This window comes from Pseudomonas sp. Ant30-3, assembly GCF_000690905.1.
In the GTDB taxonomy this organism is placed as follows: Bacteria; Pseudomonadota; Gammaproteobacteria; order Pseudomonadales; family Pseudomonadaceae; genus Aquipseudomonas.
Window position 1 is genome coordinate 55,485 of sequence record NZ_JMCL01000030.1, and the last position, 57,671, is coordinate 113,155.

At 57.9% G+C, this 57,671-nt stretch carries 47 protein-coding genes and 5 pseudogenes (1 of these 52 only partly in view); 20 read left to right on the forward strand and 32 right to left on the reverse strand.

All coding sequences use genetic code 11. The features are described 5' to 3' along the window. Positions 1 to 55: 55 nt before the first annotated feature. Genes dmpG through DU29_RS0107845 form a run of 6 tightly spaced genes read right to left on the reverse strand, consistent with a single transcriptional unit; the run spans position 56 to position 6,369 of the window. Positions 56 to 1,075, reverse strand: coding sequence for a 4-hydroxy-2-oxovalerate aldolase (gene dmpG, locus DU29_RS0107820; RefSeq protein WP_028621240.1), 1,020 nt, complete (start codon positions 1,073 to 1,075; stop codon positions 56 to 58). 10 nt (positions 1,076 to 1,085) lie between these two features. After that, entirely contained in the window at positions 1,086 to 2,021 is a 936-nt protein-coding gene (locus tag DU29_RS0107825; protein WP_028621241.1) for an acetaldehyde dehydrogenase (acetylating), read from the reverse strand. Between the two features lie 32 nt (positions 2,022 to 2,053). Continuing rightward, positions 2,054 to 2,860: a 2-keto-4-pentenoate hydratase gene (mhpD, locus tag DU29_RS0107830; RefSeq protein ID WP_028621242.1), complete on the reverse strand. Its 807-nt coding sequence runs from the start codon at positions 2,858 to 2,860 to the stop codon at positions 2,054 to 2,056. 14 nt (positions 2,861 to 2,874) lie between these two features. After that, positions 2,875 to 3,738, reverse strand: a complete 864-nt coding sequence (locus DU29_RS0107835; protein ID WP_028621243.1) for an alpha/beta fold hydrolase — start codon at positions 3,736 to 3,738, stop codon at positions 2,875 to 2,877. A 17-nt stretch (positions 3,739 to 3,755) separates the two neighbouring features. Continuing rightward, positions 3,756 to 4,709, reverse strand: a complete 954-nt coding sequence (mhpB, locus tag DU29_RS0107840; protein ID WP_028621244.1) for a 3-carboxyethylcatechol 2,3-dioxygenase — start codon at positions 4,707 to 4,709, stop codon at positions 3,756 to 3,758. A gap of 1 nt (position 4,710) precedes the next feature. Then, complete coding sequence (locus DU29_RS0107845; RefSeq protein WP_028621245.1) at positions 4,711 to 6,369, reverse strand: bifunctional 3-(3-hydroxy-phenyl)propionate/3-hydroxycinnamic acid hydroxylase; 1,659 nt, start codon at positions 6,367 to 6,369, stop codon at positions 4,711 to 4,713. 133 nt (positions 6,370 to 6,502) lie between these two features. On the opposite strand from DU29_RS0107845, the gene DU29_RS0107850 reads away from it, so the two are divergent. After that, positions 6,503 to 7,279, forward strand: a complete 777-nt coding sequence (locus DU29_RS0107850) for a DNA-binding transcriptional regulator (protein WP_028621246.1) — start codon at positions 6,503 to 6,505, stop codon at positions 7,277 to 7,279. A 127-nt stretch (positions 7,280 to 7,406) separates the two neighbouring features. On the opposite strand, the gene DU29_RS0107855 is transcribed toward DU29_RS0107850, so the two are convergent. From DU29_RS0107855 to DU29_RS01000000129610, 4 genes are read right to left on the reverse strand one after another with little or no spacing between them, the layout of a single operon-like run. After that, the gene (locus DU29_RS0107855; protein ID WP_028621247.1) at positions 7,407 to 7,742 is read right to left on the reverse strand and encodes a hypothetical protein; all 336 of its coding nucleotides are present in this window, start codon (positions 7,740 to 7,742) and stop codon (positions 7,407 to 7,409) included. Further along, a complete protein-coding gene (locus DU29_RS0107860) occupies positions 7,739 to 8,719 on the reverse strand; it encodes an integrase domain-containing protein (RefSeq protein WP_028621248.1) in 981 nt (326 codons plus the stop codon). Before DU29_RS0107860 ends, DU29_RS0107855 begins: the two co-directional genes overlap by 4 nt. Further along, positions 8,706 to 9,308: a hypothetical protein gene (locus tag DU29_RS1000000133565; RefSeq protein ID WP_328286314.1), complete on the reverse strand. Its 603-nt coding sequence runs from the start codon at positions 9,306 to 9,308 to the stop codon at positions 8,706 to 8,708. Before DU29_RS1000000133565 ends, DU29_RS0107860 begins: the two co-directional genes overlap by 14 nt. Further along, positions 9,245 to 10,288, reverse strand: a complete 1,044-nt coding sequence (locus tag DU29_RS01000000129610; RefSeq protein WP_328286315.1) for an ATP-binding protein — start codon at positions 10,286 to 10,288, stop codon at positions 9,245 to 9,247. The genes DU29_RS1000000133565 and DU29_RS01000000129610 overlap by 64 nt, the downstream gene beginning before the upstream one ends. 355 nt (positions 10,289 to 10,643) lie before the next feature. Here DU29_RS01000000129610 and DU29_RS0107870 point away from each other — a divergent pair, with 355 nt between their 5' ends. Then, complete coding sequence (locus DU29_RS0107870; RefSeq protein WP_033050350.1) at positions 10,644 to 10,841, forward strand: DUF7740 domain-containing protein; 198 nt, start codon at positions 10,644 to 10,646, stop codon at positions 10,839 to 10,841. Positions 10,842 to 11,043: 202 nt separating this feature from the next. On the opposite strand, the gene DU29_RS0107875 is transcribed toward DU29_RS0107870, so the two are convergent. The 10 genes and pseudogenes from DU29_RS0107875 to DU29_RS0107925 all read right to left on the reverse strand — a co-directional run bounded on the left by DU29_RS0107875 (position 11,044) and on the right by DU29_RS0107925 (position 19,597). Beyond that, entirely contained in the window at positions 11,044 to 11,439 is a 396-nt protein-coding gene (locus tag DU29_RS0107875; protein ID WP_028621250.1) for a single-stranded DNA-binding protein, read from the reverse strand. Then, the gene (locus tag DU29_RS0107880) at positions 11,436 to 11,951 is read right to left on the reverse strand and encodes a DUF3158 family protein (RefSeq protein ID WP_028621251.1); all 516 of its coding nucleotides are present in this window, start codon (positions 11,949 to 11,951) and stop codon (positions 11,436 to 11,438) included. Before DU29_RS0107880 ends, DU29_RS0107875 begins: the two co-directional genes overlap by 4 nt. Then, positions 11,948 to 12,775 carry a PFL_4669 family integrating conjugative element protein gene (locus DU29_RS0107885; protein WP_028621252.1) on the reverse strand — a complete coding sequence of 276 codons (828 nt, stop codon included), beginning with the start codon at positions 12,773 to 12,775 and terminating at the stop codon, positions 11,948 to 11,950. Before DU29_RS0107885 ends, DU29_RS0107880 begins: the two co-directional genes overlap by 4 nt. Positions 12,776 to 13,398: 623 nt before the next feature. After that, positions 13,399 to 14,589: an STY4528 family pathogenicity island replication protein gene (locus DU29_RS0107895; RefSeq protein WP_028621253.1), complete on the reverse strand. Its 1,191-nt coding sequence runs from the start codon at positions 14,587 to 14,589 to the stop codon at positions 13,399 to 13,401. Beyond that, complete coding sequence (locus DU29_RS0107900) at positions 14,589 to 15,149, reverse strand: DUF2857 domain-containing protein (protein WP_028621254.1); 561 nt, start codon at positions 15,147 to 15,149, stop codon at positions 14,589 to 14,591. Before DU29_RS0107900 ends, DU29_RS0107895 begins: the two co-directional genes overlap by 1 nt. An 11-nt stretch (positions 15,150 to 15,160) precedes the next feature. Further along, complete coding sequence (locus tag DU29_RS0107905) at positions 15,161 to 16,867, reverse strand: ParB family protein (protein ID WP_028621255.1); 1,707 nt, start codon at positions 16,865 to 16,867, stop codon at positions 15,161 to 15,163. Beyond that, on the reverse strand, positions 16,860 to 17,120 hold the full coding sequence (locus tag DU29_RS0107910) for a hypothetical protein (RefSeq protein WP_028621256.1): 261 nt from the start codon (positions 17,118 to 17,120) through the stop codon (positions 16,860 to 16,862). Before DU29_RS0107910 ends, DU29_RS0107905 begins: the two co-directional genes overlap by 8 nt. Further along, positions 17,104 to 17,966, reverse strand: a pseudogene (locus tag DU29_RS01000000129615) (ParA family protein). The gene DU29_RS0107910 and the pseudogene DU29_RS01000000129615 overlap by 17 nt, the downstream one beginning before the upstream one ends. 36 nt (positions 17,967 to 18,002) lie before the next feature. After that, on the reverse strand, positions 18,003 to 18,215 hold the full coding sequence (locus tag DU29_RS0107920) for an AlpA family transcriptional regulator (RefSeq protein ID WP_028621257.1): 213 nt from the start codon (positions 18,213 to 18,215) through the stop codon (positions 18,003 to 18,005). Between the two features lie 488 nt (positions 18,216 to 18,703). Then, positions 18,704 to 19,597 carry a LysR family transcriptional regulator gene (locus DU29_RS0107925; RefSeq protein ID WP_028621258.1) on the reverse strand — a complete coding sequence of 298 codons (894 nt, stop codon included), beginning with the start codon at positions 19,595 to 19,597 and terminating at the stop codon, positions 18,704 to 18,706. Positions 19,598 to 20,232: 635 nt separating this feature from the next. On the opposite strand from DU29_RS0107925, the pseudogene DU29_RS01000000129620 reads away from it, so the two are divergent. After that, positions 20,233 to 21,444, forward strand: a pseudogene (locus DU29_RS01000000129620) (IS1182 family transposase); the annotation flags it as partial. A 480-nt stretch (positions 21,445 to 21,924) separates the two neighbouring features. Here the strand turns inward: DU29_RS01000000129620 and DU29_RS01000000129625 are convergent. Then, entirely contained in the window at positions 21,925 to 23,010 is a 1,086-nt protein-coding gene (locus DU29_RS01000000129625) for an outer membrane beta-barrel protein (RefSeq protein ID WP_328286318.1), read from the reverse strand. Beyond that, complete coding sequence (locus DU29_RS1000000133570; protein WP_328286316.1) at positions 22,976 to 23,269, reverse strand: hypothetical protein; 294 nt, start codon at positions 23,267 to 23,269, stop codon at positions 22,976 to 22,978. Before DU29_RS1000000133570 ends, DU29_RS01000000129625 begins: the two co-directional genes overlap by 35 nt. 352 nt (positions 23,270 to 23,621) lie before the next feature. Here DU29_RS1000000133570 and DU29_RS0107945 point away from each other — a divergent pair, with 352 nt between their 5' ends. From DU29_RS0107945 to DU29_RS0107990, 10 genes are all read left to right on the forward strand, one after another. Continuing rightward, positions 23,622 to 24,119 carry a hypothetical protein gene (locus tag DU29_RS0107945; protein WP_028621259.1) on the forward strand — a complete coding sequence of 166 codons (498 nt, stop codon included), beginning with the start codon at positions 23,622 to 23,624 and terminating at the stop codon, positions 24,117 to 24,119. Between the two features lie 46 nt (positions 24,120 to 24,165). After that, positions 24,166 to 25,188, forward strand: a complete 1,023-nt coding sequence (locus DU29_RS0107950; RefSeq protein ID WP_028621260.1) for a hydroxyquinol 1,2-dioxygenase — start codon at positions 24,166 to 24,168, stop codon at positions 25,186 to 25,188. 91 nt (positions 25,189 to 25,279) lie between these two features. Then, positions 25,280 to 26,743, forward strand: coding sequence for an aldehyde dehydrogenase family protein (locus DU29_RS0107955; RefSeq protein WP_028621261.1), 1,464 nt, complete (start codon positions 25,280 to 25,282; stop codon positions 26,741 to 26,743). Between the two features lie 9 nt (positions 26,744 to 26,752). Then, positions 26,753 to 27,820, forward strand: coding sequence for a maleylacetate reductase (locus tag DU29_RS0107960; RefSeq protein WP_028621262.1), 1,068 nt, complete (start codon positions 26,753 to 26,755; stop codon positions 27,818 to 27,820). Between the two features lie 43 nt (positions 27,821 to 27,863). Beyond that, positions 27,864 to 28,739 (forward strand): dioxygenase family protein, encoded by an 876-nt coding sequence (locus DU29_RS0107965; protein ID WP_028621263.1) that lies wholly within the window; start codon positions 27,864 to 27,866, stop codon positions 28,737 to 28,739. After that, positions 28,736 to 29,047, forward strand: a complete 312-nt coding sequence (locus DU29_RS0107970) for a YciI family protein (protein ID WP_028621264.1) — start codon at positions 28,736 to 28,738, stop codon at positions 29,045 to 29,047. The genes DU29_RS0107965 and DU29_RS0107970 overlap by 4 nt, the downstream gene beginning before the upstream one ends. Positions 29,048 to 29,050: 3 nt before the next feature. Next, entirely contained in the window at positions 29,051 to 29,416 is a 366-nt protein-coding gene (locus tag DU29_RS0107975) for a Rieske (2Fe-2S) protein (protein WP_028621265.1), read from the forward strand. Between the two features lie 15 nt (positions 29,417 to 29,431). Next, the gene (locus DU29_RS0107980) at positions 29,432 to 30,349 is read left to right on the forward strand and encodes an alpha/beta hydrolase (RefSeq protein WP_028621266.1); all 918 of its coding nucleotides are present in this window, start codon (positions 29,432 to 29,434) and stop codon (positions 30,347 to 30,349) included. 52 nt (positions 30,350 to 30,401) lie between these two features. Beyond that, complete coding sequence (locus DU29_RS0107985) at positions 30,402 to 32,324, forward strand: flavin-containing monooxygenase (RefSeq protein WP_033050351.1); 1,923 nt, start codon at positions 30,402 to 30,404, stop codon at positions 32,322 to 32,324. A 105-nt stretch (positions 32,325 to 32,429) separates the two neighbouring features. Beyond that, the gene (locus DU29_RS0107990; RefSeq protein WP_028621268.1) at positions 32,430 to 33,362 is read left to right on the forward strand and encodes a LysR family transcriptional regulator; all 933 of its coding nucleotides are present in this window, start codon (positions 32,430 to 32,432) and stop codon (positions 33,360 to 33,362) included. 152 nt (positions 33,363 to 33,514) lie between these two features. On the opposite strand, the gene DU29_RS0107995 is transcribed toward DU29_RS0107990, so the two are convergent. Both DU29_RS0107995 and DU29_RS01000000129630 read right to left on the reverse strand, forming a co-directional pair. Beyond that, the gene (locus tag DU29_RS0107995) at positions 33,515 to 33,823 is read right to left on the reverse strand and encodes a LysR family transcriptional regulator (protein WP_236645584.1); all 309 of its coding nucleotides are present in this window, start codon (positions 33,821 to 33,823) and stop codon (positions 33,515 to 33,517) included. Positions 33,824 to 34,205: 382 nt separating this feature from the next. Continuing rightward, positions 34,206 to 35,626: pseudogene (locus DU29_RS01000000129630) on the reverse strand (efflux transporter outer membrane subunit). A gap of 188 nt (positions 35,627 to 35,814) precedes the next feature. Here DU29_RS01000000129630 and DU29_RS1000000130900 point away from each other — a divergent pair. After that, positions 35,815 to 36,447 (forward strand): TetR/AcrR family transcriptional regulator, encoded by a 633-nt coding sequence (locus tag DU29_RS1000000130900; RefSeq protein ID WP_081832457.1) that lies wholly within the window; start codon positions 35,815 to 35,817, stop codon positions 36,445 to 36,447. 360 nt (positions 36,448 to 36,807) lie between these two features. Here DU29_RS1000000130900 and DU29_RS0108010 read toward each other — a convergent pair whose 3' ends face one another. From DU29_RS0108010 to DU29_RS01000000129645, 4 genes and pseudogenes are all read right to left on the reverse strand, one after another. Further along, positions 36,808 to 37,848 (reverse strand): DUF2955 domain-containing protein, encoded by a 1,041-nt coding sequence (locus tag DU29_RS0108010; protein WP_033050352.1) that lies wholly within the window; start codon positions 37,846 to 37,848, stop codon positions 36,808 to 36,810. Then, positions 37,838 to 38,900, reverse strand: a pseudogene (locus tag DU29_RS01000000129640) (HlyD family secretion protein). The gene DU29_RS0108010 and the pseudogene DU29_RS01000000129640 overlap by 11 nt, the downstream one beginning before the upstream one ends. A 607-nt stretch (positions 38,901 to 39,507) precedes the next feature. Then, a complete protein-coding gene (locus DU29_RS0108020) occupies positions 39,508 to 41,058 on the reverse strand; it encodes a phospholipase D family protein (protein ID WP_033050354.1) in 1,551 nt (516 codons plus the stop codon). A gap of 100 nt (positions 41,059 to 41,158) precedes the next feature. Continuing rightward, complete coding sequence (locus DU29_RS01000000129645; RefSeq protein WP_050483089.1) at positions 41,159 to 43,699, reverse strand: mechanosensitive ion channel family protein; 2,541 nt, start codon at positions 43,697 to 43,699, stop codon at positions 41,159 to 41,161. A gap of 671 nt (positions 43,700 to 44,370) precedes the next feature. On the opposite strand from DU29_RS01000000129645, the gene DU29_RS0108030 reads away from it, so the two are divergent. The 6 genes and pseudogenes from DU29_RS0108030 to DU29_RS1000000131240 all read left to right on the forward strand — a co-directional run. Beyond that, positions 44,371 to 44,991, forward strand: a complete 621-nt coding sequence (locus tag DU29_RS0108030) for a paraquat-inducible protein A (protein ID WP_028621273.1) — start codon at positions 44,371 to 44,373, stop codon at positions 44,989 to 44,991. Beyond that, positions 44,988 to 45,605, forward strand: a complete 618-nt coding sequence (locus DU29_RS0108035; RefSeq protein WP_028621274.1) for a paraquat-inducible protein A — start codon at positions 44,988 to 44,990, stop codon at positions 45,603 to 45,605. Before DU29_RS0108030 ends, DU29_RS0108035 begins: the two co-directional genes overlap by 4 nt. Continuing rightward, complete coding sequence (locus DU29_RS0108040; protein ID WP_028621275.1) at positions 45,595 to 47,271, forward strand: PqiB family protein; 1,677 nt, start codon at positions 45,595 to 45,597, stop codon at positions 47,269 to 47,271. The genes DU29_RS0108035 and DU29_RS0108040 overlap by 11 nt, the downstream gene beginning before the upstream one ends. Next, positions 47,268 to 47,888, forward strand: coding sequence for a PqiC family protein (locus tag DU29_RS0108045; RefSeq protein WP_028621276.1), 621 nt, complete (start codon positions 47,268 to 47,270; stop codon positions 47,886 to 47,888). The genes DU29_RS0108040 and DU29_RS0108045 overlap by 4 nt, the downstream gene beginning before the upstream one ends. Positions 47,889 to 48,101: 213 nt before the next feature. After that, the gene (locus DU29_RS0108050; protein WP_028621277.1) at positions 48,102 to 48,758 is read left to right on the forward strand and encodes a TetR/AcrR family transcriptional regulator; all 657 of its coding nucleotides are present in this window, start codon (positions 48,102 to 48,104) and stop codon (positions 48,756 to 48,758) included. A 90-nt stretch (positions 48,759 to 48,848) separates the two neighbouring features. Continuing rightward, a pseudogene (locus DU29_RS1000000131240) lies at positions 48,849 to 49,190 on the forward strand (transposase); the annotation flags it as partial. Here DU29_RS1000000131240 and DU29_RS1000000133505 read toward each other — a convergent pair. The 4 genes from DU29_RS1000000133505 to DU29_RS0108080 form a co-directional block, all read right to left on the reverse strand. After that, positions 49,149 to 49,298, reverse strand: coding sequence for a hypothetical protein (locus DU29_RS1000000133505; protein ID WP_268871170.1), 150 nt, complete (start codon positions 49,296 to 49,298; stop codon positions 49,149 to 49,151). The pseudogene DU29_RS1000000131240 and the gene DU29_RS1000000133505 overlap by 42 nt on opposite strands. Positions 49,299 to 49,781: 483 nt before the next feature. Beyond that, complete coding sequence (locus tag DU29_RS01000000129650) at positions 49,782 to 52,241, reverse strand: beta-glucosidase family protein (RefSeq protein WP_201770516.1); 2,460 nt, start codon at positions 52,239 to 52,241, stop codon at positions 49,782 to 49,784. Between the two features lie 889 nt (positions 52,242 to 53,130). Continuing rightward, positions 53,131 to 54,564 carry an efflux transporter outer membrane subunit gene (locus DU29_RS0108075; RefSeq protein ID WP_028621279.1) on the reverse strand — a complete coding sequence of 478 codons (1,434 nt, stop codon included), beginning with the start codon at positions 54,562 to 54,564 and terminating at the stop codon, positions 53,131 to 53,133. Further along, positions 54,561 to 57,671, reverse strand: the 3' portion of a protein-coding gene (locus DU29_RS0108080) for an efflux RND transporter permease subunit (RefSeq protein ID WP_028621280.1). It continues 27 nt past the right edge of the window; the window shows 3,111 of its 3,138 coding nt (coding positions 28-3,138); its start codon lies beyond the right edge, outside the window — the gene reads right to left on this strand; its stop codon occupies positions 54,561 to 54,563. Before DU29_RS0108080 ends, DU29_RS0108075 begins: the two co-directional genes overlap by 4 nt.

Here is a 57,671-nt window from a genome sequence, read left to right on the forward strand (position 1 = left end):
GCAAGCAAACCCGTCCGGCCGCTGCGTGGGCGACCAGCCGGGGGTGATGCACGGTTCAGCGTTTGAGCAGATCCAGAGCCACGTCGACGATCATGTCTTCCTGACCACCGACCATCCGCCGTTTACCCAGCTCGACGAGGATGTCGAGGGTCTTGAGGCCGTACTTGGTGGCGGCGATTTCCGCGTGGCGCAGGAAGCTTGAGTAAACCCCGGCATAACCCAGCGCCAGGGTTTCGCGGTCGACCCGCACCGGACGGTCCTGCAACGGACGCACGATGTCGTCCGCCGCATCCATCAGCGTGTACAGGTCGGTACCGTGGTTCCAGCCCAGACGTTCGGCCGCCGCAATGAACACTTCCAGCGGCGCGTTACCGGCCCCCGCGCCCATGCCGGCGAGGCTGGCGTCGATACGGTCGCAGCCTTCCTCGACGGCGGTGATCGAGTTGGCCACGCCCAGGCTCAGGTTGTGGTGCGCGTGCATGCCGGTTTCCGTTTCCGGTTTGAGCACGGCTTTAAAGGCACGGAAACGGTCACGAATGTCTTGCATGTTCATCGCGCCGCCGGAGTCGGCCATGTACACGCAGGTGGCGCCGTAGCTCTCCATCAATTTCGCCTGAGCGGCCAACTGCTCGGCCGGGATCATGTGGCTCATCATCAGGAAACCGACGGTGTCCATGCCCAGCTCACGGGCGTATTCGATGTGCTGTTTCGACACGTCGGCTTCGGTGCAATGGGTGGCGATGCGCACCACCCGGGCACCGGCGTTGTACGCGGCTTTCAGGTCATGAACCGTACCGATGCCGGGCAACAGCAAGGTCGTGATCTTGGCGTGGCTGATGACATCGGCGGCGGCCTCGATCCATTCCAGATCGGTGTGCGCGGCAAAGCCATAGTTGAAGCTCGAACCTTGCAGGCCATCACCGTGGGCCACTTCGATCGAGTCGACCTTGGCCTTGTCCAGGGCGCGGGCAATGTCCTGCACGTTCTGCAGCGAATACTGATGACGAATCGCGTGACTGCCATCGCGCAGGGTCACGTCGGAAATGTAGAGTTTTTTGCCAGGATTAAAAGTCATGTCGAATTCCTCAGGCGTTCAGCATCGACAGCGCCATGCGCTCGGCGGTGGCCAAGGCAGCGGAGGTCATGATGTCGAGGTTGCCGGCATAGGCTGGCAAGTAATGGGCGGCACCTTCGACTTCGAGGAAGATCGAGGTCTTCAGGCCCGAGAATTTACCCAGGCCAGGAATGTTCAAGGGCGCGTCTTCGGGGATGACGTCGAACTGGACTTTTTGCTTCAGGCGATAGCCCGGCACATAGGCTTGCACCGCCGCAGCCATCTCCACTATGGACGCCTCAACCAGCGCCTGGTCGGCCGCTTCAGACAGCACAAACACGGTGTCGCGCATCATCAGCGGCGGCTCGGCCGGGTTCATCACGATGATCGCCTTACCCTTGGCGGCGCCGCCGATCACTTCGATAGCCTTGGAGGTGGTTTCGGTGAATTCGTCGATGTTGGCGCGAGTGCCGGGACCGGCGGATTTGCTGGCAATCGAGGCAACGATTTCGGCGTAATGCACCTTGGCTACGCGCGACACCGCGGCGACCATCGGAATCGTCGCCTGGCCACCGCAAGTGACCATGTTGACGTTGAGCTGGTTGAGGTTCTGTTCCAGGTTGACCACCGGCACGCAGTACGGGCCGATGGCCGCGGGCGTCAGGTCGATCAGGCGGATGCCGGGTTTGATCGAGCGCAGGAACGCGTCGTTTTTCACGTGGGCACCGGCCGAGGTGGCATCAAAGACGAAGTCGATGTCCTTGAACACGTCCATGCGGGTCAGGCCGTCAACGCCTTCATGGGTCACGGCCACGCCCATTCGTGTTGCGCGGGCCAAGCCGTCGGAGGCTGGGTCGATGCCGACCATGACCGCCATTTCCAGGTGTTTGGCGTTCCGCAGGATTTTGATCATCAAGTCGGTGCCGATGTTGCCGGAACCGATGATGGCGACTTTGAGTTTGTTCATTGTTGTTGCCTCATGTGCACGCAAGTCGCCGATCACTCGACGCTACTGTCTACCGAGAAGTCCACACCGACGCGGCCGATGCCTTCGATCTCGGCCTCGAACCGATCACCGGCGGCTACCGCCACCATCGGCCCCAGCGCACCGGTCAGAATGATGTCGCCAGCCCGCAGTGGATCGCCCAGGCGAGCCATGGTCCGGGCCAGCCAGACGGCCGCATTGAGCGGATGCCCGAGGCATTCGGCGCCACTGCCGCTGGACACTGCTTCGCCGTTGCGGGTCATGCGCATGTTGGCCTGACGCAGGTCGAGCCCGTCGATGCGCTGGGCCGGACCGCCCAGCACAAAGCAGCCACTGGAAGCGTTGTCAGCCACGGTATCGACGAAGCGGATGTTCCAGTTCTGCACGCGGCTGCCTACGATTTCCAGTGCCGGGACGACCCAGGCGGTGGCCGCCATCACGTCGGCAAATGTAGTGTCCACGCGGGGTAGATCGCGCTCGAGGATCAAGGCTATTTCCGCCTCGATCTTCGGTTGCAGCACGCGACCTACGGGCACGCTTTCGTTGTCGCCGTAGCACATGTCGGCGAACAGCGTGCCGAAGTCCGGCTGGTCGACGCCCAACTGCGCCTGCACTTTTGGATTGGTCAGGCCGATCTTGCGGCCGATCACGCGGCGCCCATTGGCCACGCCGTGGTCGACGTTGAGGCGCTGGATGGTGTACGCGGCTGCTGCGTTGTCTTCACCGATCTGCTCGCGCAGCGGACCGATGGCTTCGCCATGGGCTTCGGCCTGGCGCAGGTCGGCGGCGAGCTGTTGCAGTGTGTCTTGAGTCAGATTCATGTCAGCCTCGGTGATCAGTGGTTCAGGAAGTCCAGGATCATGCGGTTGAACTTCTCGGCGTGTTCCCACTGCGCCCAGTGGCCGCAACGGTTGAACACGTGCAGCTGCGCCTTGGGCAGGCCGGCCAGCAGGCGCAAGCCAGTGTCCATGGGCACGAAGCGGTCCTCGCGGCCCCAGACGAGTAAGGTGTCGGCGGTGATTTCGTGTAGGCGGTGGCTGAAATCCGGAAATTGCTTGGGGTTGAGAGTGCTGCTCTTGACGAAGTTTTCCAGGTGATCGCGGCGCGCCAGAATGTTGTCCAGGCGGGTCTGGAACAGTTCGTCGGTCAGGCCACTGGCATCGAAAACGAAGACGTTCATCATCTTTTTCAGGTTCTCGATGGTCGGCTCGCGGTACAGCGCGCCGATTAGCTTGATGCCTTCAGTGGGCTGGGGAACAAACGCGCTTGGGCCGCCGGTACCGCCGCCCATCAGGATCAGTTTGCCGATCCGCTCAGGATATTCCAGGGCGAAGGCGACGGTGCTGTGGGCACCCATCGAGTTGCCGATGATGTGTACGCGGTCCAGATCCAGCACATCGAGCAGGCCCTTGAGCGCTTGCGCATTGAGGTTCGAACGCGACCCCACGCTGACGATCGTGTCGCTTTTGCTCCAGCCTGGGCAATCCATCAGGATCACGCGGTAACCGGCATTCAGCAGCGGCTCGATATTGCGATGAAAGTTGGCCCAGCCGCTGGCGCCCGGGCCGGAGCCGTGCAGCATGACCACGGTTTCGGCACCTTCGCCAACGTCGTTGTAGTGCAGTTGCAGGTCCAGCTCGCCTTCCTTTATACGGGCAAAGCGGCTGGTGGAAGCTTCGGTGAATGCAGTGGCTGTCATGGCAGTGTTCCTTGAATTCAATGGTGGTTGTTCAGCGGCTGTGCGCCGAGGGCGCCGAAGCCTGCAATCCACTCGGGAATCGGACGGTAATAGCGACCTTCGGTTTGATACGGGCCGAAGGCACTAAGGGCGGCGAAGGCGGCGACCCAGGTTTTCACTTCATGTGTGGACTTGCCGGCCAATGCCGACAGCTCGTCATTGCCCAGCGCATCGAGGTCGATCAGGCGGCCCTGTTCAAGGGTGTCGAGAAACTGCTGGTCCCAAACCGGATTAAGCGGGTGCAGACTGCGTTGGTCTTCAACGAAGTCCCGGGCAGCCTGGATGACGCGTTCCTGGCGCGCCTGTCGCTCATTAGTCGGCAATTGGCGACCGCTGCCCATCAGACGGTCGGCCATACGCGCATCGACCTTGGCCAGTTCCGGTACCGGCGGCTGATGGGACAAGCCGCCGGAGGCCAGAAACAGCACGCGTTTATTCAGTGATTTCGCCCATTGGCCAATCGCTTCACCCAGCAGTCGGGCACGTTTGAAGCCGGGCAGGGGCACGGCCACGGAGTTGATAAACACCGGAATCACCGGGCAGCTCTGCAAGCCGCCGAGCAACAGTTCCAGCGGTTGGGCGAACGCATGGTCGACCTGCATGCGATAAGACACAGCGACGTCGACTCCGGCGCCCAGGACCGCCTGGGCGCAGGATTCAGCCAGCACTTTAGGCACTTCCAGGGGGCCGGCGGCGGTGTCGAAATCACCAATGGCGTCGGCCGCCATACCAATGCAAAAGGCCGGCATCACGTCGTAGAAAAAGCCGTTGTAATGGTCGGGGCCGAACAACACCACCAGCTCCGGGTCGAAGCGGGCGATGCGTTCGCGAACATCGCTGATCATGCCATCGACTTCGGCCAACACTTGCGGTTCCGGGTCGACGTAGCCCACCAATGGCGTGTGAGACAAACAATGCAGATAGGCGCTCATGTCAAGCCACCTTGCTGACAACAGCTTTTGCAGAGGTTTGTGGCAGGGCTTTGAGCGCCCGGGCCAATTCATCGCAAGCCTGGCCAACGGTTTGGGGGATGGCCAGTCCGGCGAGGAAGCGGTCTGGACGCACCAGGGCGATGGACGAAGTGCCGCGAGCGAACCATTCTCTCAACCGGCCGCTGCTGTCACCAACGCGGATCACGTCGCGGCCGGCATCACTCGGTACTCTGAGCTGGACGTCCGGCAACACTTGAATAAAGCGTGTGCCCAGGGCTTTCCATTGCGTAATTTGCGCTGCCGTCAGGCCCCAGGTCGGATCGCAGCCCCAGGCGATAATCGCAAAGTTTTCGCCGATCACTTCATCCAGCAACACAGTGGTGCCGGCGTCAGTCAACACCTTCGGCTGAATGAACATCTTGCCTACCGGCGAGCCCTTTTTACTCGGCACGATCAAGGCGCCCCGGGTGTATTGCGGCATCGGTTTGAAGCGCATTTCCACGAAGTAGCGCTTGACCGGCGGCAGGTAATTGAGCAACCACGACACACCATCGCGTAGGGTGCCTTGCCAGCGTTTCGGCGGTGCCAACACGTGGCCGGCGAGTACGGATAGATTGATCATGGCCTTGGCGTGGTCGCGGCGCTCCTGTTCGTAGCTGTCGAGCAGGTTGTCGGCGGCCAGGCCCTTGATCACCAGCGACAGTTTCCACGCCAGGTTCGAGGCATCACGCATGCCGCTGTTGTACCCCTGGCCTTGCCACACCGGCATGATGTGCGCGGCATCGCCCGCCAGCAGCACCCGGCCCTGACGGAACCGCCCGGCCAGACGAGCGTTATGGGTATAGACGCGGCTGCGGATCAGCTCAATGCGGTCCGGGTTCGGCAACACCTTGCTCAGCAGCCTGCGCAGGTTCTCGGGCTTGCTCAGCTCGGTCTCTGTTTCGCCGGGCATCACCATGAACTCGAATCGACGCACGCCATGGGGCAGGGCGGCGGACACGTAAGGACGCACGGGGTCACAGCACAGATAAACATGGGGCGTGGCCAGCGGGTCGTTGGCAATGTCGACCACGATCCACTGATTGGGCGCGGTCTTGCCTTCGAAACTGATGTCCAGGCTGCGCCGCACCAGGCTGTTGCCGCCGTCGCAGCCAATCAGGTACTTGGCCTGCAAGCGTTCGCCGCGACCCTCGGAATTTTTGAGGGTGAGCGCCACACCGCTGTCGCTTTGCTCGAAGCCTTCGAGTTCGCGACTGAATAACACCTTGACGTTGGCAAAACGCGCCAGACCTTCGAACAAAACACGGTCGGCCAAGGGTTGAATGAACGCGTTGCGCCGTGACCAGCCGAACTCGTCGGTTTTCGGCTGAATATCGGCAAAGCAGCGACCCTTGGGCGTCAGGAAGCGCATGGCGTGCCACGGCGTGGTGTGCGGTAGCACGTTGTCGGCCAGACCGACGGCCTGGAAAGTACGCAGGCTTTCGTCGTCCAGACCGATGGCGCGGGGGTAGTCGATCAGGCTGTCGAGCTTTTCCACCAATGTGACGTTCACGCCACATTGCCCTAGGTAATTGGCAATCATCAGGCCGACAGGGCCGGCGCCGATGATGGCAACGTCGGTGGTCAGCTCCAATGTGGAAGGAGTGGGTGCAGGACTCATGGGTATCTCCGTACAGCGCTTTTGGATTTCTTGTTGGGCGCAGTATGGAAATCACGAGGCTGGTGGACAACGAAAACCCTTGCTAGGGTGCACTAAGTGCACAACCTTGATTTACAAAAATAATGGAGCGTCCATGAGCGAAACAGAATACAAGGCCGTGCGTGGGCTAATGCGTGGTTTGGCCCTGATCAATGGCTTGAATCGTTTCGATGGCGGGGCCAGTACGGCGCAGTTGGCCGAGCAAAGCGGGTTACACCGCACCACGGTTCGTCGTTTGCTGGAGACTTTGCAGGCCGAGGGTTACGTGCGACGCAGTGAATCTGATGACAGCTATCGACTGACGCTGAAAGTACGCGAACTGAGTGAAGGTTTTCGCGATGAACAATGGATCTCTTCGATCGCCGCGCCGCTGCTCGGTGAGTTGCTGCAAGAGGTCGTCTGGCCGACTGATCTGTGCACGCTGGACGGCGATGCCATGGTCATTCGCGAGACCACTCATCGCTTTAGCCGCCTGTCATTTCACCGCTCCATGGTCGGCCGGCGTTTACCATTGCTCATGACGGCCACTGGGCGTGCGTACTTTGCGTTCTGCCCCCCGGCTGAGCGCGAAGAGCTGATTGAGTTGATGATCAGCCGCGAAGATGAACAGTCGGCGCTGGCGGCGGATCGCAGTTTTGTCGATCGGTTGGTGGAGCACACCCTCGGCAAGGGCTACGGCGAAAATAATTCCCACTGGGGCCTGGAGCGCAAAATTGCCGCCATTGCGATTCCGGTTAGGCACGAGGAGCGGGTCATGGGCTGCCTGAATCTGGTTTACATCGCCAAGGCGATGTCGGTTGAGGAAGCAGCCCGCCGGTATCTACCGGCGATGCAAGGCGTAGTGGAGAAAATTAGGGCTCAATTGGAGTAGTTTTGGCTGCATTTTGTGTGCTTGGCAGTTTTTGGTTGGTTGGGTTGGCTCTCGCGTTAGAGACTCCCTCTTAAGGATCGACAGGCGATGTTACTGCGAGAGTTTGTCGACTGGGGGTACCCGGAACTCAACCATAGTTGTAAGCAGCCATTGTGGCAGGACGGTAATTATGAAAAGCATCCATTGGATAAAGGCTGCTATTTTGGACCTTCCCTAGACGTTTCCAGATCAATAAAGCGGTGAGTCGATAGTAATACCGGGTAGCGTCGGAATGCTCTTTCAGGTGCTGAGTGAGAAACCAGCGCACTTGCTTGAGCTGCCAGGTCCAGGGATTGTCTCGCTGCCATCGCTGTTGAATGGGCGCTTGCATGATTCGGGCTTGCCGTAGGTGTCGTTGCTGCGTGGTTGTCGAACCAGTCAGGACGCCGCTCAGGAACAAAACCATATCAAACGGTTTGCTCATGATCGGCCACCAATGTAGGCCGACACCACATCAATCCGGTTGTGTCCGAGTTTATGGCTGATCTGCTGACGCGCCTGTCTATCCAGTTCACGGTCAATGCGATAGCACTGTCCACCATTGACCGGTGCAGCGTGCCCGGTGAGCTGCTCGTAACGCTCGCAGGCGTAGGCCGCTCGCAGTTCATGAAAGCCTTTCAACCCTTGTTCATGCAGCGTTTCGCGGGCGGGAAGCACCGTCTGTTGCAGGAACACGGCGTAGCTTTCGTCTCGGGCCAGCAAGTTGCGGCTGCCGGTCGGCGACGCCTGACGAGCCAACTGCAGCGCCGTCTTCACCGCTTCATTGGCCGCGATCCATCGCGGCGCTGAAGCCCCTGAACGGCCGCCTTTGGTCCCGTCCTGGATGTTGATGCGGCCTAAGTGTTCGGCTTCGCGGTGCAAGCGTGGCAGGTCAGCCAGGATCGCTTCGCGCAGGCGCATGCCGGTTGTTCGCGCTAACAGGACAATCGCCACCACCCGCTCGTGGTGCTGTTCGCCCAGCACCTCCACGACTCGTTGCACCTGTTGGCGGTCTTGGCCATCCGGCGCGCGGGTGCGTACGCCCGAGCGCTGCAGTCCTAACACCTGGCTCGGACTGGCGATCCTGACGTCCTGATCACCGCGCAGCGCAACGAGGGTGCGGTTGACGCTGCTCAGGCGGTTCTGCGCGGTAGCGATGCAGAGTTCGCCTTGCTGGATCTGCTGGCGCAGGTAAGCGGCGTAGTCTTGCAGCGTCCGTCGATCGATCTGACGCGCATCGTTGTAACCGGGGCCATTCTCTGACCGACACCAACGCACGAACGCTTGCCAGCGATCGCTATGCGCTTTGCCCGTGGCAAAGTGGCCGCCGGCAAACAGATCCTTGAGCGCTTGTGGGCCGGCATAGCTCAGCTGGCGGCCATAGCCAAAGTTGCGACCATCACGCCGACTAATCAAGGTCATCACCGCTTTCGTTTGTTTGCAGAAACAGCAGCAGGGCTTTCCAGTGAGGGCTGAGCCTGTCCATCTGCCGCCAGTGTGTCGGGCGGAGCGGACTCGATTTGAGCCGCTTCACAAGGGTGACGTCGATGGCGATGTAACTGCTGCCGTCGGTCCACGCCTCGGCGATGTTGGACTGTCCGAGCAGAATGTGAAGCGATTTACCCTCACGGACCTGTCCCCCGTATGCAGGCCGACCACCTGTGCATAACGCTGCATAGTGATGCAGGCACCAGCGCAAAGCGGTCCAGGCGCGGCGTGTCTCGCGATCAAGCGCATCCTTTTCCGTCAATATATGGGTCCGCTCAATGAACACGTCGCGCAGTGTGGAGAAAGCCAGCATGTCCGGAACGAAGAGGCCGTTGAGCCAGTACTGTGTGCCGTTCAGTTCCACGTCCTGTTTCAGGTTCGCATGGATTCGCACGATACAGTCGACGAAGTCATGTGCGCTGTAGCAGCCGAAGCGGTCGAGTGTGGCGGGGTGAATGATCACGGCGATACCTTCGCGGGCGATGGCTTCACCCTTCGGGACCTCGAAGGCGTTATCGACCACCGCGAACCTTCCGCCTTGCCGCTTGTTGTGGCTATAACGGCATTTGCGCAGAAAGTCCTCCAACGACACGTGTCGCTTGCCGGGCAGAAGCGTGACGACCTCTTCCCGAGAGTAGATGTGGACGATATTGGCATCGCCGGAAAGCAGCGCCGCGCGGATTTTTCGCGACGCGCTTCGGTCTTGCGATGATCGCCAAGGCGGGATGCGATCTGGTCAGCCATCTGACCAAATTGCCTGGTAATGGCTTTCCACACCGGACAGGTCTTGCGCAGGATTTCGGTGCGGGAGACGTTCAGGCCAATGGCCTTCTTGGATACGATGAGGCCGCCCGCACCCCACATGTGAGCGGGATCGTGACGCACGAGCACACCCTGGTTGTAGATGGAGACCGCGCCGTCCGCTTTCACGCGGTACCAGGTGAACTCGTCCTCGGCGTCCCAGCGTTCGGTGCGGGGATCGCGGGTGATGCGCTGGCCATTCAAAACCACGCTGACGGGGGTGTAACGTACCAAATCCCGAACCTCCTGGATCGCCGACATCAACTCGGCGTTGCTCAGAGCCTCGAACCAGTCACCAGAAATTGAGCAGCCCAGCGACGCGTCCTCGAGGTCGTCTAGGTCGTAGTGATAACCCATCGCACGCGTATCGACGGTCATCCTCCAGGCATTGGAGCGCCAGACTGTTGTGGCATGGGCCATGATCTGGCCGCGCCCGAGACGGAAACGGCCATACGTCGCATCACCTTCATTGTGTGGCGTGCCGAACCGGCCGAAGTAGCGAACGACATCTTCGCGGCTGGCAAAGCCCTGGCCGTCGTCGCTGCAGCTGAAGCCGGTGCGCGACAGCGACAGATGCACGGCACTGGCGCTGGCATCGACCGAATTCATCAGCAACTCGATGAGGGCTTTGCCGATGGACCCCGCCTGGCTGTAAATGATGTGGTGGATGATCTGCGGATCGAGCTCGAAGGGCAGACGCATGGGACCTCCTCATGACTTCAGGTCAACACTGGGATAACTGCACCGTCCCTAGGAGAGGAGGGACACGGGATCATTGATGCCTGCGATCAGCGTATGTGTCGAAAACCAAACCGAACCCCTGTTGCGCCGTATTCAGCGGGAGTGGGCGTGATCGGTCGACGTTTGCGCTATGAAAGGGTGTTTTCAGAAGCGTCGAGCAGGTCGTACGTCAGAGCCGCGACCGTATCGTCACGCATCGCTGACAGCGACCGTAGTGGACGTCAGTGGAACAACTTGACATGATTCCGAGATAGTTAGGGCGCTATGCAACCGGATGAGCGTCAGTTCAAAAATAACTTGCAATGAGACTGAGGTGATGGCGAAGACGCTTACCGATGCATACCTGGTGCTGCTGTTGGCGGCGACTATTCACGGCACCGATGCAGCCGTGCGTGATACGGCAAAGCGATGTGCGAAAACGTTGCCCAGAAGCAAACGGGATGTGATGTACCAGATAGTCGACAGCAAGGAACCGCTCAAGCTTGTATTCCATATCGCGGAGAATCTGGACTGATGTGGCAAGCGAGGAGAGTCTGCAAGAGTAGCTGGAAGCCATGGGGCAGCGAATGGAGGCCGTAGGTTGGTTCTCCGGGAGCTTCCATGTGCCGCGAACTGTGGATCTCAGTGGAACTCCATGGACGCTGGCTGTTGCCCGGTGAGCGACTGGTGGTTGGCGCAATCGCTCAACGGGAAAGGTGCACGCAGGGCGGGAATGATCACTCGTTCTCGGCTGGCTCCGCTGCAGCAGGCTTGGCCCCGAGCACGACAGACTCAATGCGATAAGGCAGGATGCCAGCGCGGCGCGCTTCGATCTTGAAGGTCACACGCTCGTTTTCATCCGCATCCTCCCAATCGTCTTTCACCGCCCGACCTTCGACCAATACGCGCATACCCTTCTGATACAGCGTTGCCCAGCGTTCGGCATCGCGATGCCAAATCTCGACCGGTGCCCAGAACCCGCCGCGATCTTCAAAGCCCTCCTTGGTAGGCACGGGGTTGTCGAAATAGACATTCAGGCGCAACAGCCTGCGCGGCTCGTTGTTGCCGTTGGGAAACTCGCGAAAATCTGGCGCAGAGCCGATATTGCCCTCGCCGTAGAAATGCGTGCTCATGAGTGTGACTCCTTGGGGGTGATGGCGTGGACACGCCGTTGGTAAGCCCGTTCGACGTGTGCCAGTTTGCTGGCGCATGCCGAGGTTTGCCGGGCGATGCTGTGAGTGAGGCTGATCTGCAGGTTCAGCACGATGCGCTGCACCTCGATGGCGTAGAGGTCGTCGATCAGCGATGCCGGTGTGCCGGGGCTGGCTAGCAGCTCCTCCCACAAAGCAGTACCCATGCGCGAGCGATCAAGGTTGCGCCAGCGCAGAAAGGTCGTGCCTGCGCCGGTGGTTTGCTGGGCCAGTTGCACGGCAAGCAGGTTGAAGGGGTGGCTGCGGGCCTGCGACAGCACCTTGCGCTGCGCCAGCCCGATCAGATCGTCCCGCAGCGCTTCGCACTGGCTGGCCCAGGTCGCAAGCTCCCCATTACCTTTAAAAGGTTTTAAAAGGCCTTTTAGGTAGCCTGCGTGTTCCAGCCTCTGGAAGTCCGCCTGTTCCAGTGCCAAGAAGCGGTTGGGTGCGATCATGCTGGGTGGTCCTCACCGTCGACAGACGCAGGCGTACCGCCGTCCAGATCCTCCTCGTTTGATATGTCTGGTTCAACGGTGTCAGTGTCGTTGGCTGGCGCAACCTCTGACACGGTCGGCGTGCCTGGCGCGGATGTCGGAGGAGGGCGATGGAGAAGCGGTGGCGCAAAGCGTGAACGGCGTGTGCCTTCGAGCACGTCCTGCGGCAGTTCACCGTATTTCTCCAGGGCGGCGCGTGCCGCGGCATTGTTGGCAGCGAAGTCGTCGCGCTGGGTACCAGAGTAGCGGTACTGCTGCGCCAGGCTGAAAAGGCTGCGTAGTGCATGCGCGCCCTCATTGAGCCAGCGTTCCAGGGTGCTGCGGTCGATCAGGGCGGTGTGATGCGCCAGGATCAGGCGCCGGGCCAGGTCGTCGTAGTCGGCCAGCAGATAGAGCGCCATGAAGCCGAGTTGCGAGGCCACGAACAGCGGCAGCTTTACCGGCTGGACGTTGAGGTTCTCGCCCAGGCTGAGTGCAGCCGGCACATCGGCCAGCGCCTGATCAACCTGTTCGCGTAAGGCCTGAAGCTGTTCTTTGGTGGTGCTGAGCTTGTCCTCAATGCGCAGCATCCACCAGTCGGAGTAGGGATCATCCTGCTCGGCGCCGCGTTTGAGCTTGGTCATGATGGCGACAAAGCCGTTGAGCCCGACAATGCCGGGTTTGCCCTCGGAGGGCGCGCGTCCGTGCCAGATGCGGGATGCATGATGGGTGTGCAGCGTCAGCGACATCGCGCTGCGCAGTGAACCAATGTTCAACTGCAGGGAAGATTCGGGTTCGGTGGCCATCGTGACGACTCTCGGTAAGGAAACGAGTCGCCAGCATCGGCATTGACCGGAAGGGTGTCAGTCATCAAACCGCACCGCATGAATGCCTGTTTAGGCGTTCACACGGCTGCCGTGAAGTCTTGCGCTTCGCCGGGGCTGACCGGCTGCGAGATGTGTATCGTGACCATTGCCCTTCGCAGCTTCTGGAAGGCTACGTGTTCAACTATACCCGGGGTATAGGCGACCATGGCTTTCGGTGGACTTTTCCTGCTGTGGATCCAGGGGCTGCAGGCGATGCGTTGCAGGGAAGGCCGTGTGTTCAGTTATACCAGTGGTATAGGCGACAGTGGCTTTCGGTGGACTCTTCCTGCGAATGACGGCGGGGCTGGAGGTGATGCGTTGTAGGGAAGGCAGTGTGTTCAACTATACCAGTGGTATAGGCGGCTATGGACTTCGGTGGACTCCTCCATGCTGATGACCCGGAGCTGGAAGTGATGCATTGCAGGGAAGGCAGCGTGTTCAGCTATACCTGTGGTATAGGCGACCCTGGCACTCGGTGGACGCACGCGCAGGCCGCCGCAGCGTTTGGACAGATCGAGTCATGGCATCCTGGTCATCATCCCGAAGAGCTGGGGCGGTTGCGTTCAGGGCAGACGCATCAGTGCCCGCAGGCGGGCGATATGCTCCAAGGCCACGGTGGGGTCAGCAGGTGGCGGTGATTCCGGGGGCTGCGACTCTGGTGTTGTCGTGACGCTGGGAGTCTTCTGTCCAGCCCAGGCGCGGAACTCACTACGCATGGCTTTCTGGATGATGCCGAACAAGTACCCGGCGGGATTGTGTACCGTGTTGGCTTGGCAGCGGGCATCCCATTCGTCGAGGACAGCCTGATGCAACTGCGTATCCACGGGCTGTAGGGCGGCGAGTGCGCCTGATTGCTGCTCTGCTTTGAGTGACAGGAAGCGCTCGGGGAGTCGAAGCGTTCCCAACTCGTGCGTGCGCGGTACAGTACGTACTTCTTTTATTTGTTTTTCTTTACGTACAGTACTATCGGTCTTCGGATTCCGAAGTGAGCCGGATTTACTGGGCTTTGCGCCTGCTTCGGATTCCGAAGTCGGGCGCGGCTGATTCCGAAGAAGGCTTTCTGGCCCTTCTTCGGAATTGTGGGCATCCCCAGGCTGTGGATAAGTCGCCGTCTGAACCCAGCCCTGCGCGGCCAGGCGCTGCGACAGTACCTGTAACCGGGTGGGAAGCATCTGGCCGCTGAGCAACGGATCTTCAGCCATTTCTTTCAGCACATGCACACCGACGCGCTGGATGGACTTGCTGGCGTGGGCCAAGGACCGGCTGACCAGCCTCAGATAATCGGCGTCGAGCTGGATGGCTTCATAGGGCGTCAGAGGTTCATCGTGCAACACATAGAGGTTACCCAATATCCGTCCGGTCTTCGGGTCACGCCTGCGACGCACCAGGCTGATCCAGCGCGTCAGCCTTAGCAGGGTCAGCGCGCGGGCGACAGTTTCATGGGATGCGCGCGCCGTACACGGCATTGAGGCCAGCCAGGGAGCGAGCTGGTCATAAGTGGGAAAGGCCGTGACCCCGTCATCATTGAGCAGCAGACGGAAGACTTGCCAGGCGTTTCGTTCAAGCGGGGTCAGTCGATTGTCCAGCAACAACGCACGTGGCACGCTGTCATGACGATTACCACTGAAGATGAATCCATCAGACGGAGCTGGTGCTGCCGGTGCCATGGTCGGGGGAGGCGGCATGTGCTGCAGCGCCTGGTCGAATAACTCCCCCAGCGATACGGGACTGGGTGAATGACGTGGACTGCCCATCAGATCAGCCCTTCATCAATCCACCCTCGGATAGCGCTCCAAATGACAGAGATGGGCAGGCCCGTAGACTCCGCAAGATCGGCTGTAATGGCAAGCATGGCCATGTCGTCGGTCAGCGCAGTGCCACGCTCTTTTACGGTTCCAGACCAGCGATGCCAGAGATCGGAATCCTGATCCTCTGTCAGAACCGGATGCCGGCCCTTGCGTTTGGGTAGCCCGATGACGTCGCGCCTGAGGGCGATTTCCTGATGGTTCAGGCCATAAAATTTGCTGATGAGTTCTGTGCTCGCGCCCAGTCGCAGGAACCGATCGATCTCCTCGATTTCCCGTGAGAGATTGTCTACCTGGCTCAGAAGGCGTCGCAGCACTTCCGAATTCACGCTCACGGAACACCATGAGACGGTGGCGTTTGCCAGGAGGCTGGCCATGGCCGGATGCTTGAGTGCATCCAGAGCGGCATCGTCAAATCCCATGGACTTGGCCCGGCGCAACTGGCCATTGCGCAAATCGTGGAGCGCTTGCGCGATGACGGCCTGATTGAGCGGATGCGGTTCGGGCATGGTCGGCGCCCTCATGATCCGTTCAGGGCGGCATCGCCATCAGTGATGTCCGCCTCGATGTCCAGCAGTCGCCGGGCGAGTCGCACCAAGCGGAAAAGCTTCACCAGGCTCGTATCGCTCAATCTAGCGGTAGGTTGTGATGAAGGGATGTGTTCCAGCCCCAGCAGAAGAGCGCCCAAATCCCCGGGCATCCGTAAAGGCGGAGTCCGGTCCGACTGGTAGGGAACGCTCAGGCTATGCAGCAGCAGTAATGCACCACGGAGATTTGAGTGCGTGTTCTCATCGGTAGATATTCCCGCGCATGTGAAGCCGATGCCCTCGTCGCAGACGACAATGGCCTCTTCCAGACCCGCTTCGTTGGCGATCTCACGCGCGAACTGAGCGATGTGGACGCGTAGCCGATCCGGCGTATCGAGGCCGGGATCGATGTACCAGACATCCGAGATGGGGTAGAGACCGCCTGCCTGAACAGGGATGGCCTGTAGCACGCTGGTTTCGAAATCAGGTGGCGTTTCGCCGACATGGTCGGTCACCAATCGTTGGATCGACTGTAGGCGCTCGGTGGTCTCGGCAGGTGAGACGATATGCTCCTGAAGTAAGGCTGAGTGATCGTCCTTAGCATATTGATCGTCATTCACGTCGGCCGGAGGATGTGTCGCAGGCCCCTCTTGAATCGAAAGGGTATCGCTTGCCGGTATCCTGGGTGCCTCTGTTACCCGCGGTGTGGATGATGACGTGGGCGGTGCGACTACGGATGGAGATGTTGGCTTGGTCGTGGAGACCGACCCTGTGGTCTCCGTACCTGGCGGTGTGTTCGGTTCACTAGTAAGCAACTGCCAGCGCTTTTCGGAATCGGTGATTTCGAACACCAGCGTGTCATAGTCCACCCCGAGCAACTCGGACATCTGGCCGATCAGCTCATCTTGCACCCGCTGCGCCGTAAAGCTCCCTGGGGAGTCAAATACCATCAGGACATCCTGGAACAGCGTTGCAAAATCAATGCTTAGACTGTTCTTGGTGACGCGCGCATCCCAGATCCTGGAACCGGCTCTACGCAGGTAGGTCAGTTGCTCGACTTGGGGGCGTCCCAAGCCGGCATAGAGCACGCTGGGTATCGCTGGCAGCAGGAACTGGATGGCCTCCTGCATGCGGCTGATGTGGGGCTGGGGTACGGGGTAGCCATCAGCCTTGAGGCGGCGGGCAAGCTCCGATTGCGACAGCGATTTACCATCCTCCTGTTCATAGAGCTCACGGACTTTTTCGACACCCAGAGCTCGTTCGATAAACGACAGGCTACCGTGAAGTTCGTTCTCGGCCAGATGTCCTGTCAGGGCGACGATCTCGCCGCGCTCTGGCCAGGGGCGGAACAGGCAGCCGATACGGAAGAACCGCTCGTCCTTGGTCTCACTCCACAGATCGCGCAGTATCGCCAGGCGCGTGTTGCCGCCGTTACGAATGATGTAGTGATCGGCACCGGGGCGACGGGTGATCGGTGGCGGAGCATCCAGTCCTCGCTGGCGGATGGAGGCTTTGATTTCCTCGTACAACGGATTACGCGTCAGCCTCGGATCCAGCTCGTAGGGGCGCAACTGGTCCAACGTCACCACCATTGGCGTATCGGCGATCGGGTCCGTCAGCGTTTCTGCAACCGTTCCGGAGTGTCCGAAGCCGTCGCTCATCAGTTTGTTGGCCATCTCTTGCAGGGAGACATCAGTCATGGGCGGCTCCCTCTTGATCGGGGTGCTCGACCACCGTGGCGTGGCGTTGTGTTCGACGCAGCATGGCGCGTGCATTGCGTTCTGCCCGGTGATCGCTGGCTGTCGCGCTGGTATAAATCGGCGGTAAGCCCGGCTTGGCGAATTTGAGGTGCCCGCCAGGTGTCCGGGAGACATTCCAACCCTCGCTCAGGGCATGTTCAATCAGCGGAAGTAGTCGCTTGTGGCCACGGGCCAGTTCATGGGCGTTTGACATGAGAGTGTCTCCCCTCAAACTTCCCGGTGACCAGGGCGAACTGTTCCTGCCATTGCGGACACAGTTCGCTGGCCAACCCGCGCACAATGTCCAGTGCGGCTGCGGCAACTCGGCCAGTGGGCCGTCGGTGCTCAACCCGATGGACCGGCAAACCACGCGTTGCCGCTCGAGGAAATGCCTCTATCGCGGGGATCTCGGTTCGCAGGACATGACCCCTTCCTGCTCTCGGAAGATCAAACGCAGTGTCTGCTGGATCAGCTTTGCATTGGCTGACACTGCGGGTACGCGGTTGAGCAGGAGATGAAGGTGTGGCGGGTTAATGCCCAGATGCCGATAGGGGGCGATGTCGTCGATGAGCTGCAGAGTGCCTCGGCGCATTTCACGCGCGGCGAGGATTTCGGGCGTGACGGGCGAGACCGCCTGCTCGGAGGCAAGCACCGCCATCTCGAGCAGCACACTGCGAGCGCCTTGAGTATCGAGTAGCACCAGGTCGTAGTGCGGCTGAAACACCGGGAGCAGGTGCCGCAGTCGAAGCCGCCCATCCGGTGCATGCAGCAAGAGGGTGTTCAACTGCCGATGCTCGTCATTGGACAGAATGACGTCCAGACGGTCTATGACGGTGCGCGATACCAGTCGCGCAATGTCGCGTTCGTTGCATGCCAGCAGCTCATAGATCCCGCACGGCGCGCGGCGGGTAAGCTCGTAGTACGAGGACAATGTGGGCTGCATATCCAGGTCGAGCAGCAGGACCCTCAGGCCGGCATCAGCAATGAAACCGCCGAGGTTGGCGGCGACCGTGGTTTTTCCTACGCCGCCTTTGGTCGAGATAACAGAAATAACCTGCATGGCTTGCTCCTCTTCGGCAAGGAATGGGGAGCTAAGTCAGACGCGTTCTTTAAGACGGTCAGTGATCCACTGGTCGATCTCTGCGGAGTCCCAACCAACGGCGCGGATGCCAAGTTTTATGGCTTTGGGGAATTGGCCCGCCTTCATGAGGCTGTAAAGATAGGCGCGCTTGAAGCCTGTCTTGGCCTCAACTTCCGGGCGGCGAAGGATACGTCGCTCCGGGGCCGGAGCAGGGTTCTGTTCAGACATAGCGGTCACTCCTTAATGCTCAGTGGCACTTCTCGGGTTGACCCGTATTGAATCGCTGCCACCCCTGAAGCACATCAAACAATAGGACGGTACTGACCACCGTATTGATGTTCCGTCATCCGGCTGCGAGGCAAAGCATTGCGGCCAACTCTATCCGTGGAACTGACACTGTTAAAAGGTTCGGCGTCTTGATAAATAGTCCGTCTGGCGGACGCTCGCTGTTTAATCTATGCGCGAGTGAGCGCGGCATTTTTTGTCATGCGGGCGACAAAAAATGTCCGTCATTAACGGTAGGTTGCGATTGGCAAGCGCTACAAGCTAGCGCGCTTGTGCATGAGCCGGTGCACACCAACTGAATTCAAAGGCTATCCCCTTTATCTCGCGACGATGAAGGGGATATTTGGGTCGTGCTCCAGACAAAAATGTATGGAACTTAATGTGAGAGTCCAGAACTGAGGATGGGGTGATCATTCTTGCTCACGCATCCGTCATGCTTCCCCGATTTGTTGCGCTCTTTTAATGAAGCGCTCCAGTTCTGCTGAAATTGGCCTGTCCGGTACAACGATGAATGTTGCGGTGTCGGGGATATCGTCGATAACCTGCCGAACAATGACGTCAGGGTGGTTGTAAATGGAAAGCTGCGATTCCAACCCGATACCAATGCCATAGCCAGCGGCCACCAGCATCATCATGGGCTCATGACCAGAAACATGTTCAGCGATGTTGGGAGAGGGCAGCGAGTCGTCCTCAAACCAATGATTAATGACATTGCGTCCGCCGGCGCAACGTTCAGGATGGCAAAGAATCAGGGGGTACCGGAGTGCTTCCCCAAGAGGCACTTTATCCAGGGAAAGCAGCGGATGGTGAGTGGGAATAGCAATGGCAGGGCGTTCGGCCCAAACCCTAAATTTTGTGAGGCCATTGGTGGCGACTATGCTGTCGACAGTGAAACCCGCATCTATCTCGTCGTGTAAGAGCGCTTTGTGCATCTCGTTGACGGTCATTTCAACGATCCGAATCTCGGTGGCAGGCTCCTCTTCTCGGCATCGAGCCAGCAGCTGTGTCAGCCGAGGCTGAGCCAGGCTATCGGCGATGCCGATGCATACCCGGCCGCGATAGCCCTGAGACGCCGATTGCACTCGTGTCAGGGCGTTATCCATGTAGGCAAGTACGCGGCGAGCCTCTTCACGGAAAATCTCCCCAGGCCAAGTCAGCTGTATACGCCCCTTGGTGCGATGGAGCAGTCGGACACCGAGATAGGACTCAAGATCTCTTATGGCTCTGGACAACGGGGACGGTTCGATGTGAACTCTGGCCGCCGCACGAGCAAAGCTTTGTTCTTCAGCGACGATAAGGAAATAGCGCAGGTGACGTATTCTCATGGTGTATCTTCCTTGTTGGTTGTTGACATTCTCTTTGACCGCGAGCAGGGCTCTGTTATTAGCGCACTGGTAGTGGTTTCGGTGACCGCTGTGTGATGCAATCCACAAATTTTGACGCAGCCGAAGTGTCATACATAGGGCGTAATCGTGTGACACATTCCTGAAATGATGATCCTCTCCAGACTGATATCATCACCCTTGCACCCGACCGTATCGGGTTGGATGGAGGGACTAAATGTCATAGATAACCAACCGGTAAATGCTGGAGATATGTTGCTGACCATTGACCATTGACCATTGACCATTGACCATGAAAGTTTCGAGGCCGCGTTGCAGAGTGCTCGTGTTGTGGTCGAAACCCAGCAGCAAAAACTAAAGCAAAGTGAGCACGAAGCGCAGCGCCGGATTACGCTCGGCGCGGGAGCTAGCAGAGTTACTGTAGATCGCTCAATTCAACGCAAAAAACGCACGAGGACAACTCGATAAGGCGCTGGTTGTTGGCGCCGACGCTGAATTTACCTACGTGCCGACGCAAGACTGCCCCAACTCCAATCGGAAAAAATCCAGCACAGGAAATAGTTCGCGAAGAATCAGACTGGGGCAGTGGCATCTCGGTAACTGGATCAATTCAGCGTCGACGCCAACACAGCCGCAGGCTTGAGCGTGAGGCCGAGCGCAACGTCGAGTTGATGTGGCTAACGGGGCGTTTGGCTCCGGACTTCAAAACCATTGCCGACTTTCGCAAAGACAACGGCAAAGCCATTCGCAGCGTATGCCGCCAGTTCGTAGTTCTTTGTCGCAACCTCAATCTCTTCTCCCAATCGATCATCGCCATCGACGGCAGCAAATTCAAAGCCGTCAATAATCGCGACCGCAACTTCACTCAGGGTAAGGTGAAGGCACGCATGCAGCAGATCGAGCAGAGCATTGATCGCTATCTGGCGGCGATGGATTCGGCGGATCGGGCAACGCCCGAAGTGGCCGAGGTCAAAGCAGAGCGGCTTAAAGAAAAGATAGAAACACTGAAAAAGCAGATGCAGAAACTCAAGGAAATCGAGGTGCAGCTCCACGAAAGTCCAGACCAGCAGATCTCCCTCACAGACCCATATGCACGCTCAATGGCCACGAGCGGCCGAGGCACCGGAACGGTTGGCTACAACGTACAAACAGCTGTCGACGACAAACACCATCTGATCGTTGCTCATGAGGTGACCAACGTTGGTAATGATCGTGGGCAACTGAGCAATATGGCGAACCAAGCACGTGAAGAAATCGAGGCTGAATCGCTAACGGTGGTGGCCGACCGAGGCTACTACAAAGGTCTGGAAATCCTTGCTTGCGAGCAAGCCGGCATCACTACCTTCGTACCGAAACCCCTCACATCTGGCAGCAAAGCCGAAGGCAGATTCGGCAAACAGGATTTCATCTATCTTATTGCGTCGGACGAGTATCGATGCCCTGCGGGGCAGTTACTAACCAGGCGGTATTCGTCGATGGAAGACGGCATGTTATTGCATTGTTACTACTACTCGGGCTGCCAGTCCTGCTCAATGCAAAGGCAATGTACGACGGGTAAGGAGCGCCGTGTGAAGCGCTGGGAACATGAGGCTGTAGTCGACGCGATGCAGGTTCGGCTGGAACATGACCCGGGGAAGATGAAGGTTCGCCGCCAGACTGTTGAGCATCCTTTTGGAACGCTCAAATATTGGATGGGAGCCACCCACTTCCTGACCAAAACACTTCCGCGGGTAAGTACCGAAATGAGTCTTCATGTACTCGCCTACAACCTCAAACGAATGATGAGCATCTTCGGCATCGTAGGACTGCTTGAGGCGATCAGGGCGTAAATCCAGCCACTTGGCTCGCCTGTTAGTAGCCGTTTGGGCCGCTGACGCGGCCCAAACGGCATTACGAACGTCTATCTAGCTGACTAAGGTAATTCGCGCTTCCGCCCGCTGATTTCACAGGCAATCCTCGCGCCTCTCAGTTTTCGACGTATTTAGCGCGTTTTCACACAGCCTGGACCCATAGCGGTCATTCGCGCAAGCAGAAATGGTTAGCGTTGGTATCAAATACTAGGACGATGAAGCAATGAAATAATGTTTTTTGGCCGCCATGGCGGCCGGCCGCGAGCCTTACGAGACTTGAAACCGGTGTTCTGAGGTGTCTTTAACGTCCGGTGATACGAACTGCCACCTGGCGCCATCGTCCTGGGATGCTTTAACGTGACCTTGCGTGGGGTGAATCGATCGCGCGGATGTCAAACCGCATCGATAGCCTCCCCTCGGTTCGTTCACGTAGCGCAAGTAGGGTTTCGGTGACAGCGGTCAAAAATAATAGAGTGCTTGCACAGTCGCTGTAGCTTGTTTGCGATCGCTGCCATTGCCAAAGGGGTTGTCATCATCACTGCCGGTGAACCAGTCATATCGGATTTCAGGGCGCAAAGATAAATTACGCGTTGCTTCATAGCGAAATCCCAAGGTTAGGGCATTGAATGCACCGTGTGCTATTGATACCGGGAACAGCGCGAAGCCGTCGGGGTCCGCGAAATGTTCCGCCCTCGCCGAGAAGATAAGGTCGTTGCGATACTGATAACTCAGAGAACTATTGACGCCCCACCAGTGAGCGCCTGAGAACCGCGGGCCTGTCACGATATCGACAGTATCAGCTTTGCCGTCGCCACTTTGGTGTCCATAAACAGCCTCGGCGCCGATTGACCAATGCTGGTCAAGTGCGAACCAGCCATTCAATGAATGTTGCTGCTTGAGTTGACCACTTGATGAAATTAATCGAGAAGTGGGGGCTTGAATATCATCGATAGATTTATTCTGCTCGTCGCCAATAATAAACTCATAATCGATCCATCCTCGCATGTCGGCTCTGCGCCAACGTATTGCGCCTAATATTGATTTGCTGTCGTTATTGTCTCTCAAGTTATTCCAGCCCTGCACAATACCTATTTCGCCGCCGAGCAGGCTTGATTGCGTACTCATCAGTCTAGTGCCCAAAACGACGCCGCTGACGGTCGCTGGCTCGGTTACAAATGCGTAGGTTTTGGTAGCAAAAGCGTTGCGCGCAATCCGGATGTTCGGCGGAATCTCGTAGCCTACCCCCGGTCCGAAAATCCCAGCCATGACGCTGATCCCTGTGCCAACTGGCAGGTAGGCCGTGCCAAACAGGTCGGGAAACGCGTAGAAATTTTGCCTGCGTCGCTGAGCTTTGGCCGAGTCTGATGCGCCAGGCTCATTTACCCCCCAGTGATCATCCCAGCCCGTAGTTCGCGCAAATTGACCGTCACGACCATAGAGTAATCCGAAAGTGAAACCGAATGACGCATCGGTCGGTTGCGGTCCCGGTAATGGCGTAGCGCGCGGAACATTAGGTGGTATTAAGTGGCTTTTCGATGAATAGATTGAAAAAGGACAATTGGAACTTTTCGTCGGCGTATCCCGCCACGGGCAAGTTGGTCAGGCCGCCATGGCGCTCACTAGCGGTCGATGTATTGTTGCGGGAATACCCTGCGTCCACGACGCCGTAAATCCTGATGCCGGTGTCTCTTTCCAATCCAGGTATCAGCCACGTTGCCAAGTCACCTTCTCCAGGCTGGGAGGGAGACGCCGCGTACAGGGTGCATGAAAACACCGCGCACAGTGATGCGATAGGAATACGCATAGAGTATTTACCTTATTGTTATTGTTTAAAGTCAATCAGACAGGGCTGGAACGACTCGAAGATCGTCTAAAAGGCGGGTGGGTACTCATGGCTTGGCCTGTAATTTTTATAGTCGAGTGTCCAGACGGTAATTTCATCGACCCTCCACAACAAGGGCAATATTGCGAAATGACTGTTCGTCGAAAACGAACAACTAATCCATCACGGCCTCTATGCTCAAGCGTTCTGCTGGGTTGCAGTAAGACTGTTCGCGTTTCGCGAACAGTCATTTCGCTCATAATGGTCTTGTTAGGACACGGGGACGCACCTTAACGTTTAGCCACTCAACACAAAAATAAACAGGGCTAAAACGATGAGTACCCAACCTGGATTCAATACGGTTTTCGGCTCGCTGGTGCAGTACACCAAGGGCACGATCGAACTGGTCACCGGCAAGAAAAGCCACTATGCCTTCTCTAATATCTTCGAAGTCGCTGCGCAATCGGCACCCTACGAGAAAGTCGTCGTCGGCCTCAATCTCGGCTATGTCATCGAAGCCATCCGCGCTGAAGGCACTTCCCCTTGGTTCACCTGCGCTCACGACGAATTCGTCATTGCCGTTGACGGCATTGTTCGCGTCGACTTTCTCAAGCTCGACGCGGCAACGGCCCAAGGCGACGGCACCCAGTTGGCCGGCGAACTGCCTAAAGGTCGGCCGATGGGCTACGTGCTCCTAAAGCGCGGCCATCAGGCGCTGCTACCGGCCGGCTGCGCTTACCGCTTTGAAGCGAGCACCCCCTGCGTGCTCCTGCAGCAAACCGTACAGGGCTCCCTCAGCATCGAGAAGTGGGCTGACATCTGCTTGAAATGATCGTGTTCTGACCTCGACATTAATCCAAAAATAACAGGAGCCGATCATGGCTATGCTCGAAGCAGTTGAAACTGAAAGTGCACTTATCTTTGATACCCTGGTAGATGCCAGTGCCGCTCACCCTGTAACCGGCTACAAAGCGTTTAACTTGGGCTCCTTCAAGCTCTCACGAGATGAATACTTCGCTCGCATCGAATGGCCGGCCAAGGGAGAGCAACGCTCGCACCTGATCCCCGCCGATGCATTCCTGCGTGCGGTGATGCGCGATGTTGCGTGGGGCTTCTTTTACGGCTGGGTCAACTTTGACCACGTCGTCGGCACCCGCAATCTGTACGGTAAAGTCGACATGTACGCGGGTACCTTCAATGGCGTGCTGAAAGCCGCAGGTGTCGACTACACCGAGCAGTTCGAGACGCCGCAGATCATGGCCACCTTCAAAGCAATCCTGCGCGACTGGACCAACGCTGGCTTTGACCCGTTTGCCGCGCCTAGCGAAACCGGTACGGCGTTCGGCCGCAAGAGCGGCGACAACATCGAGGCGATCGAGCGCTTCCGCGTTGCCACCCGCCGCATGCCAGGCCTGAAAGGGGATTCGCCACTGCGCGACGACCTGCCGGTCAACCGCCATTTCGCCGATGTGGCCCAGGACGAGCCCGAGGTGCATGCCTCCGAAGGTTTTGAAGGCCAACTGCATGCCTTCAGTCTGTTCAAATACCTGTCGCGCTCTGACGTGAGCTGGAACCCGTCGGTGACCTCGGTGTGCGGCACCAGTCTGTTCTGCCCGACCACCGAAGAGTTCATCCTGCCGATTGTCCATGGCAATGACCGGATCGAGTGGTTCCTGCAGCTCAGCGACGAGATCGTTTGGGATATCGGCGACAAGGATGATGGCAATCCCCGTGCGCGGATCACCATGCGTGCCGGCGACATCTGCGCGATGCCCGCCGACATCCGTCACCAGGGTTACTCGACCAAGCGCTCGATGTTGCTGGTCTGGGAGAACGCCACGCCTAACCTGCCTCAGCGGTACGAAAGCGGCGAACTAAAGCCGTACCCCGTCGAATTCTAATCACCGCAGCCCAGCGACTCAGGCTGGGACGGCGTTCCCACACCAGTATATTTCACAGTGCCCATCCAGGCACTGCAGGGAGTCTTTGCTCATGCAAAACCAATTGTTCATTGACGGCAAGTTCGTCCCCGCCCTTGAAGGTGGCGAGATCGATGTCGTAAACCCTACCAACGGCGAGCTAATCACGCGCATTGCTGCGGCGCAGGCCGAAGATGTCGATCTTGCCGTGGCCGCGGCAAAGCGCGCATTCCCAGGCTGGGCGGCCACGCCGGGCGCAGAGCGGGGGCGTCTGCTGATGAAGCTGGCTGATCGCATCGAGGCCTGCAGGGATGAGTTGGCGCACCTGGAATCGCTGGATACCGGTCATCCCCTTCGTGATTCACGGATCCTCGACGTACCGCGTACCGCCGCCTGTTTCCGCTACTTTGGCGGTATCGCCGACAAGATCGAAGGCAAGGTGATTCCGGTCGACGCCGGATTTCTCAACTATGTGCAGCGCAAGCCGATCGGCGTCGTGGGGCAGATCGTGCCGTGGAATTTTCCGCTGATGTTCACCAGCTGGAAGATGGGCCCGGCGCTGGCCGCGGGTAATACGGTGGTACTCAAGCCGTCGGAGCTGACGCCACTTTCGACGTTGCGCATCGCCGAGCTGATGAAAGAAGTGGGCTTTCCAGACGGCGTGGTCAATATCGTCCCAGGCTATGGCCATACCGCCGGGCAACGCCTGGCCGAACACCCCGATGTCGGCAAGATCGCCTTCACCGGTTCTACCGCTACCGGACGGCGCATCGTCGAAGCTTCTCAGGGCAACCTGAAGCGCGTGCAACTGGAGTTGGGCGGAAAGGGTGCCAACATCGTCTTCGAAGACGCCAACCTCGATGCAGCCGTCAACGGTGCGGCCTGGGCAATCTTCCACAATCAGGGCCAGGCCTGCATCGCAGGTTCGCGGTTGTTGTTGCAAGACAGCATCGCCGATGAGTTTCTTGAGCGCTTTGTCACCTTGGCCCGTTCGATCCGCCTGGGCGATCCCCTGGACCCGAATACTGAAATGGGCCCACTGACCTCTGCGTTGCACCGCGACCGCGTGCTGTCGTTCGTCGACATCGCTCGCGAGCAGGGCGGTCGCGTCCTCACCGGTGGCAAGGCGCCGTGCGATCCCGCGCTGGCCTCGGGTTTTTATATCGAGCCGACCATCGTTGAAGCCAAGCCGAGTGACCGTGTGGCCCAGGAAGAGGTGTTCGGCCCCTTCGTGACCGTACTGCGGTTTTCCACCGAAGAAGAGGCGCTGGAGATAGCCAACGGAACGGCCTACGGATTAGGTAGTGGTCTGTGGACCCGTGACCTGCAGCGCGCCCATCGTGTGGCGGAAAAGATCAACGTCGGCATGTGCTGGATCAACTGCTACAAGCGTGTCAGTCCCGGCAGCCCGTTTGGCGGTCTGGGTCAATCCGGCTACGGCCGGGAGATGGGCTTCGAGGCCATTCACGACTACACCGAGGCTCGCTCGGTATGGGTCAACGTCGATGCGAAAATCCTTCCCCACTACCCGCGCTGAGGCGACCTCATGAACGCATTCATCTATCAAGGCACTCCGACCCGAGTGATTTTCGGTGCCGGTAAACTGGCCTGCCTTAGTGACGAAATCCAGCGTCTGGGCGCCCGTCGCGCGCTGATCCTGACCACCCCGGAGCAACAGGAACTGGGCGAACAGGTCGCAAGGTTACTGGGTGATCGCAGTGCCGGCGTCTATCCCTTCGCGGTTATGCACGTGCCACTGGAAACAGCGCAAGCGGCCCGCGAGGAGGCCGTGCGCCGTGAAGCGGATTGTTGCGTGGCCGTAGGCGGTGGTTCGACCATAGGCCTGGGCAAGGCGATCGCCATGGACAGCGGTTTGCCGATCTTAGCGGTCCCGACCACTTACGCAGGGTCGGAGATGACCTCGATCTATGGCTTGACCGAAAACCGCCTGAAGAAAACTGGGCGCGATCCACGGGTCCTGCCCAAGACCGTGATTTATGACCCGGAGCTTACGCTGAGTCTGCCGGTGGGCATGTCGGCCTGCTCGGGCATGAACGCCATGGCCCATGCGATTGAAGCCCTGTACGCCGAGGACGCCAACCCGGTGATCTCGTTGATGGCCGAAGAATCGATCCGCGCATTGGCGCAGGCACTGCCGAAAATCGTCGACGACCCGCAAAACGTCGAGGCCCGTGGACAGGCGCTGCAAGGCTCATGGCTAGCCGGTATCTGCCTGGGCTCGGTCGGCATGGCGGTCCACCACAAGTTGTGCCACACCCTCGGAGGCACCTTCAACCTGCCACACGCTCAGGCCCACGCCATCGTCCTGCCCCATGCGGCGCATTATAACCGCAGTGCAGCAGCCGAGCCGTTGCGCCGCGCTGCACGAGCGCTGGGTGGTGAGCACGCCGATGAAGTGGGGCCATTGTTGTACGAGTTGAACCGTCGCCTTGGCATTCCACTGGCGTTGGCCGAGATCGGATTTCCCGAGCAAGGCCCGGCCGAAGCGGCGCGGATTGCCTGTGCCAGCCCTTACTACAACCCGCGCCCGTTCGAACAGGATGCCATTGAGGTATTGCTGACTCGGGCGCTGAAGGGGCAAGCACCGTCCTGAGGGTGGTGCCGCTTTCCAACGATTGCCACACGAGAATAACAAGATGAATAACCTCGACTTGTCTTCCGAGCACGAGATAACCGCGCGCGCCATCAACAGCTTTACGCACACTCCCGATTCACGTCTGCGTTTTTTGCTTCAGAAGTTGGTGTTACATCTGCACCAGTTCGCCAGTGAAGTCGAGCTTAACGAGGCCGAATGGTTGCAGGCGATCCGATTCCTTACCGCCACCGGGCAAAAGTGTGACGACGTGGTTCGCCAGGAATTCATCCTGCTCTCGGATGTTCTGGGGCTGTCCATGTTAGTCGATGCCATCGAGCACCGCAGTGCCGTGGCGGCGACGCAGAGCACGGTGTTTGGGCCGTTCTATATTGCCGGTATGCCCGAACGGGAATACGGCGAAAACATGGCGCTGATTCCCGGCAGCGCCTCGTTGATCACCGGTTACGTGCGCGATGCCTCTGGCAACCCCTTGCCGGGGGCCACCCTGGACGTGTGGCAGACCGCGGAAAACGGTCAGTACTCGGGTCAGGATGTCGCGCAGCCGCACGGCAACCTGCGCGGTCGTTACCACGCAGATGAACAGGGGCGCTATGCGATTCGCAGCGTGGTGCCGGTAAGTTATCCGATCCCCACAGACGGCCCGGTTGGCGACCTGCTGAAGGCCAGCGGTCGCCATCCCTGGCGTCCGGCGCATCTGCATTTCATGCTCGACGCGCCTGGTCATCGCCGCCTGGTGACCCATTTGTTCAACGACGACGATCCCTATATCGATTCTGACGCAGTGTTTGGGGTTAAGGATTCGCTGCGGGTCGTGTACGAACCACGGTCCGCCAGTGATCTCCTGGCCGAGCAGTTCGATATCGGTACGGATTTCCACATCGCGACCTTCGACTTCGTCCTGGAGGCCATGGCATGAACCATTTCTTTGCCATTTTCGCCACCGACAAGCTCGGCCGCGAGCCTTTGCGCAGCGAGATCCGCCCCTTGCATCGCGAGTATCTGCGCGAGCCCCACCCGCATCGCGTGGTGGTGCGCTTGGGCGGGCCGACGTTGAACGGCTGCGAAGGCGCCATGAATGGCACCTTGCTGGTAGTGGAGGCAGGCAGCTTGAGCGAGGCCGAGGATTTTTTTGCCGACGATCCCTATGCCCGGGCCGGGCTGTTCGAGCGCGTCGAGATCAGGCCCTGGTGCTGGGGCCTGGGTAATCCCCAAATGGGAGCGTGAGCCATGGCAGATATTTGGCTATGCGCCCTCGATCAGGTGCCCGATGGCGGAGCACTCGGGCTTGAGGCGACGCTGCGAGGCCAAGCCACTGCCTTGATCGCAGTGCGGCGGGGAACGCAGGTGTGGGTCTACCGCAACCGCTGCCCTCATTTTTCCATCCCCTTGGACTATCAACCGGGGTCGTTCAGCACCTACCACACGCACCTGCTGATGTGCGCGCACCACGGGGCGATGTTTCGTTTCGAAGATGGCCGCTGCATCGATGGCCCTTGCGAAGGCGCGAACCTGGACAGTGTCCCGGTGTACGAGCAGGACGGGTTGCTGTGGTTGGCCGAGGTTCACAACGCACCCGTGCAGGTGCACCCATGACAGGAGAGCAACGCTATGGCGCTTGATGTCGAGTCTGCCCGATTGCTTGAGCAATTGGCCGAGAGCGGCCTGAAACCGTTTCATTTGATGAACCCCTACGAGGCTCGTGAAGTCATGGCGAGCCTGCGCCCGGAGGCCGTGGGGCCGACCATGCACAGCGTTGAGGAGGTGCAATTGGGTGGGGCGCGCCTGCGTGTATTGACGCCCAGCGCCTCGGTACGCGGCACAATTCTCTACCTGCATGGCGGGGGCTGGGTCGTGGGTGGGCTCGACGACTTCGACCACTTCGCTCGCCAGCTGGCGCACCGTACTGACTGCACCGTGGTCCTCGTCGATTACCGCCTGGCCCCGGAGTTTCCTTTTCCAGCCGCTCTCGATGACGTCGAGCGCGCCGCACAGTGGCTGATGGACCGTCGCGAGCAGCTCTCCGGCTCGGCCAACGGCACACTGATCGTCGCGGGCGACAGTGCCGGCGGCAACCTAGCGGCCGTGTTCGCTCAGCGTGCTGCCCAGCGAGGCCAGTTGGACTGGGCCTTGCAGGTGTTGATCTATCCGGCGACCCAGGCTGATCTCGATGGGCCAGGTTATCTCGATCCGCAACGGCAACTGCTGCTGACCCGTGAGGATATGCGTTGGTTCTGGGATCACTACCTGCCGGATGCTAACGAGCGCAAGCAGGTTTGGGCATCACCGTTGTCGGCAAAGGACTTTCGTGGCGTGCCACCGGCGGTGGTGCTGACTGCGGAGTTCGATGTGCTGCGCGAGGAAGGACAAGCCTACGCCCACCGACTGGTGCAGGCCGGCATAGTCGTGAGTGAACGCTGTTTCACTGGGCAGATGCATGGATTCGTGACCATGCCTTTCCTGCATGCCAGCCGCGAGGCGCTGGATTGGCTGAGTGACCAGATCGATCCCTGGTTGCAGGTCGGTTAAACCCCGTACGACCAATCAATGATCCCTGACAACAAGAACAAGAGGTTTACCCATGAGCGCCTATAACACTACTTTGGCTTCCCTTGATTGTGATGAAGAAACCCTGCGTGGCCATTTGCAGGGGGCCGATATACCGACCTTACTGATGACCGTCGCGCACCTGACCGGCGACCTCGATGTGCTCAAGCCGGACTGGAAACCTGTAGTTGCCATGGGCGTCGCAGGAAGCGGGATGAGCCCCGACGTCGAAGCCGAGGTCCGTGAATTCTGCCTGCTTCGGCTATTGGCTTTCCGCGACAACGGGCTGCCCGTGCCGGCGCGCCCGACCAGCGACCAGCTGCATGCCTTGGGGACTTGGCTGATGGGGCCTGTCATCGAGCCCTATCTGCCGCTGGTCGCCGAAGAACTGGTGACCGCTGAAGAGGACCCTCGCGCCCCACGCTGGCATAAAGAACATGTGGCCGCCGACCGTGACTTCAAGGTGGTAATCATTGGCGCTGGGGAGAGCGGCATGATCGCGGCGCTGCGTTTCAAACAGGCGGGTGTACCCTTCGTTGTCTATGAGAAAGGTTCCGATGTCGGCGGTACCTGGCGCGAAAATACCTACCCGGGTTGTCGCATCGACATCAACAGTTTCTTTTACAGCTTCTCTTTTGCCCGCAGCACTTGGGACGATTGTTTTGCCCCCGGCCCGCAGGTGTTCGGTTACATGCAGGCGGTGGCGCGAGAGAGAGGGTTGTATGAGCATATTCAGTTCAATACCGAAGTCACCGATGCCCATTGGGACGAAGACAGCCAGTGTTGGAAAATGCTCTGCCGCAACAGTACAGGGCAGACCCGCGTCGACAGCAACGTGGTGGTGTTTGCAGTAGGGCAATTGAATCGGCCGATGATTCCGGCGATCCCCGGCATCGAGACCTTCGAAGGTCCGGCTTTCCACTCGGCGCAGTGGGATCACAACGTCGACTGGAGCGGAAAGCGGGTTGGTGTGATCGGCACAGGAGCGAGTGCTGCCCAGTTTATTCCGCAACTGGCCAAGACGGCTGCCGATCTGAAGGTCTTTGCCCGCACCACCAACTGGTTGTTGCCCACGCCTGACCTGCACGAGAAAATCTCCGACAGTTGCAAGTGGTTGCTTGCCAATTTGCCCAACTACAGCCTGTGGTATCGGGCGGCCATGGTGATGCCCCAGAGTGTCGGTTTCCTCGAGGACGTTGTGGTGGATGTCGATTACCCTCCGACCGAAGTCGCGGTGTCGGCGCGCAACGATCAATTGCGCCAGGCAATCAGCGCCTGGATGGAACCACAATTTGCCGACCGGCCTGATCTGCGTGATGTGCTGATTCCGGATTCTCCGGTCGGCGGAAAGCGCATCATCCGCGACAATGGTACTTGGATCTCGACGCTCAAACGCGACAACGTCAGCATGATTCGTCTGCCGATTGAGGCCATCACGCCCAAGGGCATTTGCTGTGTGGACGGCACCGAGCACGAGTTCGACATAATCGTCTATGGCACCGGCTTTCACGCTTCCAAGTTCCTCATGCCGATCAACATTACCGGGCGTGACGGCCTGGCCTTGCATGAGGTCTGGAAGGATAACGACGCGCGGGCCTATATGGGTATGACAGTGCCTGGGTTCCCCAACATGTTCTGCATGTACGGGCCCAACACAGGACTGGTGGTGTACAGCACCATTATTCAATTCTCTGAGTTCACCGCGACCTATATCGTCGATGCCGTACGTCTGTTGCTGGAGGGGGGGCACCAGAGCATGGAGATCAAGCCGCAGGTGTTCGAGAGCTACAACCAGAGGGTCGACCAGGCCAATGGCTTGCGCGCCTGGGGCTTCTCCAAGGTCAACAGTTGGTACAAGAACAGCAAAGGGCGGGTCACCCAGAACTTCCCGTTCAACGCAGTAGAGTTCTGGCGCCGGACTCATGAAGTCGAGCCGACCGATTACCACCTTTCCTGATCGCTTCGCTGGTGGGATCACCGTCACAGCCTTACTATGCAACGGCAGGCTGTGCCGGACTCACCTCAAATGAATGCCAGCCAATAATTACAAAAAGGGAAGGTCATGGATCGTCTACTCATAACAGAGGCGTTCGTGCACGTGGCGCAGACCGGCAGTTTCTCCAAGGCGGCGGAGCAGTTGGGCGTGACCCGTTCAGTGATTACTAATCGTGTGCAACAGCTTGAGACGTTCATCAATTCGCCGCTGTTTCATCGCAGTACCCGCCACGTCCGCCTGTCGGACATCGGCGAAGCCTATTTTCAAGAATGCGCCGATATGGTCGCCGGATTTCATGGCTTGACCGAGAAGATGCGCAATCAGCGCTCCAACCTCACGGGTCAGTTACGTGTCCAGGTACTGCAGGGGTTCGCGATCGACCACCTGGGCCCAATGCTGGCAGAGTTCACCGCTATATATCCCGAGATCGAGTTCGATGTGGTTGTCAATGACCGGGTGGTCGATCCGATCGAAGAAGGCTTCGATATTGCCTTCCAGATGTTCCCGCCGATGGCCGAGCGTCTGGTGGTGCGCAAGCTGTTCAACGTGCATCGGCTGTTCTGTGCATCACCTGCGTATTTGCGCGAACATGATGCTCCCAAGCATCCCGAGCAGCTCAAGGATCACCGCATTGCCCTTTACGGCGGCTATCCGTCACGCAATCGCTGGCAGTTCACCCGGGGAGAGGAGTGTATCGATCTGACCTTGCACGGTCAGGTGCGCTCCAGTTCGGTCCATTTGTTGCGTGACTATGCCCTGACCGGGGCCGGTATCACTTGCTTGCCGACGCTCATTGCCAGCAGCGATCTACTCGCCGGGCGACTTGTGCCGATTCTTACCGACTATCGTTTGTCATCTTTTGATTTCGCCGCCGTGTATCCCGAAACCCAACGTCGAGCCCTAAAGGTGCGGACCTTGATTGACTTTCTGATAGGACGTATCGGCGATGCGCCGCAGTGGGACCAAACATTGCTGGATCGCGGAATCCTAAACCACTGACAGCGAAGGATTTGACCCCGTTTTCCGAAGTGCTTATGGAACCTGCTGCGACCTCATGCCAATCTCCTGCCTAAAGAAAAACCCGGTGACGGCAACAGCGGAGCCAGGCTAGACACCATTGCTGACGAGAAAAACTAATCGATGCGCAGTTTTCAGCGCTCACCCAGGATCGACTCGATCGTTCTGATTGCAGGCGCGAGCTGACCAGCGATGTCGTGCGCTTTGGCAGTCGGTTCCATGCCGCGACCCATTCGCTCGAACAACGGATCGCTAAAACGCGCCCGCAACCGAGCGAGCGAGCCACTCACCGCCGGCTGACCGACGCCAAGCTTCAGCGCCGCGCGTGAGACATTTCGTTCATCGTAAATAACCATAAAGACGACCATCAAATTGAGGTCAATCTCGGCAAAAATCCGAAGATTTATTTTCATGGGTGTCAACGTGGGCATAGTTTTGGTCATCGGGTATCTGCCGAATCAATGGGGCAATCGGTCGAGCTAGTCGAGGCATTGATACTGGCCTGGCGTTCTTTAAACACCGGGATGATCGGCTCACGCTGATCGCGAATTCGCCACGCGGGCCGACCACAGTTATGGAGTAAAAGCCCTGAGCGGCCTCGACTTGCTGCGAGTAGGCTCAATCTTTAAGGTTTACTCTCCAGGCACCGCAATATTCGGGCGGCTCTGAAGACAACCTGGATACTGTTTCTTTCAACCAATTCAATTTCCATCTCACTTCTGGTCATTACAGGACATCAATCGCCCACTATATGGGTCGTTAGGTCAATGCCATCCTGTCTCGAAAACCCAGACATCCCGCCGTCATATCAATGTCCTCATTCGGCTATTTGAAATGGGCATCGGGATGCTTGGCGCTGGCAAGTTGCGTGTTGTCCCAGCCACCGCCTAGGGCGCGGTACAGCTAGACCTGACTTTGAAGCTGTAACAAGCGGTTGGAAGCGAGCTCTTCGCGCGCCGCAAACAGATTGCGCTGAGCGTCCAGGACGGGCAGGAAGTTTTCGACGCCGTGCTGGAAACGATTAAGTGCCAGATCCAGGTACGCGCTGTTGTTGTGCACAAGATCGCGGTGCGCTTGCAGTTGCTCTTCGTAGATTCCCGCTGAGGCTAGGCCGTCGGCGACTTCACTGAAGGCCGTCTGAATACTCTTTTCGTAGGCGGTAACGCGGATGTCTTTCTGGATTTCTGCGTAATTGAGGTTCGCCTTCAAGCGCCCACCGTTGAAGATCGGAATATTGATCTGAGGAATGAATGTCCATTGGCCTTGGCCTCCGGCGAACAAATGGGAGAGCTGCGCACTGGCCACGCCGGCATTGGCCGTCAAGGTGATGGAGGGGTAGAACGCTGCCCTCGCTGCACCAATGTTGGCATTCGCGGCGATCAAGTCGCGCTCAGCTGCTCTGACATCGGGGCGTTGGCGCAGGATATCCGCAGGCAAACCGGCCGGAATGGAGGCGATCATCCGCTGCGTCCAGTCGCCTTCGTCGGGCAGATTGCCGGGTATGTGGGTTCCGACCAATAGCGCCAAGGCGTTCATGTCATGGGCGACCCGGCGGGTGTAGGTCAAAGTCTTAGTGCGTGCGGTATCCACTAGGGTACGTGCCTGACGCACGCTCAAGTCAGAGATCGTGCCGGCAGATCGGGCGGACTGCATCACGTCGAGCCCATGGGTATAGGTGTCCATAGTCGATTGGGCAATACGCAACTGCTCCTGGTCGGTTCTCCAGGTCAGGTAGGCGCTGGCGACACTGACCACAAAGCCCACCTGCACGCTGTGCTGCGCTTCTTCTGTCGATAGGTAAGTTTGCAGGGCGCTTTCATTCAGGCTCTGGATACGCTCGAACACGTCCAGTTCGTAGGACGCGTCGCAGATATTGAGCTCGTAGTTACCGTAGGTCCCGCTCTTCCCGGCAGCAGCCAGATCTCCCGGCAGGTGTTGTCTGGCGCCTGAGCCACTGACGCCAACGTTGGGCGACATCTCGGAGCGCTGGATGCGATACAGCGCTCGGTAGGCATCGACATTCAAGGCTGCTTGGCGCAAATCGCGGTTGTTGGTCAAGGCCAACCCGATCAATTGGCGCATGGCCGGGTCGCGCGAAAGAATTGCTGCCAGTGCAAGTTAGCGATTGATTTGGCGCTGTTGGCCGCACCCACCGATGAGGTTTTATAAGCCGGACCTTGAGGCCAGCTCTGATTCACCGGTGCTTCGGGCCGGTGGTAGGCGGGGATCAAGCTGCAACCTTGCAGGCTAGCGCCAGCAGAATCGCAACAGTAAGTGCTTTCAACTTCATGGTTCTTACCTGATTTTTTGAGAGCGTTGACTGGCAGCTTGTAAGCAAGGAGTTCGGACTGTACTGTAATACGATAGAATGCACCATAATGTGGAAGTTCTGCAGTGCTCGGTTTTTGCTTTGACGAGGAGCATGGAGGACTGAATGACATCCACCGGCGGTGGTCGCCCACAGGGTCAGGTAACAATTGGTATGGCGAGAAAAACGGTTGAAGAGTCAGAACAGACGTGTATCAAGTTGATGGAGGCGGGTATACGGATGTTTGCCGAGTACGGTTACGCCTATTCGACGCTTGATGACATCGCGAAATGCGCAGGTCTTAGTCGAGGTGCGGTTTACGGGCATTTCAAGGGGAAGAGGGAACTGCTGCTGTCGATCATGAACGCCTCGGTATTGCCGCTGGAGAGATTCTTCGTGCCAGCGGCTGATCCGGCGCAAGGTTTTGAGCATTTCGCTCGCGCATTGAATGACACGCTTAAGGTCCAACACCATCGAGACTTCTGCACCATCTTGTTGAAGGATGGCGAAATCGGCGCGTCGGAATGTCCGGTGGTGGCCCGTTGGCGTGTGGCGCGGAAAAACCTGCGAGCCCAGCTCACGCTGCTCTTGATTGCTATGGGGGAAGTTTCGACACAGCGTACGGCGGCTGAGTTGACGGCGCTGGCACATCTGATGGCCTTATCGATCACCGGTCTGGTTATTGAGTCGTTACACAGTCCCGAGCCCACCGAGACGCTGACGAGGCCGTTCGTGCATTCCATGCAGGAACTGGTGTGAATCGCCCCGGATTCGAGTGAAGATCCTTTATTGGGGGGCACGAACACTGACCTTAGCGAGCGATGCTGTATCGAAGGTGGGAGTAGACCTCCCGAAGTCCGCTTGCAGGAGCTGGCTTAAAACCGCCCGGTGCTGCTTCGTTCAAAAGGCGTGGTGATGAGCGACCGTGGAAAAGGCGTCAGGTACGTATTGAGCAGATGAGCGAAAGCAAACCGTCCGAAGACGCATCGTTAAGGGCTCAAGCGCTGTCAGAACTGAGGCTGGCAACTAGCCTTGGGAGCAAGTCTGGAGGACACCTGCCTACCGTCCAGATGGCAGGAGGTGCAGCGCGAAGCGTTAAACGTTTGAGTGGTGGCGAGATCAATGGCTCATATGTCGAGTCACGGCGAATCGATTGAGAAATCCATGGACCAGGAAAACAAGCGTCAGGGTCAGGATTACCGAGATCGACACAGAAGTGAGTCTATAAAAGATATCGAACATGATGTCATGCGAGGGCGTCAGGTATTGGCCAAACAGAATGGCCAATGTGGTAATGGCGCCAAAGCCTATTCCCGGCAGCCCTTTTTCCATGGAATGCCAACGGGCGCAGACCATCAAGGCCACCCAGAACATCACGAGAACCAGCGGTAAAATGTCATGATGATTGTAGAGTAACAACTGCATGATAAAGCCCACTGCGCATCCCATAAGCGTGCCTACTGCACGAATCCTCCCGGCGAAATGCGCGCCTTTCCAGTGCATGGGAAACAGAATCAGGATGCTTGCCACTTGTGCGGACAATGAATCTTTCAAGTCCAGGCATTGAAAGGCGACAAACGACGCGGTAGCGACCGTTGCGCCAAGCAGGGCTTCATGGCGCTGGCTGGGCAGGTCTTTTTCTATCGGTTGCCTGGGGCTGCGGGGAGCTGCATCTGGAAACAGGTAAAACATCAGGCCGGCGATCGCCGCAGAGAGCCAGATCGCTGCGCCATTGCACCAGAGCAGATCGATGACATCAGTTTGCGGATAGCTAGAAAAATGCAGCAGAATCGAGAGAAACACCGCGCTCAGAGCGCTGAAGAAAAACAGTGGCCCTTTCGCCATCAGCGCAAAGCGGTATAGAAACAACAGGAACACGATGGGCACCGCCAACACCGGTCGACCACCGAACAGCCCATAAAGCACTCCGACCTCCACGCTGACCACCACGCCCTGTGCCAGGAACTGGCGGACCAGATGGGCATTTAAGGTCGGAACCAGGCCAAGGACCAACATCGGATAGACGCAAAAAAAAGCGCCATACTCCAGATTTAAAACCTTGCAAATCAACAGCCCCAGCGTACCACCGCCGGCAATGCGCAGGCATTGACGCAGGTCGTTTTCGCTCAGCCGATGGGGGCCGCCAGTCTCAGTAGACATAATGGATGATGCTGACGAGGCGGATTTGCAGCGCACCCATCAAGCGCGCCACAACATTGTCGCTGGAAAAGAGCTGCACGGTTGCCTTCGCTCCAGAGGGTAACGAGGGCGGAAGTTCGGTATTGAACACCAGGTGGATGCGTTGGCGCTGCGCATCCCTTACCCATCGATCCGATTGCAGGGGGGGCGGCCAGATCGCCGTTTGCGTCGATCTGACCTTCTTTCACCCCCGACTCCAGGCTGCTGACTTTTGCAGCAAAAATGTCCCCTGGCCGGGCATCGAACACCACTGAGGCGGTTGTGCCTGGCTTCGCATAGCGCAACGCCTTTTCTCTGAAGTCGGCAGTGACATCGGCATTGTCTTCCACTAATGCCATGACGGATGCACCGGCCTGGAAGTACGCCCCGGGACTGAGCTGCAGATTGCCAACCACGCCGGCACGTTCAGCCCGGACTTCGCTGTACTCCAGTTGCAGTCGGGCCTGTTCCAATGTGTTATGCGCCTGGCGGATGTGAACATTGTCGTCGCCGGGGCCACCTCTGCGCGCCTTGATTTCATCGATGGTGCTGGACGCGGCCCGTACTTGCGCTTGGGCAATAATCAGGTTGGCGTTGATCTGATCCCGCAGTTGCGTAGAGACGAAGTTTTTGTCATGCAAGGTTCGAATGCGACCCGCCTGAGCCGCTAACTCCTGAACTTTAGCCTTTGCTGCTGACAAGTCGGCCTGCGCTGCGCCGAGATTTGCATCACGCTCCGAGTAATCCTGTCGGGCGCGCTCGATCATCAACTGCGCTTCCTTGACCTTCAAAGCAAAAGGGCGGGGATCGAGGCGGAACAGCAACTGCCCAGCCTCGACATGCTGATTATTGACCACTGTCACTTCTATCACTTGGCCCGACACGCGAGGCGCGATACGCACAACGGAACGAGTTAATTGCGCCTGGGGTGTGAGCGGCATATAGAGGTCTGCTGCCAGGAAATAGACAAACAGGCCGGTCAAAATCAAAATGGCAAAACGGACGTGTCGGGCAAATCGTTGGTCAGGGGTCATGGCAACTTGCATAAAGCGTTCATGTGCGATCCGTTGGATGATGATCTATCCATGACTGTTTAATCGTCGTCTTGAACTCGATGCGCCCAGAGGCCACGAGACAATCAGTGGGATGAAATGAAAAGGGTGGGTGGGACTTGAGGACAGATTTTACCCAGTGCAGGAGAAACAGGACCATTTGAAATGTTGATAGTCCCAATTCATGCGGGGAATAGTCTGCATCGCGTGCAAGCTTCTATTTTGGCGATCACCGTATTGCAGTGGCGAAAAGAGTGCGTTAGTTGATTCTTGCGCTGGCGAAGTTTTTTGTTGCTGCCATTTGTCATTAAATTCGCCTGATATTAGTGTCCGGCGATTATAGATACTTCCAGAACTGGATTTCTTTATTGCTATTCGGGAGTGGGTATTTGGTGCAGCACAACTGCACTGCGCTTATCTGTTCGTCTGCAACACATCATCTCAGCCCGGTTTTTTTCCAGCACCAGGCCAGCGGTACCATCGGGGCTGCGCCAGCGCGGCCACGCGCGCTTTTCGGGAGTAGGGTGGCAAAACCAATCAGCTTGCTGCGTCGTATCAGATACAACGCATCAGTCTTCAAGTTCGTTCATTACAGCAGCCATTCAATCGGCAGAATCGAAAGCAATGAAACGGTCGCGCGCTGAAACAAGGTGACACCCGGTTCACTGTCATGGCGCACCTGTATGCCGTCACGTAATTCTAGCCAATACAACTGATCGTTATCAGACAGATGCACTTCATACGCTCGTTCAGGGATTTTTGCAGTGAACGCCTCGTCGATTTCCCCGGCCATTTTCGGGCTGTCAATGACAAACCCAAGTTCAGTGTTAAGGTGCGCCGAGCGAGGGTCAAAGTTAAAGGAACCGACGAATATACGAGACTGGTCTACACCGAAGGTCTTGGCATGCAGGCTTGAACCAGAACTGCCAAACGGTCCCGCGCTCTCGTTGCGCTTCCCTTCAGGGGCGGTACGGCGCATCTCATAAAGAACCACGCCAGCCTTGAGCAAGTCTTTGCGCCGCTTGGCGTAGCCTGCGTGAACCGCAGCCACGTCAGTGGCCTCCAGTGCGTTAGTCAGTACTCGCAGGCGAACGCCGCTATTGGCAATCTTGGTAAATGCATCGACTCCCGCTGTGGTGGGGACGAAATAGGGCGAGACCAAGTCCAGGTTATGAGCCGGTTTCCCGAGGATGTCGCCCAACTGAGTCATGAGTAGTCCGGAGGATGTCACTTCGCCGAGACCTTTAGCAGGGTCATCACTGACCATGCGCGTGTGCGCCCATTCAAAGGTAAGTTTGTTCTGGAGTAAGCGAGTCATAAAATTCGATTTGCGGATGGCGCTGATGTATCGCGTTGCGGCTGGGGAGCGTTCAAGGCTGGCGGCAGCAGCGGTTATTTCAGTAAGGCGAGAGGGCCCTACGGACGGCAAGATACGGTCTGCCGGATAGGCGCTGTCACTTGCCCAATACTTATCAAAGTCGTTGGAAACGCTGTTGACGATCGGCCCGATGGCAAAGACATCCAAATCGGCGAACAGCACGCCTTCACTCGCCCCGAAGTATTCATCACCCACATTACGCCCACCGACAATGGTGGCTTGATTGTCGGCAGTGAGCGATTTGTTATGCATCCGCCGATTGGCGCGACTGAAATCCGTCAAGTAACCCAATGCTTTGGGCGAGCGAACAATAAAGGGATTGAACAATCGAACTTCGATGTTAGGGTCGGTATCCAGGGCCGCGAGTTCGGTATCCAGGCCGGCTGTGCCGTTATCATCGAGTAATAGACGGACCTTTACGCCTCGGCTCGCTGCTTCGCGCAAAGCATCTAAAAGCAGTGTTCCGGTGATGTCGCCATGCCAGATGTAATATTGAACATCCAGGGTTTTTTCGGCCGTGCGGGCCAGTAGAATCCGTGCGGCGAAGGCGTCGTAAGGGTCAGCCAAAGCGACAATGCCGCTTTGGCTTTTATCCGCCTCGACGCCGATCTGTTGGTCGATAGCGCGGCCCAGTGTGGTGGACTTTGCCTGAGTCTGCGGGAGTGTCGTAGAGATCGTCCGGCCTTCAAGCGAGGGCAAAGTGCAGCCGCTCAGTAAGCTGATGCCAAGGATCAGTGTGCACAGTTGATGAGCTGGAATCATGAATTACTCGACGTGGGCCATTGATGCATAACATTGTTCAGCGGGTCGCCATCGTTTTTATAGGTGGTCTTTGAATGACGACTCGACGACGCTTGATCGATCATTTTTCGTGTTTCCCCGGTGTCGTTACTGCACAGTGACTAGCGCCATACTCCGCACTAGGCACCATCAGGCGCTCACGCGGATCGGCAATTTGAATGTTTAGCTCACGGAACCTTTCCAATATGCGGCGATTGGTTTCGCGCTGTACGCCCCATCGCCCGTTGGACAAGCAACGAATCTGCCCCGTCAAGGTGAGCATGGGTCCATCAATCGCATCGACCCCCCAGACTTCCAGATCGGCCAGAATCAAAGGTCCAAACGTAGGGTCGGCACGTAGCTCGGCACCGATTTTCTTAAGTTCATTGCTGGCTAGATTTACGTCCGTTTCATAGCCGATGTTGACGCGTACTGCGGCGTTGCCGATACCTCGGTTGGTATTGTTAACCGTAGAGACGGAGCTGAACGGAATGATATGCAGCGAGCCATCTCCAGCGCGTAGGCGAACTGTACGAATGGACAAATTTTCCACCGTGCCGCTAACACCCGCGACGGTAACGCCGTCGCCCACCTGCATGGCGTTCTCCATGAGCAGGAAAATACCGGTGATGAAATCCTGAACCAATTTTTGTGAGCCAAAGCCCAGCGCAACCCCGATGATGCTAGCACCCGCTAACAGCGGGGTGGTGTTGATGCCAATCTGAGTCAAGGCCGTCAACCCCACCACTAGCGTCAGGACAACGAGCAAAATTGTTCGCATCATCGGCAGTAGTGTTTTTAGGCGGGCTGCACGTGTCAGGTCTCCATTTTCGGTCCACAGTGTGACGCGTCGCTGAACAGTGCTATCGATCAAGTACCAGACGATTACGGCGATCACTAACGCAGTGAAAATAGTCAGTGCCGCCGACGTCATGCTGCCGCCGATCGTGCCTGGGGCAAACCAGTCGATAGCGTTGATCCCTTGTGATTGCAATAACGCGACAACGGTCAGAACCATCACAACAAAGGAGATCAGCCGGCGAATCAATGGAAAATAACGCTCCCCCATGTTGCTACGCAGGTTTGAAGGTCTACTGTTATTTGAGGGGGCGACACCGTTATCTACGTGAAGCGCTTTCGCTACCAAGCCTTGGACAAAAACATCGACCAGACGTCCGACCATGATGATCGCAGCTGTGACTGCGATGAACTCCATTAGCCTTGGGAAACCATTCTCGATACCCAGCGCCCAGATAAACCAAAGCCCCATGACCAGCGATGCTGCAGGGATTACCCAGATCTTCGCCAACCAATTACGCAACGCTGCAAGCGAGCCAGTGGCTTCTGGCGCGGCGGCGATGCTGAGGCCAATTGGCTTGCGGAATCGGAAGATAATCATGACTGCAGCGAGATGAATGAGCAGCGAAACCAGTTTAACCATGGCTTGGCGACCCGCTTCGCCGGCCCCGAGCTGACCGGCAGCGGATGCCAGCGCAATCCCGAAGGCGGCGAATACGATGAAGCGGCGCAGCCAGGTATAAAGAGCGCGCGCCGAGAGTGGAGTGATCCGTAACAGGCGAACGCCACGACCGTACGGGGCAATCAACACACGTAACACCGCCATGCAAATGCTGGTAGTGACGTAAGCCTTGAAGAAACCCCGCACGACAGAGAGTGCGTGTGGATCAAGGGTGGGTAGCAAGTGGATGGCCAGCGCTGCGGCACAGAAAAAAGCCACCAACCCCAGCAGATCGAGCAATAGCGTGCCGAGCGCAAAAGGGAGCAAACGCAGTGTGCGCTCGGCCATATCGCGACGGGTAAAGGCTATCGCCTGGGCAGGATCCTCATGAGGGAGAGGTTCATGTCGTGCGGGTATTACTTCAGGATTGGTCGGCGAAGCCGGTGTCGTGGCAGACGTAATGTCTTCAGCATCCTGTACGACCAGCGTTTCGACACGCTCTACGCCGTCGCGAACTGTTTGGACCAAGACTACGTTTTCTTGCTCGGGCGCTAACTCCGCCTGGGCTTGGGTCTCTGCAGCAGACGGCTGCGCGGCGGCGAAGTTCTCTTCAGCGCGCGTGCGCGTCGCAACCTCGTGCAGACGCGACGCCACATTACCGGCATATTCGGCTAGCGCGCGGCGGGGGTAGCGCAAACCCCGATTCACGAGCGCTTGTGCAGACACGCCAAGCACAAATACCGCGAGCAGACCGCACGCTGATTCAAACAGCAGTTGCCTCCAGGCATCGTCATAAAAACTGGCCTTTAACCACTGGGCGAGTTCCGCTGCTGAATGTTCGAACAGATGCAATTTCTCGCCCAGTCGAGTGATCCATTCGCCAAATTCATCCAGCGTGCGAGCAATCAAACCGTCCGCTTCAAGCGGTGCTGTGTCTGCCTCGGGATCAGGCGGCGGGGGAGCCTTGATGACGTCTTCGGCATTAACGGTTGCCGTCTCTGCGGGGCTTTCCTTGGTCGACTGTTTCTGGCTCGCAGGAAGGGCTTCCTGCGTTTGTTTATTGGTCTGTTCCTCAGGAATCACCCGCGCTTGCGCGGTCCATGGCGCACACACAGCCAAACTGAGCATCAGTGTTAAAAGAAGAGGCAAGCAACGTTTGATCATAATATGAGCCTGAGTGGCGGTGATTTTTTAAAGCATTAACGGGCTGTGCCAGCAAAATCGCTGCTAGCCCACAGGACCAAAGCTATTGAAAATTTCAGTGACGATAGGATCCACCGTCTGCAGCACATGGATTGACAGATAGAATTCGGCGAATCTTCGCTGCCCATATTGCGGGCAAAACGTGGAGCCATAGACGGACTTTTGTGCGGCTCCTATTGGGTAATCGACTCGAGATATTCAGGTAAGCGGGAGCCCACATAAAATCAGAAAGCGCGGAGGGATCAATCCATTTCGCGAATTAAATAGACGATGCAGTCTAGTATTGGTTCATTTCTTGTCGTCATCAGGCGCATCATCATGTCTGCCCGAGCTTTGCATCTGCTTACGTAATCTTCACGCACGCCAGGCTAGTCACCATCGTTGGATCTGATTGTTTCCAGATTAAACTAGACGGAAGGCTCTATTTTAGATACTTTGCTGCGGCAACTTTTCTCTCTGGATCCTGCATTCGAGGTCCTCAAATCTTTTTTCATGAGGTCTGCTCGAGCGAGAGGGCGGGGAGATGAACAATGATGTTTTAGTGCTTTCAGCTTCAACTTGTGGCAGGCCGCAGTCTCCCATCCAATTTTTGATCGCTCCTTTCTGGTGCCTCTTCGGATAGAAATAATACCTTGCAGCCGCTTGACCTAAATCCATCCTGCATCATTTGTGAACACTGCGATTCGCTTTACGAAGCCTGTCCGTTGCAGGCGGGACAATCCGCTTGTTGTTTGCGTTGCGGTGCGGTGCTCGATCGCAGCCACCGCTTGAGCATCGAACAGTTACTGGCCCTCACGGTGGCCGCAGCCATTATGTTTGTCTTCGCCAACGTCTTTCCGGTGATCAGCATCAGTCTGCAAGGCCTGACAAACGAAGTGACCCTATGGGGCTCGGTGGAGGCGCTGGCACAAGGTCGCATTACCTTGATCGCGCTGGTGATCGGTCTTTCAATTATCCTCGCACCAGCCCTGCAGATTGCATTGTTGTTCTGGGTACTTGTCCATGCAAATCGCGGCAAAATAGCCCCGGGCTTCAGAGCGTGTATGCGTGCTCTGGAACACTTGCGTCCTTGGAGCATGCTGGAAGTCTGCCTGCTGGGTATTCTGGTGGCGATTGTCAAACTGGCAGGCATGCTCGATGTGCACGTCGGCGTGGGGCTTTGGGCCATGGTGATGTTGATGGTGTTGATCCTGCTGATCGCCGGCAAGGATATTCGACGCTTGTGGGAAGAGCTTGGAGTGGGGCGTCCATGAGCAATATTCCCTACGCTCGGGACCGGAATATCTGGCTGTGCCATGTGTGCAGCAATGTCTGCGCGGGTGGAGTCCACCAGTGCCCTCGCTGCGAGTCGCCGGTGCATGTTCGCAAACCCAACAGCCTGGTTCGTACTTGGGCTTTTCTGATTGCAGGGCTGATTCTCTATATACCGGCCAACGTCCTGCCGGTCATGTTCACCACGATGCTCGGTAATGGCAGCGAAAGTACCATCATGAATGGGGTGATTGAGTTCGCCAAAGGTGGCTCGTGGGATATCGCAATCTTGATCTTCGTTGCCAGTGTGGTGGTGCCCTGCATCAAGTTCCTGGTGCTCACTTTGTTGTTGGTCACTTGTCAGCGCAGAAGCCAGTGGGCCCAGCGCGAGCGTGCGCGGCTGTATCGTTTTATCGAGCTGATCGGCTACTGGTCGATGCTCGACGTTTTAGTGGTCGCTCTGGTGGCCGCTCTGGTTCAGTTTCAAGGGCTCAGCACGATTGAGCCCCGACTGGGCATCCTTTTCTTTGGTTTGGTGGTGGTCATGACCATGTTCGCTGCCATGAGTTTTGATCCCCGGCTTATCTGGGATTTAGAGGTTGAAGATGTCCGATAATCCCCTTACTCCTTCACAATCGGTGAAGCCCGAGATCAAAGCCCGTAAGGCAAGAATTTCATTGGTGTGGCTAGTGCCCATCGTCGCTGCTTTGATCGGGCTGTCGATGGTCGTTCACGACCTTCTTAATGTTGGGCCAAAGGTAACCGTCAGCTTCCTCACCGCCGAAGGTTTGGAGGTCAACAAAACTCAGGTCAAGTACAAGAACGTGGTGATCGGCATGGTCACAGACATTGCGTTGAGCGAGGACCGCACCCATGTTCTGGCCACTATAGAATTGAACAAAACGGCGACGCTGTTTACCCACGCCGAGACCCAGTATTGGGTGGTTCGTCCGCGCATTGGCGCTCAAGGCGTTTCCGGCGTCGATACATTACTGTCGGGTGCGTTCATCAATGCTGACCCCGGAAAGTCGGAAAAAATCGAGAAGAACTTCACTGGCCTGGAAACCCCGCCTTCGGTCACCTTCGGTGAAAAGGGCAAGCGGTTCATGCTGCATACAGCGGATTTGGGTTCGTTGGACATAGGGTCACCGGTGTACTTTCGTCGGATTCGGGTCGGTCAAGTGGTGGCATACGAGTTGGCGAAAGACGGAAAAGGCGTCGACATCGAGATTTTTATCAACTCACCGAATGATCAATACGTGCTGACCGATTCGCGCTTCTGGAATGCCAGTGGCGTGGACGTGACCGTAGGGGCCGAAGGCCTGAAAGTCGCGACACAATCCCTGGCCTCGATCATCTCCGGAGGCATCGCTTTCCGTGAACCCGCATACAGTCCCGGCGCCAAGCCAGCCGAGGCCAATGCCAAGTTCAAGATTTTCGAAGACCAGACCACCGCATTGGCACCACCTGACGGCGAGCCGCGTTACATTCGTATGCGTTTCCAGCAGTCGCTCAGAGGCCTGGCGGTCAATGCGCCCATCGACTTCCTTGGGGTAAATATCGGCCGCGTCGTCTCGGTCGATCTGGAGTATGACCCCAAGACCCAGACGTTCCCTGGAGTCGTCGGTGCTGTCATCTATCCGCAGCGCTTGGGCGCAGCCCACGACATGTTGCAGGGATTGGCGGGCGAGGGCGACATCGAGGAGCAGAGCGCACGGGTCCTTGACGGATTGGTTCGTCACGGCCTTCGGGCTCAGGCTCGCACTGGCAATCTTCTGACCGGTCAACTGTATATCGCGATGGATTTTGATTCGAAGGCGCCCAAAGTGGCATTTGACGCGACCGCGCGTCCGTTGGAAATTCCGACTGTGCCAGGCAGCTTCGACAAATTGCAGGAGCAGTTGCAGGGCTTCGTCGATAAGCTGAGCAAACTGCCGATCGACGCGCTGGTGAGTAACCTTAACGGCAGTCTGAGCGAACTGCAAAAAACCATGAAAACGGTGAACGGCGAAGTGCTACCGCAAGTGCGCGGCACGTTGCAGCAAGCGCAAAAAACCTTGGGGACGGCAAACGACACCCTGTCGGATGATTCACCGGCGCGGCAGCAGCTTGGTCAAACCATGGATGAAGTTCAGCGCACGGCCCGCTCGGTTCGTGTACTCACCGATTTCCTGAGCCGCCACCCTGAATCGTTGATCCGTGGCCGCACCGGCGACGCAGCATCGGGTTCCTACAAAGGCTCGTCCTCATCCCGTGAAATTGACTTGGAGCCTGCGCAATGAACGTTCGCGCCCACATTGTTCTGCTTGCAGCAGCGCTGAGCCTAGGTGCCTGCTCTTCGCAATCGACGCATTACTACACGCTGATTGCACCCCAGGACGCAGCGTCGGCAGCCGTTGCACAACCGTTGTTTCAATTCAACATGCTGCCCGTGTCGATACCGGTGCAAGTTGATCAGCCGCAAGTCGTGTTGCGCGACGGCGACGGCAGCCTCGCCATTCTTGAGAGCGAACTCTGGGGCGGGCCTTTGGGTGATGAGTTTCATGATGCGTTGACCGGTCAGTTGGAGCGGCGCTTCGGTGTTCGGGATCTGGCGGGATTGCCCCGACAGAGCGATCAGCCTGTACTGTCAGTGCGCACTGACGTACGCCGGTTTGAATCAGTTTTGAATCAGTACGCGTTAATCGATGTGGTGTGGAACCTGAGTCTGAGCAGCCGCGACAACAAACGTCGGAACTTAACCTGCAGCAGCGTGATCCGAGAGCCGGCGGGTGCTGGAGTGAAGAACCTGGTGCTAGCCCATCAGCGTGCGGTTGCGAACTTGGCGGATGCCATTGCCAAAACGGCTGACGACTGGACGCGAGAGCCAGTTTCTCGGTGCTGGAGTGGCGCGCAGTAGCCGAGCAGGGCGGTCGACAGGTTGACCATCAGACAGGCGCTGTCAGCGAGACGCCTTCGGTGGGGGGGTAAGCCCGGGGACCCCTGGCTGTTGCCCAGGTTGGCGCGGATCAGTGCATTGCCTAACCCGCACTAGACGATTTAGTCTAGTGTTTGTTCGATTGTCGAGATATAAATGGCTCATAACGGACGATCGAATGCGTACTGCCTCCCCATGACCGACAAGAAAAAGCCCACCTCTTCCCGTTCTCCCCAGCAAACCCGCGGTCACGAACGAGTTGCTGCCATACTGGACGCTTGTGCCCGCTTGATTGTGATCGAAGGGGTTGCTCAGCTGACTATGCACGGTCTGGCCCGAGAGGGTGGTACATCGATTGGCTCGCTTTATCATTTCTTTCCTGACAAGCAGAGTGTTCTGGAGGCCTTGGGTGATCGCCACATAAAGGCGTTGGTGGTCATTATGCAAGAGATGATGGCCATTGATGAAAGTGTCTGGATCGAGGAGAGCGCAGGGGACGTCATCGCCCGACTGATCCTTCCTATCTTGCAATATATCGAGGAGCACCGGGATCTGGTTTCAATGATTTATCCGCTCGATGGAACCTATCGTTTGAGTAGCCCGGATTTGCGCCGGCGAATCGAAGACACCTACGCGCGGATGCTGGAATTACGCTTGCCGACTGCCACTGCTGATGCACGCCAGGTTTATGTCTTGGCATTGGTAGAGCTACCTATGGGCGCATTTCAGGTCGCACAAAAAAGTAGCGCCTTGTCCAGACGGCTATTGATTGAGGAGCTTCCGAGAGCCTTGATTGCTTACCTGGAGGCCTTGGAGCGAATACATGGGTTACCCAGTGGCCTGAGCGGTTAATCCATTAATTTATTTTTTATCACGCGCAGCTTCCCCTATGTACCGAGCTAATGATGGCCACATCCGTTTTATTCCACTTGAACGGCTTGGCTGAGTGCTCATAATTACGCCACGCATAAACATCCAGAGGTCAAGGAATGGCTCAAGCGACATTCGCGATTTCACATGCACTTCACCCCGACATCAAGCTCCTGGATGAACATGGTTGAACGCTTCTTCCGAGACATGACCGTTTTCTTACGTGATGGCAGCTTCAGTGCGACACGCGAATTGGCCAGTTCCATTACCACGTTTTTAGCGTTACACAATGCTCAGCCAAACCTTTACGTCTGGAATGCAAAAGGTGAAGACATCTTGCGCAAGATCCCGCGTGCACGAGAGGCGATGACATCACAGTCCAAAGAGAATGTTTTTTCTGAGACAGCACACTAGCAGCACCAGTAGCGCAGGAGAGAACGCGCCGACGCCGAGGCGATCCAGCAACAAGCCGTCGATGATGCCGCCACCTGCGATCACCATGTTCCAGGCCGTAAGCAGCATGGACTGCGCGACATCCGCAGCTTCCCCGGCTGTTTGGGCAATTGCAGTCTGGAACAGGGTCGCGGTACCACCGAAGGCAAGGCCCCAAACCCGATCGCCGTATAGACGGCGACAGGTTCATTGCTCATCACGCCCAGCACCAGTGCCGCGAATCCGAACAAGGCCGTGCTGGCAAGGGTCAGCGCACGCAGGTGACGGTCGATCAGTGCTCGAATGTCGCCCAGCAGCGGCGGTAAGCGGGGCAACGGAGACCTTGCGTTTGCTCATGCTGTCTCCTCCACAGCATGCCGTGTACCGATGATCATCTTGCGCCGATTCGCCACCAGCTCGGCGGCCTGCCTCACTGGGGCGTCCTCGGTGTGGAAACGAGAGCCATCGCCTCCTGCCCTCAATGCGACGACAATCGGCACGCTGACTCATTTCTACTTCGGCGCGGACGCCAATCCGGATGAACATCGGATACAAGCTATTGGAGCTTCGCAGTTAGCGCACGAATGTTCCCGCACGCACCAGCCGGTCGGAGGCGCTGCCGATCCAGACTGTGTACGTGCCCGACGGAATCACGAAGGCCTTGCGCGACACGTCCCACACGCTCAAGGGATGGTTGCTCGCGGCCGGGTCGATATCGATGGTGACCCGCTCGCGGCCGCCCACCGCAAGCGGCACCTTGTGGAAGCCGACAAGCCGCTTCGGCGGCTGCGGCAGCCCGGCACCTGAAGGCACCGACAGGTAGACCTGCACCACTTCGGCGCCGGCGCGGGCGCCGGTGTTGCGCACGGTGGTTTCGACGCGATAGACGTCACCCTCGCTGGCGGGCAGCTGCAGCCGCGGTTCGGCGAGCTCGAAGCGCGTGTACGACAGGCCGTGACCGAAGGCAAACGCGGGCCGCGTGTTGGTGGCGTCGTACCAGCGGTAGCCGATCTGCAGTTGCTCGCTGTACTCGACCTGGGGAATGCCCTGCGTATCCATGATGCCCGGGTACTGGCTGGCCGAGACGGTTTCCATGAAGCCCTGACCTTTGATCGGGAACGTCACCGGCAGCTTGCCCTCAGGGTTGTGCACGCCCAGCAGCAGGTCGGCGACGATGTGGCCGTCTTCCTGGCCGGGGAACCAGGTCTCTAGCATCGCGGGGCCGCGGTCACCGAGCCAGCGCGCGGGGATCGGCACGCCGGCGTTGTCCTTTAGCACCAGCGCGGTCTTGGCATGCGTCGCGCGCGCGGTGGTGGATTCGACGGCCAGCAACCGGTCGATCATCGCGATGGTCTGGCTGTTGCCGCCGGGATTGTCACCACCGACGACGGAGATCGCCTTGGGCGCTGGCGCGTACCAGTCAAGGGAGTCGCCGCGGGTGACGAGCTTCGTGCCCCTCTCGTCGCTGAAGGTGGCGCGGTCCGCGCCTTCTTCGGCCACGGTGCCGGCCATCACTACGACGGCGGCGGCGCTGGCCGCGGCCTCAAGCACCTGGTCGAAATCCACCGGTGCGCCGTCGATCGTCGCCGCCGCATTGGCGTCATCCACTAGCGCTAGCTGCACGGTGACGGCCTTGTTGCCGACGTCTGCGAAGACATTGCGCAGGCCTTTGGCGGGGGCCACGGTATAGAAGGGTACGACGTCCGAGCTGCCGCCGCCGTCACCCATCACCTTGTCCACCATCGACCCGCCCGCGACCGCCTGCTGGGCGTAGATCTGACTTGACTTGCCGACCAGCAGCACCCGCCGCGCGTCGCGCGGCAGCGGCAGGGCACCGTTGTTCTGCAGCAGCACCGCGGTCTGTACGCCGATCTCGCGCGCCAGCCGGCCGCCGCCTTCGACATCGAGCGCCTGCTGCACGATCGGCTTGTCGAAGATGCCGAACTTGAACATCTGCACGTAACGGCGGCGCAGCGCGGTGTCGATGTCGCCCATGGCGAGCTCACCGGCATCGAGTGCCTTACGCAGGTTTTCCTCGCTGTAGAACTGCGGCAGGGGCATCTCATGGTCGAGGCCGGCACGCATGGCTTTCGCGGTGCTCTTGGCGGCGAAGAAGTCCGACTGCACGTAGCCCTGGAAGCCCCACTGCTTGCGCAGGACCTCGGTGAGCATCTCCTCGTTCTCACAGGCGAACGCACCGTTGAGCGCGTTATAGGAACACATCACCGCGCCGGTTTCACCATCCTTGACGGCCATCTCGAACGGCAGCAAGTACAGCTCGTGCAGCACCTGCGGGTCGATGCGCTCGCTCACCGACATGCGGTTCACTTCCTGCTCGTTGCCCACGTAGTGTTTGGCCACGGCGATCAGACCCTTGCCCTGCACGGCGCGCGTCTCGGCCACGGAGATCACGCCGGCCAGGTAGGGATCCTCACCCTTGTACTCGAAATTGCGGCCGGCCAGAGGCAGGCGCGCGAGGTTCATCCCCGGCGCCTCGAACACGTGCAGCGCCAGGCGGCTGCCTTCCTCGCCGATCAGCTCGCCGAAGGCGGTGGCCACGTCGGGGTCGAACGACGCGGCGACGGCGATGGCGGACGGCACAGCCGTGGCCTTGGCGGACGACGCGTGAAAGTAGGCGGCACTGTCGGCGTACAGGCCGTTGACATACCCCATGTTGGGCGGGGTGTCGAGTCCGACGCAGTCGTTCTGGCCAATACCGACTGGGCCGTTGGTGACACGCAAGGTGGGAATGCGCAGCGCAGGGATGCCGGTCGTGTGACGCGCACCTTTGCAATGCGGCAGTTCGGGCACGATTTCGGGTAGCGCACCGGTCAGTTGCTGCGCCTTTTGCTCGAAGCTCATCGCTGCGAGTAGAAGATCGGACCGGCGTTCAGGTGCCAACGCCGTGTCCATCCATGGCGTAGCGGTTGTGTCGTCAGCGGGGACGCCGGACGCGCAGCCAGCCAGGGCGATCGCTGCGGTGAGCAGGGGAATCGTGGGGGCGAGATTGCGCCACTGCGGGAAGAACTGCATGAAAGACTCCGTTTGAGGAACTGCGGTTGATTCACTATAACTTTTCGACCGCACGGGCGGTGATGAGCGAGGGTGTAGGTTGGTACCGTCCGCACGCTTACCGTGGCGCATAGCATGGCTGAATTGCTCCAGTGTGTAGTTGCCGATGCCCTGCGTTTTCGATGGTGTGATGTTGGTCGAATAAATCGCGCCCAACGGGCTAGCAATGACCAGGTCACCAGCTGTGGCTAGGTAACGGCCACGCTCGACATCCGACGAGGTGTTGGTTGTAGCGGGGACTGCACCGCCAGCCGCAATCCCATAGCCTTCAGGATGGCCGACAGGTTGCTGAGTGCAGAATTCCCTTTCGACGAGAGCGTGCGATAAAGCTATGTCGGATTAAAGTGGGCATGCTCGGCTACCGTTTGCACCCCGCCATAGGTGTGCGCCATTGGCACAGCACGATCAGAAACTCGGCTTGATCGCATTGTCATAAGGTCTATTTTTCATCATCAGTCCTCCGTTACCAGTCCTGCCAATATCCCGCCGCCAGAGCGATGTCCGCTCCTGCGTGCGCTTGTCGCCGCCGCACAGCAGCAACACCACACGGTGCCCCGACAAGGCGTTGTTACATCCGGTAACCCGGCCCGATGTCGATGTCGAGGCGCAGTCCCATACGCAATCGCGACAGAACCTGGGGTCACCCCACCGACACCTTGGCCGGGGTGTCGCGCAATTGCTGTAGCCAATCCAGGTACAGATCCCGATGGTCGCTAACCATCAGGTTTAGTCGAAACCAGGTCGATTATTTATCGGATATCGCTGTTGAGGCGCCTGATAACGTCAAATAAAACCCGGTGTTGAAACCAGACGGACGAGCCCGTTGTCTGGGGCTCGTCACTTTCAACGTTTAGTTTTTGACTAAATGACTCTCAGGAACGGGCTGCTCCCAGCCACCGCCCAAGGCTTTATACAACTGCACTTGGCTATCGAGTTGCAACAGTCGATCGCTGAGCAGTTTTTGCCGCGAGGACAACAACTGACGCTGCGCATCTAGCAGTGTCAGGTAGTTGTCCACCCCTTCGTCATAACGCTGCTGCGCCATGTCGAAGTATTCCTGGGTGGCTTGCACCAGGTCGCTCTGGGCTTGCAGCTGTTCGCTGTAAGTACCTTTTGCGGCCAGGCCATCGGCGACTTCCTGGAAGGCGGTCTGAATGCTTTTCTCGTACTGAGCTACACCGATGTCCTTCTGGATAGTGGCGTAATCCAGATTGGCCCGCAGACGTCCGCCGTTGAAGATCGGGACGTTGATCTGCGGGACAAAGCTCCAACTACCTTGGCCACCGTTGAGTAAATCACCTAACTGGCTGCTCGCCGAACCTGCAGTTGCGGTCAGGCTGATACTCGGGAAGAACGCAGCCCGTGCGGCCCCAATGTTGGCATTGGCCGCCAACAAGCGATGCTCGGCTTCCTGAATATCCGGACGCTTTTGCAGCAGGTCAGAAGGCAGGCCAGCGGGAATATCCCTCAACAAGTCCGTATTAAGCGCCAAGCCATTGACCTGATCGATCGGAATATTCGCGCCCAGCAGCAGCTGCAAGGCGTTGGCATCCTGAGCGACCTGGCGGGTGTAGAGGATCTTCTGCGCACGCGCACTATCGACCAGGGTTCGCGCCTGACGCACATCCAGCGCCGAAGAGGTTCCCTCGCGCTGGGACGATTCAATCATCCTCAGGCTCTTGGTGTAACTGTCCAGCGTATTCGCCGTGACCTTAAGCAGCGCCTGATCGGTCTGCCAGGTCAGATAGGCGCTGGCCACATCAGCAATCAAACCGATACGGATGCTGTTTTGTGCCTGCTCTGTGGCCAAGTAGGTTTCCAGCGCCGCGCTGGTCAAACTGCGCACACGTCCGAAAACATCCAGTTCATAAGAGCTGATGCCGACATCCAGACCATACTGGCTCTGGATTCCGGACTTGCCAGTAGTCGCTAAATCGGCCGGCAGCCGCTGGCGGCTACCACTGGCATTCGAATCAATACTGGGAAACAACTCCGAGCGCTGGATGCGGTACTGCGCCCGGTAGGCTTGCACGTTCAAAGCGGCCACCCGTAGATCGCGGTTATTTTCCAGGGCCAGGCCAATCAACTGCTGCATTTTGGGATTACGGAAGAAGTCCTTCCAAAGCAGCGATGTCGCCGCGACATCTGTTTCTGTGCGATACGCAGGGCCTTGCGGCCAGGTGCTGTCAATCGGCGCCTGGGGCTGGCTGAACTCTGGGATCAGCGAACAGCCTTGCAGCCCCAGAGCCAAGGCTACGGCTAGCGCGAGGTGGTTACGCTTCATGCTTCTTCTCCTGCCTGCACGGGGGCAGCTTTTACTTTCTTGGTGAACAAACTCGTCACCACCACATAGAACAATGGCACGAAGAAGATCGCCAGGAAGGTCGCGGCCAAGGTGCCGCCGACTACCCCAGTACCAATGGAGTGCTGGCTACCACTGCTAGGACCGACAGCCATTGCCAGAGGTAGAACACCCATGACAAACGCGATGGAGGTCATGATGATCGGACGCAGGCGCAAACGGGCTGCTTCGGCAGCGGCCTGGACCAATGTTCGGCCTTGATGTTGATACAGATCCTTGGCGAACTCGACGATGAGAATGGCGTTTTTCGCCGCCAGGCCCATGGTGGTCAACATCCCCACCTGGAAAAATACGTCGTTGGAAAGCCCTCGCAACAACGTCGCGATAACCGCACCCAAGATCCCCAGCGGAACGACCAGCATGACAGCGACCGGAATGGACCAACTTTCATACAGCGCAGCCAGACACAGGAAGACCATCATCAGCGACAGGATGTACAGTGCAGCCCCTTGCGAGCCTGCTTGTTTTTCCTCGTAGGACAAGCCAGTCACAGCCATACCGATACCGCTGGGCAGTTGTGCCGTAATGCGCTCTACTGCGGCCATGGCATCGCCCGTGCTGTAACCAGGAGCAGGTGTACCCAATAGCTCAATGGCGGGGATGCCGTTGTAGCGCTCCAGTTTGGGTGAGCCGAAGACCCACTTGCCTGTGGCAAAAGCCGAGAACGGCACCATGTCGCCAGTAGCATTACGCACATACCATTTATCAAAATCTTCAGGCGAGATCCGTGAATCCTGATTGCCCTGCACGTACACTTTCTTGACCCGCCCTTGGTCAATGAAGTCATTAATATAAGCCGAGCCCCACGCCACCGACATGGTCTGATTGATGTCGGCGATGGACACCCGCAAGGCACGCGCCTTCTCATCATTGATGCTGACCTGGTATTGCGCTTCGTCATTCAAGCCGTTGGGGCGTGTCAGCGCTAACACCGGTTCTTTGGCTGCCAGCTCCAAGAACTGATCGCGTGCCGCCACCAAACCATCATGGCCAACACCTGCGGTATCCTGAAGGAAAATATCGAAACCGGTGGCATTACCCATTTCCAGAATGGCCGGCGGTACAATCGCGATGACGTTCGCATCCTTGATCGTGGCGAATTTGGCGTTAAGCCGCTCGGCTACTTTAAACACCGCGCTCTGCGCCGACTCACGGTCTTCAAAGGATTTGAACATGACGAAAGCCATCGCGGAGTTCTGGCCGCGCCCCGCAAAGTTGAAACCGTTAACCGTAAAGGTTATGGAGACGCTGTCACTTTCCCCCTCGAGGATAAAGTCCCGTACTTGTGTCAGTACCCCCTCGGTGCGCTCAGCACTGGCATTTTGTGGCAGCTGCACCTGTACAACCATTACGCCCTGATCTTCGTCCGGCAGAAACGCCGTCGGAATCCGCACAAACAGCACCGCAACGACAGCGATTAGAGCCAGATAGATAAACATAAAGCGCCAACGACGGGCCAGTATGCCTTTTACGCCACGCTCATAACTCAGAGTACTTTTGTCAAAACTGCGGTTGAACCAGCCAAAGAAGCCCTTTTTCTCATGCTGACCAGGTTTGTGCGGCTTGAGCATCGTGGCGCACAGGGCCGGTGTGAAGACAAGAGCAATTAACACCGAGAAGCTCATGGCCGAAATGATGGTAATCGCGAACTGTCGGTAAATGACCCCCGCCGACCCGCTGAAAAACACCATCGGTAGAAAAACCGCGGAAATTACCAGGCCAATACCCACCAGCGCACCAGAGATCTGGTCCATTGACTTACGTGTCGCTTCCTTGGGGGACAAACCCTCCTCGACCATGAGCCGCTCGACGTTCTCCACCACTACAATGGCATCGTCCACCAGCAAGCCGATGGCCAGCACCATCGCGAACATGGTCATCACGTTGATGGTAAAACCACAAGCGAAGAGCACACCAAACGTCGCCAGTAGAACCACTGGCACAGCCATTGTCGGAATCAGCGTTGCCCGAAAATTCTGCAGAAACAGGAACATCACCAGGAACACTAGAACGATCGCTTCAATTAGCGTATGCGCAACTGATTCGATCGAGGCCGCTACCACTGGTGAGGTGTCATACGGAAAATAGACCTCGACTCCTTCCGGCAGGTAAGGCTTGAGTGCTTCAACCGTCTCCTTTACCTGGGCGACTGTATCGAGCAGGTTGGCCCCGGTCGCCAGGCGTAGAGCCAAGCCCGCCGCTGGTTTGCCGTTGATCTCGCTGGAGATCGAAAAATTTTCGCTGCCGATGGAAACCTCGGCAACATCCATGAGCCGAACCTGCGAGCCGTCCGGGTTCACTTTGATGAGAATGTCATTGAACTCTTCGACGCTGCGCATCCGCGTCTTGCCGATGACCGTGGCATTGAGCTGAACCCCTTTACGCGTCGGTAATCCGCCAAGCATACCCGACGATACCTGGACGTTTTCTGCCGAGACAGCGTCCATGACATCTTGTGGTACCAACTGGTAGCTGTTCAGTTTGCCAGGATCAAGCCAGATCCGCATGGCGTTTTGTGCCCCCAGCACCATGAAGTCGCCAACACCTTTAACCCGGGATATGGGGTCCTGCATTTGGGAAACGATCAGGTTGCCCATGTCAAAGTTGGACATGCGGCCATCAGTGGACACCAGCGCCATGATCAACATGAAGTTGATCTGATATTTCACGACGCGAATACCCTGGCGCTGAACTTCTTGCGGCAGCATAGGCGTCGCCAACTGCAGCTTATTCTGCACCTGGACCTGAGCAATATCCGGGTCTGTGCCCTGATCAAACGTCACGATGATCTGCATGCTGCCGTCGGTATTGCTGTTTGACGAAATGTAACGCAGGCCATCCAAACCATTGAGTTGTTGCTCAATCACCTGCACCACCGTGTCTTGCACCGTCTGTGCAGAGGCTCCCGGGTAGGTCACGCTGATTTGTACCGCGGGCGGCGCAATGTTGGGATACTGGTTAATTGGCAGCGCAAAAATGGCTAACGCACCACCGAGCATAATTACCAAGGCAATCACCCAGGCAAAAAT

Excerpts from the sequence above, each read along its gene's own strand:
- dmpG (WP_028621240.1), bottom strand. The coding sequence starts at position 1,075 with ATGACTTTTAATCCTGGCAAAAAACTCTACATTTCCGACGTGACCCTG.
- DU29_RS0107825 (WP_028621241.1), bottom strand. The coding sequence starts at position 2,021 with ATGAACAAACTCAAAGTCGCCATCATCGGTTCCGGCAACATCGGCACC.
- mhpD (WP_028621242.1), bottom strand. The coding sequence starts at position 2,860 with ATGAATCTGACTCAAGACACACTGCAACAGCTCGCCGCCGACCTGCGC.
- DU29_RS0107835 (WP_028621243.1), bottom strand. The coding sequence starts at position 3,738 with ATGACAGCCACTGCATTCACCGAAGCTTCCACCAGCCGCTTTGCCCGT.
- mhpB (WP_028621244.1), bottom strand. The coding sequence starts at position 4,709 with ATGAGCGCCTATCTGCATTGTTTGTCTCACACGCCATTGGTGGGCTAC.
- DU29_RS0107845 (WP_028621245.1), bottom strand. The coding sequence starts at position 6,369 with ATGAGTCCTGCACCCACTCCTTCCACATTGGAGCTGACCACCGACGTT.
- DU29_RS0107850 (WP_028621246.1), top strand. The coding sequence starts at position 6,503 with ATGAGCGAAACAGAATACAAGGCCGTGCGTGGGCTAATGCGTGGTTTG.
- DU29_RS0107855 (WP_028621247.1), bottom strand. The coding sequence starts at position 7,742 with ATGAGCAAACCGTTTGATATGGTTTTGTTCCTGAGCGGCGTCCTGACT.
- DU29_RS0107860 (WP_028621248.1), bottom strand. The coding sequence starts at position 8,719 with ATGACCTTGATTAGTCGGCGTGATGGTCGCAACTTTGGCTATGGCCGC.
- DU29_RS01000000129610 (WP_328286315.1), bottom strand. The coding sequence starts at position 10,288 with ATGCGTCTGCCCTTCGAGCTCGATCCGCAGATCATCCACCACATCATT.
- DU29_RS0107870 (WP_033050350.1), top strand. The coding sequence starts at position 10,644 with ATGGCGAAGACGCTTACCGATGCATACCTGGTGCTGCTGTTGGCGGCG.
- DU29_RS0107875 (WP_028621250.1), bottom strand. The coding sequence starts at position 11,439 with ATGAGCACGCATTTCTACGGCGAGGGCAATATCGGCTCTGCGCCAGAT.
- DU29_RS0107880 (WP_028621251.1), bottom strand. The coding sequence starts at position 11,951 with ATGATCGCACCCAACCGCTTCTTGGCACTGGAACAGGCGGACTTCCAG.
- DU29_RS0107885 (WP_028621252.1), bottom strand. The coding sequence starts at position 12,775 with ATGGCCACCGAACCCGAATCTTCCCTGCAGTTGAACATTGGTTCACTG.
- DU29_RS0107895 (WP_028621253.1), bottom strand. The coding sequence starts at position 14,589 with ATGGGCAGTCCACGTCATTCACCCAGTCCCGTATCGCTGGGGGAGTTA.
- DU29_RS0107900 (WP_028621254.1), bottom strand. The coding sequence starts at position 15,149 with ATGCCCGAACCGCATCCGCTCAATCAGGCCGTCATCGCGCAAGCGCTC.
- DU29_RS0107905 (WP_028621255.1), bottom strand. The coding sequence starts at position 16,867 with ATGACTGATGTCTCCCTGCAAGAGATGGCCAACAAACTGATGAGCGAC.
- DU29_RS0107910 (WP_028621256.1), bottom strand. The coding sequence starts at position 17,120 with ATGTCAAACGCCCATGAACTGGCCCGTGGCCACAAGCGACTACTTCCG.
- DU29_RS0107920 (WP_028621257.1), bottom strand. The coding sequence starts at position 18,215 with ATGTCTGAACAGAACCCTGCTCCGGCCCCGGAGCGACGTATCCTTCGC.
- DU29_RS0107925 (WP_028621258.1), bottom strand. The coding sequence starts at position 19,597 with ATGAGAATACGTCACCTGCGCTATTTCCTTATCGTCGCTGAAGAACAA.
- DU29_RS1000000133570 (WP_328286316.1), bottom strand. The coding sequence starts at position 23,269 with ATGCGTATTCCTATCGCATCACTGTGCGCGGTGTTTTCATGCACCCTG.
- DU29_RS0107945 (WP_028621259.1), top strand. The coding sequence starts at position 23,622 with ATGAGTACCCAACCTGGATTCAATACGGTTTTCGGCTCGCTGGTGCAG.
- DU29_RS0107950 (WP_028621260.1), top strand. The coding sequence starts at position 24,166 with ATGGCTATGCTCGAAGCAGTTGAAACTGAAAGTGCACTTATCTTTGAT.
- DU29_RS0107955 (WP_028621261.1), top strand. The coding sequence starts at position 25,280 with ATGCAAAACCAATTGTTCATTGACGGCAAGTTCGTCCCCGCCCTTGAA.
- DU29_RS0107960 (WP_028621262.1), top strand. The coding sequence starts at position 26,753 with ATGAACGCATTCATCTATCAAGGCACTCCGACCCGAGTGATTTTCGGT.
- DU29_RS0107965 (WP_028621263.1), top strand. The coding sequence starts at position 27,864 with ATGAATAACCTCGACTTGTCTTCCGAGCACGAGATAACCGCGCGCGCC.
- DU29_RS0107970 (WP_028621264.1), top strand. The coding sequence starts at position 28,736 with ATGAACCATTTCTTTGCCATTTTCGCCACCGACAAGCTCGGCCGCGAG.
- DU29_RS0107975 (WP_028621265.1), top strand. The coding sequence starts at position 29,051 with ATGGCAGATATTTGGCTATGCGCCCTCGATCAGGTGCCCGATGGCGGA.
- DU29_RS0107980 (WP_028621266.1), top strand. The coding sequence starts at position 29,432 with ATGGCGCTTGATGTCGAGTCTGCCCGATTGCTTGAGCAATTGGCCGAG.
- DU29_RS0107985 (WP_033050351.1), top strand. The coding sequence starts at position 30,402 with ATGAGCGCCTATAACACTACTTTGGCTTCCCTTGATTGTGATGAAGAA.
- DU29_RS0107990 (WP_028621268.1), top strand. The coding sequence starts at position 32,430 with ATGGATCGTCTACTCATAACAGAGGCGTTCGTGCACGTGGCGCAGACC.
- DU29_RS0107995 (WP_236645584.1), bottom strand. The coding sequence starts at position 33,823 with ATGACCAAAACTATGCCCACGTTGACACCCATGAAAATAAATCTTCGG.
- DU29_RS1000000130900 (WP_081832457.1), top strand. The coding sequence starts at position 35,815 with ATGACATCCACCGGCGGTGGTCGCCCACAGGGTCAGGTAACAATTGGT.
- DU29_RS0108010 (WP_033050352.1), bottom strand. The coding sequence starts at position 37,848 with ATGTCTACTGAGACTGGCGGCCCCCATCGGCTGAGCGAAAACGACCTG.
- DU29_RS0108020 (WP_033050354.1), bottom strand. The coding sequence starts at position 41,058 with ATGATTCCAGCTCATCAACTGTGCACACTGATCCTTGGCATCAGCTTA.
- DU29_RS01000000129645 (WP_050483089.1), bottom strand. The coding sequence starts at position 43,699 with ATGATCAAACGTTGCTTGCCTCTTCTTTTAACACTGATGCTCAGTTTG.
- DU29_RS0108035 (WP_028621274.1), top strand. The coding sequence starts at position 44,988 with ATGAGCAATATTCCCTACGCTCGGGACCGGAATATCTGGCTGTGCCAT.
- DU29_RS0108040 (WP_028621275.1), top strand. The coding sequence starts at position 45,595 with ATGTCCGATAATCCCCTTACTCCTTCACAATCGGTGAAGCCCGAGATC.
- DU29_RS0108045 (WP_028621276.1), top strand. The coding sequence starts at position 47,268 with ATGAACGTTCGCGCCCACATTGTTCTGCTTGCAGCAGCGCTGAGCCTA.
- DU29_RS0108050 (WP_028621277.1), top strand. The coding sequence starts at position 48,102 with ATGACCGACAAGAAAAAGCCCACCTCTTCCCGTTCTCCCCAGCAAACC.
- DU29_RS1000000133505 (WP_268871170.1), bottom strand. The coding sequence starts at position 49,298 with ATGCTGCTTACGGCCTGGAACATGGTGATCGCAGGTGGCGGCATCATC.
- DU29_RS01000000129650 (WP_201770516.1), bottom strand. The coding sequence starts at position 52,241 with ATGCAGTTCTTCCCGCAGTGGCGCAATCTCGCCCCCACGATTCCCCTG.
- DU29_RS0108075 (WP_028621279.1), bottom strand. The coding sequence starts at position 54,564 with ATGAAGCGTAACCACCTCGCGCTAGCCGTAGCCTTGGCTCTGGGGCTG.